Origin of the sequence: Specibacter cremeus, assembly GCF_003946885.1 — a bacterium.
Classification (GTDB): Bacteria; Actinomycetota; Actinomycetes; order Actinomycetales; family Micrococcaceae; genus Specibacter; species Specibacter cremeus.
This window is the reverse complement of record NZ_RWKQ01000040.1, coordinates 1,164-44,301: the sequence shown is the minus strand read 5'-3', so window position 1 is coordinate 44,301 and position 43,138 is coordinate 1,164. Positions and strand designations below refer to the sequence as shown.

46 protein-coding genes are annotated in these 43,138 nt (G+C 70.4%); 9 read left to right on the top strand and 37 right to left on the bottom strand.

Features of this window, described 5'->3' with window-relative positions; translation table 11 throughout:
* Positions 1-260: 260 nt before the first annotated feature.
* The 3 genes from EJC77_RS15025 to EJC77_RS15015 form a co-directional block, all read right to left on the bottom strand.
* On the bottom strand, positions 261-1,088 hold the full coding sequence (locus EJC77_RS15025; protein ID WP_125614316.1) for a LysR family transcriptional regulator substrate-binding protein: 828 nt from the start codon (positions 1,086-1,088) through the stop codon (positions 261-263).
* 27 nt (positions 1,089-1,115) lie between these two features.
* Positions 1,116-2,648, bottom strand: coding sequence for an APC family permease (locus tag EJC77_RS15020; RefSeq protein WP_125614314.1), 1,533 nt, complete (start codon positions 2,646-2,648; stop codon positions 1,116-1,118).
* 139 nt (positions 2,649-2,787) lie between these two features.
* Positions 2,788-4,164, bottom strand: coding sequence for a flavin monoamine oxidase family protein (locus EJC77_RS15015; RefSeq protein WP_125614311.1), 1,377 nt, complete (start codon positions 4,162-4,164; stop codon positions 2,788-2,790).
* A 182-nt stretch (positions 4,165-4,346) separates the two neighbouring features.
* Here EJC77_RS15015 and EJC77_RS15010 point away from each other — a divergent pair, with 182 nt between their 5' ends.
* The 4 genes from EJC77_RS15010 to EJC77_RS14995 all read left to right on the top strand — a co-directional run bounded on the left by EJC77_RS15010 (position 4,347) and on the right by EJC77_RS14995 (position 8,499).
* Positions 4,347-5,000: a TetR/AcrR family transcriptional regulator gene (locus EJC77_RS15010; protein ID WP_125614308.1), complete on the top strand. Its 654-nt coding sequence runs from the start codon at positions 4,347-4,349 to the stop codon at positions 4,998-5,000.
* Between the two features lie 67 nt (positions 5,001-5,067).
* Complete coding sequence (locus EJC77_RS15005) at positions 5,068-5,478, top strand: hypothetical protein (protein WP_125614305.1); 411 nt, start codon at positions 5,068-5,070, stop codon at positions 5,476-5,478.
* Positions 5,479-5,577: 99 nt separating this feature from the next.
* On the top strand, positions 5,578-6,942 hold the full coding sequence (locus EJC77_RS15000) for an FAD-binding oxidoreductase (protein ID WP_125614302.1): 1,365 nt from the start codon (positions 5,578-5,580) through the stop codon (positions 6,940-6,942).
* A gap of 30 nt (positions 6,943-6,972) precedes the next feature.
* Positions 6,973-8,499, top strand: coding sequence for a stealth conserved region 3 domain-containing protein (locus EJC77_RS14995; protein WP_240630276.1), 1,527 nt, complete (start codon positions 6,973-6,975; stop codon positions 8,497-8,499).
* Between the two features lie 101 nt (positions 8,500-8,600).
* On the opposite strand, the gene EJC77_RS14990 is transcribed toward EJC77_RS14995, so the two are convergent.
* The 29 genes from EJC77_RS14990 to EJC77_RS14850 all read right to left on the bottom strand — a co-directional run bounded on the left by EJC77_RS14990 (position 8,601) and on the right by EJC77_RS14850 (position 33,220).
* Positions 8,601-8,843: a carbon storage regulator gene (locus EJC77_RS14990; protein ID WP_125614299.1), complete on the bottom strand. Its 243-nt coding sequence runs from the start codon at positions 8,841-8,843 to the stop codon at positions 8,601-8,603.
* A gap of 34 nt (positions 8,844-8,877) precedes the next feature.
* Positions 8,878-9,792 carry a hypothetical protein gene (locus tag EJC77_RS14985; RefSeq protein ID WP_125614296.1) on the bottom strand — a complete coding sequence of 305 codons (915 nt, stop codon included), beginning with the start codon at positions 9,790-9,792 and terminating at the stop codon, positions 8,878-8,880.
* A gap of 50 nt (positions 9,793-9,842) precedes the next feature.
* Positions 9,843-11,855, bottom strand: a complete 2,013-nt coding sequence (locus tag EJC77_RS14980; protein ID WP_240630279.1) for a flagellar biosynthesis protein FlhA — start codon at positions 11,853-11,855, stop codon at positions 9,843-9,845.
* 29 nt (positions 11,856-11,884) lie between these two features.
* Positions 11,885-13,045: an EscU/YscU/HrcU family type III secretion system export apparatus switch protein gene (locus tag EJC77_RS14975; protein WP_125614293.1), complete on the bottom strand. Its 1,161-nt coding sequence runs from the start codon at positions 13,043-13,045 to the stop codon at positions 11,885-11,887.
* Positions 13,038-13,802: a flagellar biosynthetic protein FliR gene (locus EJC77_RS14970; protein ID WP_125614325.1), complete on the bottom strand. Its 765-nt coding sequence runs from the start codon at positions 13,800-13,802 to the stop codon at positions 13,038-13,040. The genes EJC77_RS14975 and EJC77_RS14970 overlap by 8 nt, the downstream gene beginning before the upstream one ends.
* A gap of 13 nt (positions 13,803-13,815) precedes the next feature.
* Positions 13,816-14,088 (bottom strand): flagellar biosynthesis protein FliQ, encoded by a 273-nt coding sequence (gene fliQ / locus EJC77_RS14965; protein ID WP_125614290.1) that lies wholly within the window; start codon positions 14,086-14,088, stop codon positions 13,816-13,818.
* Entirely contained in the window at positions 14,085-14,942 is an 858-nt protein-coding gene (gene fliP, locus EJC77_RS14960; RefSeq protein WP_420820323.1) for a flagellar type III secretion system pore protein FliP, read from the bottom strand. The genes fliQ and fliP overlap by 4 nt, the downstream gene beginning before the upstream one ends.
* Positions 14,939-15,373 (bottom strand): flagellar biosynthetic protein FliO, encoded by a 435-nt coding sequence (fliO, locus tag EJC77_RS14955; protein ID WP_125614288.1) that lies wholly within the window; start codon positions 15,371-15,373, stop codon positions 14,939-14,941. The genes fliP and fliO overlap by 4 nt, the downstream gene beginning before the upstream one ends.
* 27 nt (positions 15,374-15,400) lie before the next feature.
* Entirely contained in the window at positions 15,401-16,114 is a 714-nt protein-coding gene (fliN, locus tag EJC77_RS14950) for a flagellar motor switch protein FliN (protein WP_125614285.1), read from the bottom strand.
* The gene (locus tag EJC77_RS14945; protein WP_125614282.1) at positions 16,111-17,019 is read right to left on the bottom strand and encodes a flagellar motor switch protein FliM; all 909 of its coding nucleotides are present in this window, start codon (positions 17,017-17,019) and stop codon (positions 16,111-16,113) included. The genes fliN and EJC77_RS14945 overlap by 4 nt, the downstream gene beginning before the upstream one ends.
* 46 nt (positions 17,020-17,065) lie before the next feature.
* Positions 17,066-17,869: an OmpA/MotB family protein gene (locus EJC77_RS14940; RefSeq protein WP_276309082.1), complete on the bottom strand. Its 804-nt coding sequence runs from the start codon at positions 17,867-17,869 to the stop codon at positions 17,066-17,068.
* Positions 17,866-18,672: a motility protein A gene (locus EJC77_RS14935; protein WP_125614279.1), complete on the bottom strand. Its 807-nt coding sequence runs from the start codon at positions 18,670-18,672 to the stop codon at positions 17,866-17,868. The genes EJC77_RS14940 and EJC77_RS14935 overlap by 4 nt, the downstream gene beginning before the upstream one ends.
* Before the next feature lie 3 nt (positions 18,673-18,675).
* Positions 18,676-18,969, bottom strand: a complete 294-nt coding sequence (locus EJC77_RS14930) for a flagellar FlbD family protein (protein WP_125614276.1) — start codon at positions 18,967-18,969, stop codon at positions 18,676-18,678.
* A 188-nt stretch (positions 18,970-19,157) separates the two neighbouring features.
* A complete protein-coding gene (locus EJC77_RS14925; RefSeq protein ID WP_125614274.1) occupies positions 19,158-20,330 on the bottom strand; it encodes a flagellar hook protein FlgE in 1,173 nt (390 codons plus the stop codon).
* A 12-nt stretch (positions 20,331-20,342) separates the two neighbouring features.
* Entirely contained in the window at positions 20,343-20,834 is a 492-nt protein-coding gene (locus EJC77_RS14920) for a flagellar hook assembly protein FlgD (RefSeq protein WP_240630275.1), read from the bottom strand.
* A 25-nt stretch (positions 20,835-20,859) separates the two neighbouring features.
* The gene (locus tag EJC77_RS14915; RefSeq protein ID WP_125614268.1) at positions 20,860-21,699 is read right to left on the bottom strand and encodes a flagellar hook-length control protein FliK; all 840 of its coding nucleotides are present in this window, start codon (positions 21,697-21,699) and stop codon (positions 20,860-20,862) included.
* Between the two features lie 833 nt (positions 21,700-22,532).
* The gene (locus EJC77_RS14910; RefSeq protein ID WP_125614265.1) at positions 22,533-22,973 is read right to left on the bottom strand and encodes a flagellar export protein FliJ; all 441 of its coding nucleotides are present in this window, start codon (positions 22,971-22,973) and stop codon (positions 22,533-22,535) included.
* The gene (locus EJC77_RS14905) at positions 22,973-24,355 is read right to left on the bottom strand and encodes a FliI/YscN family ATPase (protein ID WP_125614262.1); all 1,383 of its coding nucleotides are present in this window, start codon (positions 24,353-24,355) and stop codon (positions 22,973-22,975) included. Before EJC77_RS14905 ends, EJC77_RS14910 begins: the two co-directional genes overlap by 1 nt.
* Complete coding sequence (locus tag EJC77_RS14900) at positions 24,352-25,062, bottom strand: FliH/SctL family protein (RefSeq protein ID WP_125614259.1); 711 nt, start codon at positions 25,060-25,062, stop codon at positions 24,352-24,354. Before EJC77_RS14900 ends, EJC77_RS14905 begins: the two co-directional genes overlap by 4 nt.
* Complete coding sequence (fliG, locus tag EJC77_RS14895) at positions 25,052-26,068, bottom strand: flagellar motor switch protein FliG (protein WP_125614256.1); 1,017 nt, start codon at positions 26,066-26,068, stop codon at positions 25,052-25,054. The genes EJC77_RS14900 and fliG overlap by 11 nt, the downstream gene beginning before the upstream one ends.
* Positions 26,065-27,645, bottom strand: coding sequence for a flagellar basal-body MS-ring/collar protein FliF (gene fliF, locus EJC77_RS14890; protein ID WP_125614253.1), 1,581 nt, complete (start codon positions 27,643-27,645; stop codon positions 26,065-26,067). The genes fliG and fliF overlap by 4 nt, the downstream gene beginning before the upstream one ends.
* On the bottom strand, positions 27,645-27,950 hold the full coding sequence (fliE, locus tag EJC77_RS14885) for a flagellar hook-basal body complex protein FliE (protein ID WP_125614250.1): 306 nt from the start codon (positions 27,948-27,950) through the stop codon (positions 27,645-27,647). The genes fliF and fliE overlap by 1 nt, the downstream gene beginning before the upstream one ends.
* A 3-nt stretch (positions 27,951-27,953) precedes the next feature.
* Positions 27,954-28,343: a flagellar basal body rod protein FlgC gene (locus EJC77_RS14880; protein ID WP_125614319.1), complete on the bottom strand. Its 390-nt coding sequence runs from the start codon at positions 28,341-28,343 to the stop codon at positions 27,954-27,956.
* A complete protein-coding gene (locus EJC77_RS14875; RefSeq protein WP_125614248.1) occupies positions 28,340-28,681 on the bottom strand; it encodes a flagellar basal body rod protein FlgB in 342 nt (113 codons plus the stop codon). Before EJC77_RS14875 ends, EJC77_RS14880 begins: the two co-directional genes overlap by 4 nt.
* A gap of 147 nt (positions 28,682-28,828) precedes the next feature.
* Complete coding sequence (locus EJC77_RS14870; protein ID WP_125614245.1) at positions 28,829-29,125, bottom strand: hypothetical protein; 297 nt, start codon at positions 29,123-29,125, stop codon at positions 28,829-28,831.
* Entirely contained in the window at positions 29,122-29,547 is a 426-nt protein-coding gene (fliS, locus tag EJC77_RS14865) for a flagellar export chaperone FliS (protein WP_125614242.1), read from the bottom strand. Before fliS ends, EJC77_RS14870 begins: the two co-directional genes overlap by 4 nt.
* Complete coding sequence (gene fliD, locus EJC77_RS14860) at positions 29,544-30,926, bottom strand: flagellar filament capping protein FliD (protein ID WP_125614239.1); 1,383 nt, start codon at positions 30,924-30,926, stop codon at positions 29,544-29,546. Before fliD ends, fliS begins: the two co-directional genes overlap by 4 nt.
* Before the next feature lie 108 nt (positions 30,927-31,034).
* Positions 31,035-32,213 carry a flagellin N-terminal helical domain-containing protein gene (locus EJC77_RS14855; RefSeq protein ID WP_125614236.1) on the bottom strand — a complete coding sequence of 393 codons (1,179 nt, stop codon included), beginning with the start codon at positions 32,211-32,213 and terminating at the stop codon, positions 31,035-31,037.
* 185 nt (positions 32,214-32,398) lie between these two features.
* Complete coding sequence (locus tag EJC77_RS14850) at positions 32,399-33,220, bottom strand: sigma-70 family RNA polymerase sigma factor (protein WP_125614233.1); 822 nt, start codon at positions 33,218-33,220, stop codon at positions 32,399-32,401.
* A 266-nt stretch (positions 33,221-33,486) separates the two neighbouring features.
* Between EJC77_RS14850 and EJC77_RS14845 the strand changes: the two genes are divergently transcribed.
* From EJC77_RS14845 to EJC77_RS14830, 4 genes are read left to right on the top strand one after another with little or no spacing between them, the layout of a single operon-like run.
* Positions 33,487-33,969 (top strand): flagellar protein FlgN, encoded by a 483-nt coding sequence (locus EJC77_RS14845; RefSeq protein WP_125614230.1) that lies wholly within the window; start codon positions 33,487-33,489, stop codon positions 33,967-33,969.
* Positions 33,970-34,011: 42 nt separating this feature from the next.
* Positions 34,012-35,415 (top strand): flagellar hook-associated protein FlgK, encoded by a 1,404-nt coding sequence (gene flgK / locus EJC77_RS14840; protein WP_125614226.1) that lies wholly within the window; start codon positions 34,012-34,014, stop codon positions 35,413-35,415.
* On the top strand, positions 35,415-36,293 hold the full coding sequence (flgL, locus tag EJC77_RS14835) for a flagellar hook-associated protein FlgL (RefSeq protein WP_125614223.1): 879 nt from the start codon (positions 35,415-35,417) through the stop codon (positions 36,291-36,293). Before flgK ends, flgL begins: the two co-directional genes overlap by 1 nt.
* Positions 36,290-36,655, top strand: coding sequence for a flagellar assembly protein FliW (locus tag EJC77_RS14830; RefSeq protein ID WP_125614220.1), 366 nt, complete (start codon positions 36,290-36,292; stop codon positions 36,653-36,655). Before flgL ends, EJC77_RS14830 begins: the two co-directional genes overlap by 4 nt.
* Positions 36,656-36,731: 76 nt before the next feature.
* Here the strand turns inward: EJC77_RS14830 and fdhA are convergent, their stop codons facing one another.
* Entirely contained in the window at positions 36,732-37,946 is a 1,215-nt protein-coding gene (fdhA, locus tag EJC77_RS14825) for a formaldehyde dehydrogenase, glutathione-independent (protein ID WP_125614216.1), read from the bottom strand.
* Between the two features lie 179 nt (positions 37,947-38,125).
* Positions 38,126-38,644: a mycothiol transferase gene (locus tag EJC77_RS14820; protein ID WP_125614213.1), complete on the bottom strand. Its 519-nt coding sequence runs from the start codon at positions 38,642-38,644 to the stop codon at positions 38,126-38,128.
* 221 nt (positions 38,645-38,865) lie between these two features.
* Here EJC77_RS14820 and EJC77_RS14815 point away from each other — a divergent pair, with 221 nt between their 5' ends.
* A complete protein-coding gene (locus EJC77_RS14815; RefSeq protein ID WP_205787383.1) occupies positions 38,866-40,008 on the top strand; it encodes a Fic family protein in 1,143 nt (380 codons plus the stop codon).
* A gap of 42 nt (positions 40,009-40,050) precedes the next feature.
* On the opposite strand, the gene EJC77_RS14810 is transcribed toward EJC77_RS14815, so the two are convergent.
* Genes EJC77_RS14810 through EJC77_RS14800 form a run of 3 tightly spaced genes read right to left on the bottom strand, consistent with a single transcriptional unit; the run spans position 40,051 to position 42,958 of the window.
* Entirely contained in the window at positions 40,051-40,695 is a 645-nt protein-coding gene (locus EJC77_RS14810; RefSeq protein WP_125614207.1) for a LutC/YkgG family protein, read from the bottom strand.
* Positions 40,692-42,176: a LutB/LldF family L-lactate oxidation iron-sulfur protein gene (locus EJC77_RS14805; protein WP_125614204.1), complete on the bottom strand. Its 1,485-nt coding sequence runs from the start codon at positions 42,174-42,176 to the stop codon at positions 40,692-40,694. The genes EJC77_RS14810 and EJC77_RS14805 overlap by 4 nt, the downstream gene beginning before the upstream one ends.
* The gene (locus EJC77_RS14800; RefSeq protein ID WP_125614201.1) at positions 42,176-42,958 is read right to left on the bottom strand and encodes a (Fe-S)-binding protein; all 783 of its coding nucleotides are present in this window, start codon (positions 42,956-42,958) and stop codon (positions 42,176-42,178) included. Before EJC77_RS14800 ends, EJC77_RS14805 begins: the two co-directional genes overlap by 1 nt.
* Between the last annotated feature and the right edge of the window lie 180 nt (positions 42,959-43,138).

The window sequence follows — 43,138 nt, the reverse complement described above, 5'->3', positions numbered from 1 at the left end:
CCTCACCAAAGTCGCAGGATGACACGCCGTCAAAGAACCTGACCAGTTACAAACGAACATCTGGGACCCACCCAGCATGACATTCATTGATATGGGCTATCCACTTGAGCGGACCTGTAACGATGCGACCACAGGATGTTGTGGGGGAAATCCTGCCAGACTCCTGCATCCTGTGGCTGGTCCGGTTAGATGGATAGCCCAATCATTGATTTACCGTCGAGTGCGCCCGAGAAATGGCGAAAATGGCCCGACCGGACTCCCTACCGGCGGCCGCGCTTGCCCGAACGGCCCTTGCCGCCGGACTTGGAACCGCCGGACTTGGTTCCACCCGTGCCCGCACCGCGGGTACCCCGCCCGGCACCGCCCTTGCCATGCGCACCGCCCGTGCGCGGCGCCGTCGTCCGCCCGCCGGTGTCGCGGCTCTTCTTGGCGGCCGCACGTTGCGCCTGCTCCGTCTGCTGGGCGTGCACCGAGGGCTGGCGGGAGCTGTTCGCGCCGCGGCCGCGCACGATGCCGATGAACTCCTCGAACAGCGGGTCGGTGTCCGCGGACGGGTCGGCCGGCCGCAGCCAGGCCAGCCCGATCCGGGTCTCGGCCACGCCGGTCACGGGCGTGTGCGCCAGCGCCTTGCGGTTGAAATGCCGGGCCACGGACATCGGCAGGATCAACAGCCCGATCCCCGCCTCGACCAGGTCCAACGCGTCCGCCACGGTTCGCATGGCGGGCAGCGGCGCCCGGGCAGGGTCCGCGATGGCGTTCCATTCGGGCACGTCGTCCTGGAGCAGGTACTCGTCGGCCAGGTCGGCCACGGCCACCTCGTCGAACGCGGCGACCGGGTGGTCCTTCGGCGCCACGACGACCGGCTGCTCGAAATACAGCGGGATCACGTGCAGCCCGTCCCGGTCGACCGGGAACCGCACGAACGCCATGTCGGCCTCCCCGGCGCGCAGGGCGCGCAGCTGCCGCGGCTGCGTGACGGGCTCGGCGACGAGCGCGACCCCGGGCATGCGGTCCTCCCAGCGGTGGATCCACTTGCCCGGGGTCACGCCCGGCACGAACGTTATTCTCAGCTCTCGCGGTTCAGGCACGTGTAAAACCCTAGCCGACCGGCCCGTTTACGGGTTGTACGCCTGGCTGGTGCGGCTGAGCACCTGGCCCCGGAAGAACTCCGGGTGCCGCCTGTACATGACCAGCATGAGCAGCACGCCGAGCAGGATCACCCCGGCCCCCAGGATGAACACCAGGCCCAGGCCGGCGATGTTGGACCCCGACCCGTACGACGGGTCCATGGAGTCGTACGCCGTCTTGACGAACATGACCAGCAGGATCACGCCGCCCACCAGCGGGGCCAGGAACTTGGTCAGGAAGTTGCGCACGCTCCGGAACGCCTCGGCGCGGAAGTACCAGACGCAGGCCAGCGCCGTGATGCCGTAGTAGAAGCAGATCATCATGCCCAGCGCCGTGATGGTGTCCCACAGCGCGTTCTCGGACAGCGTCCGGGTGATCACGTAAAACGCGGCGGCGGCGATGGCCGCCGCAATGGTCGCATAGCTGGGCGACTTGTGCGTGGGACTGATCTTGCTGAAGCTCTGCGGCAGGGCCCGGTAGTGGCCCATGGACAGCAGGGTGCGGGCCGGGGACACGAACGTGGACTGCAGGGACGCGGCCGACGAGCTGAGGATGGCCAGCGACATGAGGATCGCGAACGGCCCCATGACCGGGCCGGCCAGCACGGCGAAGATGCTGGCCTGGTTGGCCGGGTTCCCGGCCCCGAGCCCCGTCTCGCCGATGCCGGCGAAGGACAGCGTGGCCAGTGAGACGGTCATGTAGATGACGATGATGACCAGGACTGTGACCGTGGCGGCGCGGCCCGGGGTCTTCTCCGGGTTCTTCGTCTCCTCGTTCATGGTCAGGGTCACGTCCCAGCCCCAGAAGATGAAGATGGACAGCGAGACGCCGGCGGCGAACTTCGAGAACGAGCCGACCGAGAACGGGTTGAACCAGTCGGCCGTGATCGCGGTCGCGTCGAAGGCCGTGCCGTTGGCGACGTGGCTGAACGCGGCCACGGCGAACCAGCCGAGCACCAGCAGCTGGAAGCCGACCAGGATGTACTGGAACGTCTTCGTCGTCTCCATGCCGCGGTAGGAGATCCAGCACGCCCCGGCGATGAACACCAGCGTGGTGGCGATGTTCAACGGCAGGATCGTCGCCAGGTCACCCAGCGCCGGGTTGCTGAAGATCTGCGCCAGCATCAGATAGAAGAAGTCGACGGCGACGGCGGCCAGGTTGGACAGCACGATGATGGTCGCGGCGATCAGGCCCCAGCCGCCCATCCATCCCAGCCACGGGCCAAAGGCGCGCGACGCCCACGTGAAGGAGGTGCCGGCGTCGGGCATGGCATTGTTCAGCTCCCGGTAGCCCAGCGCCACCAGCAGCATCGGGATGAAGCCGACCAGGAAGATGGCGGGCAGGTGCACGCCGACCTCGGACACGGTGGGGCCCAGCGCGGCGGTGAGCGTGTAGGCGGGGGCGATGCAGGAGACGCCGATGACGACGGCGCCGATCAGGCCGACGGAACCGGCCTTCAGGCCCTTCTCGCTCAATCCGTGGTCGCCGGCGGCGTTCCTGACCGTATCCGATGCACTCATGGGGTCACCTCATCGTGTCCGGCGAGGCCGCCGGGTTCATAGTTGCGGGGCATGGTGTCCGCCCGGGAAGGGCCGGGGTTTCGATATGCTCAACCACCGGTGGATGAGCATATCGAAACCCCGGCCCTTCCGGAGGGTGTTACTTCAACAGGTCGGCGGCGATGTTGGCTGCCGTGATGCGGCCCATGCGGATGGCGCCGTCCACGTGCTGGTAGCCTTCCCCGGCCAGGTCGGAGCAGGACCAGTGGATCGGGCCGACGGGCGTGAGCTGGTCGGCGCCGTAGCGGGTCAGGCCGCCCAGGTCGTAGCTGGCGGCGTAGGCGCCGCGCGTCCATTCCTCGCTGCCCCAGTCGGACTCGTAGTAGACCACCGGCTCCTTGGCGGCGTCGCCGAGGAACTCGGCAAACGCGGCCGTGACCTGGTCCTTGCGCTCCTCGGCGGACAGCGAGAACGCGTAGTCAGCCTTCTCGTCGGAGATGAACGCCACCAGGGTGCCGCGGGTGTCGCCGTGGTTGGTGTTGTCATACACCTCCTGGACCAGCGAGGAGGCGCTGAAGCCGGTGCCGGACAGGCCGTCTTCGCGCCAGAACGGGGTGTCGTAGACGGCGTGGACCTTGATGACCAGGCCCAGCGACTGGTGCTGGTGCATCTGGTGCTGGCGGCGCGGCAGCGGCGGGTCGAAGGAGACGCGGCTGTACAGGTTCGGCGGCACGGCCATGACGACGCGCCGGGCCTTGACGGTGACGGTGTCGGAGACGACGGTGGCGCCGTCCTCCTCCCACCGAATCGTGCGCACCGGGGAGTCCAGGAACACGTTCTCGCCCAGCCCGGCGGCCAACGCGATGGAGACACCCTGCATGCCACCGACGACGCGCTTGTCCAGGATGAAGTTGTCGTCGACGAGGTTCGTGAACGAGCCCGCCGAGGCGGCCATGTAGACGGCCTGCAGCGCGGAGAACGCGTGCGCCGGCTTCGTGAGCATGCCGCCGGCGATGAACAGCCCGATGTTGTTGCAGGCCTCCTCGTCGGCCGACTGCTCGCGCAGCCAATGGTGGAAGGAGACGGTGTCCAGCTCGCGGGCCTGCGGGTGGTTCCACGGCTGGGCCGGGTCCATCAGGGCGGCCAGCTTGTCCATGGTCTCGATGAGCTTGTTCATCTCGGCCTCGGTGGCCTCCGCGACCGGGAACATCTCGCCGGTGTAGCGGGTGCGCGTGCCGTCGGGGGCGATGTAGACGCTGTCGCCGTCGCGGTAGCGGTCGTACATCTGAAGGCCCAGCTCATCGAGCATGCTGATGAGCCCGGTCTGGTCGGGCGACACCCACTGGCCGCCGATTTCCAGCCACGCGCCGTCAATGGTGTTGGACCAGGTGCGCCCGCCCACGCGGTCGCGGGCCTCGAGCACGGCCACGCTCAGGCCGGCCTTGGCCAGCTCGTGGGCGGCGGTCAGGCCGGACGGGCCGGCGCCGACGATCACGACGTCACGCTCAATGTTCTGGGTGGTTGCTGTGTTTGCCATGGGGCGCCTCTCTTGACGACCGGCCGGTGACCGGGTTCACTAAATGAACGACGTTCATTTAGCTTAGACTGTAACGGACGCCACGGCGTTTGGTAAAGCGGAGGCAGCGGCAGAGGGGAACGCGGGTGGGTGACGGCAAGGCTGCGGCGAGACCGGTACGACGGCGGGCGGGCCGGCCGCCGATGGCATTGTTGGGCAGCGCCCAGATCACCACCGCGGCGCTGGCCATCGTGGCGCGCGACGGGTACAAGGCCTTGACGATGTCGGGGCTGGCGAGGTCGCTGAACGTGGCGCCGTCCGCGCTGTACAACCACGTCTCGTCCAAACAGGACGTGCTCATACTCGTCCAGGACCGGCTCATGGCCCGGGTGGACGTGTCAGGGTTCGACACGCTGCCCTGGGCGGACGCCGTGCGCGCGTGGGCGCACTCCTACCGGGACGCCTTCTCCTCCCACCTGCCGCTGATCCCGTTCATTGCGCTGCTGCCGATCACGAACGCGCCGCAGACCGTCCACATGTACGAGGCCGTGGCCGCCGGATTCCAAAAAGCCGGCTGGCCCGGCGAAAAGATCATCGACGCCATCGTGGCGCTTGAGTCGTTCATCTACGGCTCCGCCTACGATGTGAACGCGTCGGAGGACATCTTCGACACCGGCAACCTGGCCGGCGACGCCCCGCACTTCACGGACGCGGTCGCGGCGCGGGCCCGCGGCGGACGCAACCCGGCCGACTCCGCGTTCGAGCTCGGCCTGGACGCCCTGGTCGCCGGCCTCGCGGCCGCACTGGCCGGTCCGGGACAACCGGCACCCACGGCGGGCACCGCCGTCGGCCGCTAAACAGCCCTAGCCAGCGTGCCCGCGGATCCCTAGGCTGGGAGACATCCATCGGCGTGAGGGGATTTTCATGGGTTTCAGCATCAGCAATGCGGCACTGCGCCTCGTCTCGGGCGCGTTCATCCTCAATTCGGGGCTGAACAAGCGGCACCTGAGCGACGAGCATGCGGCCGGCCTGCAGACCGCCGCGGCACGCGTCATCCCGCCGGTGGCGCAGATGCCGGCGGCGACGTTCGGCAAGCTGCTCGGCGGCGCGGAGATCGGCATCGGATGCACGCTGCTGTTGCCGTTCGTGCCGTCGCGGCTGGCCGGGCTGGTCCTGGCCGGGTTCTCCGGCGGCCTGGTCGCCACCTACCTGCGCTCCCCCGGCATGACGGAGCCCGACCGCATCCGGCCCACGGCGGCGGGCACGGCCTTCGCGAAGGACTTCTGGCTGGCGGGCATCGCCGCGGCGCTGCTGTTCCACCGCAAGAACAAGTAACCGATACTCGGGCCAATCGCATGGCGCGGCGGCATTCTGGATGGATGCCGCCGCGGCCTCGTTCGTGGTGCGCGGCCTTGCACCCCATGAGGAGAAACCATGCACAGCGGACCAACACCGGCACGCTTCGACGCACTCCGCCGCGGCCTCGCCGGCACCCTGTACGAACCGGCCGATGACGGCTATGCCGCCCTGGCCACCCCGTGGAACGTCGCCGTTGCCACGAGCCCGGCCGCCGTCGCCGAGGTGGCCACCGCCCAGGATGTGGTGGCCGCCGTCCGGTTCGCCGCCGACCACGACCTGCCCGTCGCCGTCCAGGCCACCGGGCACGGCATCGCCAGCGACCTCGACGGCGCCCTGCTCATCCACACCCGCCGGCTCGACGAATGCACCATCAGCCCCGAGGGCTGGGCGCGCACCGGTGCCGGCGTGACGTGGCGGACGGTCCTGGCCGCGTCCGCCACCCACGGGCTCGCCGGACTGTGCGGCTCCGCCCCGGACGTGAGCGTGGCCGGCTACACGAGCGGCGGCGGCATCGGCCCGCTCGCGCGCACGTATGGCGCCGCCTCCGACCGGGTCCGCTCGTTCGACCTCGTGACCGGCGACGGGCTGCTGCGGCACGTGACCGCCGAGACGGAACCCGACCTGTTCTGGGGCGTGCGCGGGGGCAAGGGGTCGCTGGGCGTCATCACGGCCGTCGAGTTCGACCTGCTCGACCTGGCCGAGGTCTACGCCGGCGCGCTCATCTTCGGCACTGACGACGTGGCCGCCGTGAGCGAGGCGTGGGCGCAGTGGTGTCCCGGCCTGCCGGCCGAGGCCACGACGTCGCTGGCGTGGATGCAGCTGCCGCCGCTGCCGGGCGTCCCCGAGGCGCTGGCCGGCAAGTTTACCGCCGCCGTCCGGTACGTGTACGCGGGGAACCACGACGACGGCGCCCGCTGGCTTGCGCCGTTGCGCGCGGCCGGGGCGCCGCTCATGGACCTGGTGGGGCCCATGCCGTATGCCATGATCGGCATGGTGCATGCCGACCCCGAGGACCCGATGCCGGCGGCCGAGACGTCCGCACTGCTGGCCGGCTTCCCGGCGGCGGCCGTCGGCACCCTGCTGGACGCCGCCGGCCCCGGCACGGGCTCACCGCAGACCATCGTGGAGATCCGGCAGTTCGGCGGGGCGCTGGGCGCGGAGCCCGCCATCCCGAGTGCCCTGTGCCACCGGGACGCCGCGTTCAACCTGTACATGGTCGCCGCGGGCGCCCCACCGGACCTGCCGGCCAAGGCCGGGCACGCCGTCGGCGTCAACGCCGCCATGGAGCCGTGGTCGTTCGGCGGGACCGTGCCGAACTTCGCCGGCCGGGCCCCGTTCGCGTCGAGCTACACGTCGGGGACGCTGGACCGGCTGACGGCGCTGGCCAGCCGCTACGATCCGCAGCACCTCTTCCGTTTGGGCCAGGTCCCGGTACGGTAGGGGAGACCCGTCCAGCCTGAAGGAGCGCCCGTGCCCGAAACGTCCACCCCGGCGGTGGCCCGACTGCACAACCGGACCGACGTCGTCGTACGCAAGGGCAGGCTGGCGCTCGTCAACCGGACGCTCACGCGCCAGCAGGCCATGGAGGCGGACCTGTTGGCCGTCAGCGCCGTCCTTGACGCATACGCCATCACGTACATGCTGGTGCGCGGCAATGACTGGCGGCCCGTACTGGCCGTGGACGCGACCGACCGCGAACGCATCGAGGCCGCCCTCGCCGTCGCGTTCGCCGACGAGCCGCTGTATGCGCGCGGCGTGGACGCGCCGCAGAAGTCGACCGTGCTGGTGGCCGACGGCCGGGTCGCCGCGTCCGGGGCGACCCGGATCGTGCGGCTGTTCCGGCCGCGCGTGGAGCCGACCGGCGGACTGCACTACGGCGCGTCGGCGGGCGTGCAACTGGAATTCTGGCGGTTCGCCGCCGACACCATCGAGCTGCCGATCGAGAACTCGCTGACGCGGCGCACCATCGACGCGGCCGAGGCCGTGCGCGGCACCGTCGAGCTGTACGGGCGCACCTGGCCGACGATCGAGAACATGTTCGCCGACCACGCATTCGACGTCAGGTTCACGATCGACATGGTCTTCTCCTGGGTGGACGGCAGCTCGCCCGCGTACCGGCGGGCCCGGACGGCGCTGGCCGCCGGCACGGTGCATGGCGAGGGGGACGACCACGAGGCCCGGTTCCGGCAGATCGACGAACTGAAATATGCCCTGCGCTCCATCTACATGTTCGCGCCGTGGGTGCGGAACATCGTCATCGCCACCGACTCGCCGGCGCCGGACTGGCTGGCCGGGCACCCGCGCATCCGGATCGTGCCCGCCGCCGAGCATTTCACGGACCCGTCGGTGCTGCCCACGCACAACTCGATGGCCGTCGAGTCGCAGCTGCACCACATCGACGGGCTGGCCGAGCACTTCCTGTATTCCAATGACGACATGTTCCTGGCCCGGCCGCTCGAACCGGACATGTTCTTCACCCCGGGCGGCATCACCCGGTTCATGCTCTCGCACAACCGGATCGGCCTGGGCGAGAACGCCGCCGAGCGCAGCGGCTTCGAGAACTCCGCCCGCGTGAACCGCCGGCTGCTGTGGGACCGGTTCGGCCGGATCGCCACCCGGCACCTGGAACACGCGGCCGCACCGTTCCGCCGTTCGGTCCTGCAGGAATTGGAGGACACGTTCCCGGCCGAGTTCGCGGCCACGGCGGCCAGCACGTTCCGGGCGGCGGAGAATATTTCCGTGACAAACTCGCTGTACCACTACTACGCCCTACTGACCGGCCGGGCCGTCATGCACACCGACGGCAAGGGCGTGTACGTGGACACCACCACGCGGGCCGGGCTGGAGTCGCTGGAAACGATCCTGGCCACCCGGGACGCCGACTTCCTGTGCCTGAACGACGGCAGCTTCCCGGAAGTCGGCGACGCCGAACGCCGGGCCACCGTCACCGGCTTCCTGGAACGGTATTTCCCGATCAAGGCGCCCTGGGAGAAGTAGCGCGTCGATGCCGGGATGAACTTCGACCAGCCTCGCCCAACTGAGGCGCAGTAAGTGCTGAGAATCCGCGGACTTTCAGCACTTACTGCGCCTCAGATGGGTCAGGCGGGTGGGGTGATGCCGAGCGCGGCCAGCAGCAGCCGCTCGGAATCCGCACCCACCTCGGCGGCCTCCCGGTTGCTGGCCGAGACGGCCTCGACGAGCTCGCTGCGGTGGATGGCCACGTCGCGGGGCGCGTCGATGCCGATGCGGATTCCCTCGCCGCGGCCGCCGTCGAGGATGGTCAGCACAATGTCATCGCCGATCAGGATCTTCTCCCCGATCTTGCGTGTCAGTACCAGCATGCGTTTCCTTCCGTGGATGTGCTGATGGGACGGGTCACAGTGTCGGCGCGGCGGCCGGGCGGCCGTCCACCCAGCCGACGGGGTAGCCGAGCTCATTGATCGATTCCGGTGTGGCCGTGTCACCGGCCCCCAGCACGGCCACCGCGTCCGGCGTGGAGAACCAGGAGATCTGCCGCACCCACGCCGCCGTGTCCTCCGGCTTGTGCAGCGCGTCCACCACGAGCCACAGCTGGTCGGGGCGCACCGCGGCGAGGATGAACGGGTTCGACGACGTGCGCTCACCGACACTGAATGCTATCAACAGCGGCCGCCCGGCCACGGCGGCCAGCGCCTGCGCCTTCTTCACGTCGCTGCCGTCCACGATCACGTGCTCCACGCCCGCCGCGCGGTGGTCCCCGGCCGTGCGCAGCTCCGCACCGGCGCCGCGGCGCAGCTCCCGGGCCATGGTGCGCGCCACATGCAGCGGCTGGTCGCGAATCCCGACCAGCACCACCAGGTCGCCGGGCCCGGCCGCCGGCGCCGGCACGTCCGGACTGCCGGGGACGACGACGGGCGGCTCGGTCGCCGCCGCCCAGCCCGGGTCGTCGTCCGGCACCGGGGACAGTTCCGCGGACGGCTCCCACGACGGTTCGGGTGACGGTTCGGGTGACGGTTCATGTGACGGTGCCGGCGCCGTTTCCGGGCGGGCGGCCCCGGGCGCGGACGCGGTGAGCGCCAGCCGTGACGGGGGTGGCGCCACCACCGGCACGGCCTCCCGGGCCGCGTCCAGGGCGGCGCCGAACGCCGTCGCCGCCGGGCTGGCGGGTCGGGCCGGGCGGTCCGCCGCGGGCGTGCTGTCGCCCTGGTCGGCGCGCGCCAGCAGGGCGGACAGGCCGCGCTTGGGCGGGGACGCGGGCGCGGACGGCAGCGGGAGGGTCGGTGAGGGCCGCCCGTCGACCTCGACGGTCACCTCGAACGTCGTGGCGGCCCCGATGCCGAACAGCCCGCCGATCTTGATCNCTAAGCTGAAATCTGCTGGGCATCGCGCACCACTCCCACCGTCTCGATGGCCGGGTTTCCGGCCGTGGCCTCGGTATAAGACAACACCGGCAGCCCCTTCATCCGCCCCGACACCAGGCGCCAGATCGCCGGGCGCAGCGCCGGCGCGCACACCAGCACCGGTGAGTGCCCGGCCGCCTCCGCCACGCCGGCCGTGTCCGCCACGGAGGCCAGGAACGTCTCAAGGCGATCCGGGGGCACCACGATCTGGGTGCCGAGCTCGGAGGGCCGCAGCCCCTCCAGCAGCCCCTGCTCCAGCAGCGGGTCGACCATGATGACGTGCAGCGTGCCCTGTTCCAGATGCTTGTCGGCGAGGACCGGGCCCAACGCGGCCCGCGCCGCCTCGACCAGTCCCTCCGGCTCCGTGCCGTTCTTGGCGGCCAGCGAGAGGGCCTCGTAGATGCGCGGCAGGTCGTTGATGGGGACTTGCTCGCCGAGCAGCCCCTGCAGCACCCGCTGCACCTCGCCGAGCGACAACAGCCCGGGCACCAGGTCCTCCACGGTCGACGGCGACACCTCCTTCACGCCCTCGGTCAGCACCCGCACGTCCTCCCGGCTGAGCAGCCTGGCGGCGTTGGCGGTGACCACGGCGGACAGGTGCGTGACCAGCACCGACACCCTGTCGATCACGGTGGCCCCGGCCATTTCGGCGCTGTGCCGCATCTCGGCCGGCACCCACTTGCCGGCCAGGCCGAACACGGGTTCCACGGTGGCCGTGCCCGGCAGCCCGGACAGCGCCTCGCCCAGGGCCAGCACGCGCCCGGCCGGGGCGGTGCCGCGGCCGGCTTCCACGCCGGCGATCCGGATGACGTAGGTCGACGGCGGCAGTTCCACGTGGTCGCGCGTACGCACCGGGGGGACGACGACGCCCAGTTCCATGGCGATCTTGTGCCGCAGCGCCCGGATCCTTGCGAGCAGGTCGTCCGCGGACCCGGAGGCCAGGTCCACCAGGTCGGTGGCGAGCTGGATTTCCAGCGGGTGCACGCGCATCTGCTCGATGATGTCCTCGGTCGTCTCGGGCCGGGGCCCGGCGTCCGGGGACGCCGCGGTGGCGGCCGCGGCCGCCGCGTCCTCGGCGGCCTTCACCCGCCAGCCGATGAGGAGCAGGATGGCGCCTACGGCCAGGAACAGAAACACCGGCATGCCCGGGATCACGGCCATGATGATCGCCGCGAGGCCGGCCACCAGCAGGGCCGGGCGCGACTGCGTGAGCTGCACGGCCGCCGTCGTGCCCATGTCCGCGGAGGCGTTGGAGCGGGTGACGATCATGCCGGTGGCCACGGCCATGAGCAGCGCCGGGATCTGCGAGACCAGGCCGTCGCCGACGGACAGCAGCGAGTAGGTGTGGAGGGCGTCGGCGATGCTCATGCCGCGCTGCACCATGCCGATGGCGATCCCGCCGACCAGGTTGATCACGATGATGATGATGCCGACGATCGCGTCGCCCTTGACGAACTTCGACGCACCGTCCATGGAGCCGTAGAAATCGGCCTCGGCGGACACCTCGGCGCGCCGTTCTCGGGCCTCGGTGTCACTGATCAGCCCGGCGTTCAGGTCCGCGTCGATGGCCATCTGCTTGCCCGGCATGGCGTCGAGCGTGAAGCGGGCCCCGACCTCCGCGACACGCTCGGCGCCCTTCGTCACCACGACGAACTGGATGACGACGAGGATCAGGAAGATGACACCGCCGATGATCAGGTTGCCGCTGACGGTGACCTCGCCGAACGCCTGGATGACCTGCCCGGCGTGCGCCTGCCCGAGCACCAGGCGCGTCGATGCCACGTTCAGGCCCAGCCGCAGCAGCGTGGCGACGAGCAGCAGCGAAGGGAACACGGAGAAGTCCAGCGGCTTCCGCACGAACATGGTGGTCATGAGCACCAGCAGCGCGAACACGATGTTGATGATGATCAGGACGTCCAGCAGCATGGTCGGGATGGGGACCACGAGCAGCAGCACGATGCCGACCACGCCCATCGGGATGGCCAGCCGGGAGACATTCCGATTCACGTATATTTCCTTTGCGGTGAGGCGGGACGGGGTTCGGGGTGGCGGGTGCGTTCCGGCACGAGCCCGGGCGGGATGGCGGAGCCGGCCGGCAGGATCCGGTGCACGCCGCGGCCCTGGCCGCGTTTCTTCAGCGCCATGACGAACGCCAGCACTGCCGCCACCTGGTTGTACAGCTCCACGGGGATCTCCTCGCCCAGCGCGCACGCCCCGTGCAGGGCGCGGGCCAGCGGAATGTCACGCACCATGGGCACGCTTTTCTCCTCGGCGCGCTGGCGGATGCGCAGCGCCACCCGGTCGGCGCCCTTGGCCACGACCCGCGGCGCGGACTTGCCGGGTTCGTAGCGCAGCGCGACGGCCACGTGCACGGGGTTGATGAGGACGACGTCGGCGCTCGCCACGGCGGACATCATGCGGCTGCGTGCCAACGCCAGTTGCCGGGAGCGCCGGGCCGATTTGATCATCGGGTCGCCCTCGGTGGACTTGTTCTCGTCCTTGACCTCCCGCTTCGTCATGCGGGTGCGCTTGCGGTTTCGGCGGGACACCACGAACACGTCGGCCACGGCCAGCAGCAGCCCTGCCGCCACGGCGAACTCGAGGAGCTTGACCAGGCCGCCGCCGGCCGTATTCAGCAGCACGGCCACGGGCAGCCCGCCGGCCTGCAACAGGAACGGCACCAGACCCTGGACCACCAGGTACAGGACCAGGCCCACGACGGCGGTCTTGAGCAGCGCCTTCACGCCGTTCCACAGGGCCTGCGTGCCGAATACGTTCTTGACGCCGGTGAGCAGGTTGAACTGCTCGAATTTCGGCTTGAACTTCTTGAACCGGATGCCGCCCTGCACGGCCGCGGCGGCCACGATGGCACCGGCGACGACCAGCAGCAGCGGGCCGAGGATGCCCGGCAGTGCCGCCAGCCCCGAGTACAGGGCCGCCAACGCACGCTGCGGGTCGGGGTGCGCGGCCAGTTGCGTGGCCGTGAACAGCTGGTCGGCCAGCGCGTTGGACGCCCGGGAGACCACGCCCGGCGCCATGATGGCCGCCGCGCCCACGCCGACCCACGCGGTCAGGTCCTGGGAGCGGGTCAGCTGTCCCTTCTCCCGGACCTCCTTCATCCGCCGTTCGGTGGCCCGTTCGGTTCTCTCCCCCGCCTCAGCCACCGCTGCCCACCTCGGCGAGGTGCGCCGTCGTGCCTGCCACCATGCCGGCGACCACGTGCCCGAGCCCCATGACGGCCAGCCCGCCGAGGGCCAGCAGCAGCATGATCTTCAGCGGGAAGCCCATGGCGAACGCGTTCAGGGCGGGGGCCACGCGCGTGAGCAGGCCCAGCCCGGCGTCGGCCAGGAACAGCACCACCAGCAGCGGACCGGCGATCTGCATCGACGCCAGAAACATCTGGGTCAGCGCCCCGGTCATGGCGGTGACGGGGTGGGTCAAATCCAGCGCGCCGCCGAGCGGGACCGCGTCGAAGGAACGGACCAGGCCGGCGATGATGAGCTGGTACCCGTCGGAGGCGAACAGCAGGGCCAGCGCGGTCATCTGGAACAGCCGCGTGAACTGGGCGCCGTTGACCATGGACTGGGGGTCGAACACCTGCGCCATGGCGAACCCGCCGAACGTGTCCAGCAGCGACCCGGCCGCCTGCACGGCGGAGAACACGATGAACACGAGCAGGCCCAGCGCCGCGCCGGTGACCAGCTCCAGCAGGAGGGACAGCACGAACGGGCCGGTGTCGCTGACGGCCCGGGCCGGCAACCGGGCCGTCATGGCCAGCGCCAGCCCGATCGCCAGCATGCCCTTGATCCGGGCCGGGATGGCGTTGTAGGAGAACGGCGGGGCGATGACGACGAACGCGGTGATGCGGACCGTGGCCAGCAGGCACGCCTCCAACCAGCCGGCGTTGATCGGGATATGCAGCGTGGCGTCCACGCTAGCCGCCCAACAGCAGGGGGATCTTGTCGAACAGGGTGTGCGTGAAGCCGACGATCTCCGTGATCATCCAGTGCCCGGCCACGACCAGCGCGATGGCCACGCCGGCGGCCTTGGGCACGAATGCAAGCGTGGGCTCCTGGATCTGCGTGATGGATTGCAGCAGGGACACGGCGAAGCCGATGACCAGGGCGGTCACCAGGATGGGCGCGCACAGCTTCGCCGCCAGCCAGAGCGCCTGGACGGCGATGTTGAGGACCTCGGCGGAATTCATCCGGCCCCCGTGTAACTGCGCACCAGGGCGGTGATGATGAGCCCCCATCCGTCCACCAGGATGAACAGCAGCACCTTGAACGGCAGCGAGATCATGACCGGCGGCAGCATCATCATGCCCATGGACATGAGCGCCGAGGACACCACCAGGTCGATGACCAGGAACGGGATGAAGATGACGAACCCGATGATGAACGCGCTGCGCAGCTCCGAGATCATGAACGCCGGGATCAGGGTGAGCATGGGCACGGACGCCGGGTCGGCCGGGTTCGCCCGGTTCGCCGCCCGCGTCATGAGCGCGATGTCCGCCTCCCGGGTCTGCGGCAGCATGAAGTGCCGCAACGGGTTGCCGGCGGCCGCGAACGCGGCGTTGACGTCCAGGTGCCCGGCCAGGAACGGCTGCACGGCGGCGTTGTTGATGTCCACTAGCGTCGGGGACATGATGAACAGCGACAGGAACAGGGCCAGCCCGGCCAGCACCTGGTTCGGCGGCACGGACGGCAGGCCCAGGGCGTTGCGGGCCATGGCCAGCACCACGAAGATCTTCGTGAACGACGTCATCATCAGCAGCAGCGCCGGCGCCACGGACAGCAGCGTCACGGCCAGCAGCGTCACGATCGCCGAGCTCGGCTGGCCGTTGATCCCGTTGATGGTCACGTTGACGCCGCCGGTGCCGGGTTGGGCGGGCGGTGTCGGATCGGTGGGCGGGTCGACGGCGTGGGCGGGCGCGGACACCAGCAGCTGCCAGGCGAGGACGACGGCGGCCAGCAGTGCCGCCGCCAGCGCCACCCTGGCGACCTGTCGCCAGACAATCGGCTCAGCGACGCGCCGCCGGGGGAGCGACGCCGCGCTCACCCGAGCATGCCCTTGCGGAGGGCGTTGCCGGCCTGCCGCCAGGTTGCCGGCGACAGGATGGAGCCGGCCAGCGGCCCGGGCCCGTCGTCGGCGTGCCGCCCGGAGGATTCGGCGCCGGTCAGGGCGGCGGAGAAGCGCCGCCCTGACACGGCGGGGTCGGCGACGGGTTCTGGGGCCGGCCGCTCCGGTGCCGCGGCGGCATGCAGCACCTGGACGTTGTGTTCGGTGACGCCCAGCAGGAACCGCTGCCCGTCCGTCTCCACCAGCACGACCGACGACTTGGGGCCGACGCTGCGTTTCCCCACGACCTGCAGGTCGACGCCGGCGCCGGCGCGGGTGCCCCGGCCCAGGCGTTTTTGTGCCATCCACAGGAGCACCACCACGATGCCCAACGACAGGGCGACGCGCAGCACCAGCAGGAAGGTATCCACTAGAACGTATCCACCAGAACGTGTCCTCTAGCCGATGGTTTCGGCCGTGTCGAGGATCTTCGTGATGCGCACGGCGTAGTCCTGGTCCACGACGACGACCTCGCCGTGGGCGATCAGCCGGCCGTTGAGCAGCACATCCGCGGGCGCGCCGGCGGAACGGTCCAGGTCGACGACGTCACCGGGTTCCAGGCCGAGCACGTTGGAGACCGTCATGCGGGTGCGCCCGATCACCACCGACAACGCCATCTCGACGTCGCTGATGCGCGCCAGCTTGTGGGCGCTGACCGTCGCGGACCGGCCGGCGGCGCCGTCCTTGATCCGCACGGCGAACCAGGCGAACGGTTCGTCGGCGCCGGGGGCGGCCAGCCGGAACACGGCCACGTCCGTATCCACGGACTGCGTGTCCGGGAAGCGGGTGGCCGGGTCCGCGGCGGTGACTTCGCCCAGCACGCCGGAACCCAGCGCCGCGGACGCCGCCTCCAGCGCCGGGCGCAGCACGTCGGCCTGCACGACGGCGGCCGTGCCGCCCGCCTGCCGGGCCGCGTCCTCGGCGTCGGCCGAGAGGACCAGGGCGAACTCGGCGCTGACGGCGCCGAGGTGGTCGGCGATGACCGTCGTCCCCGCGGGCGGCAGTTCCCCGGCGGCCCGCGGATGGGGCGTGGCCTCGAGGGCCGTGGGCGAGGGCAGCATGGCGGCCAGCGCCTCCGCGGCGGCGGCATGCAGGGCCAGGGTGGTGCTCATGGGGCGGTCTCCTCGATGGTTACGATCTGGCCGGCCCGGCGGGAGCCGTGCGTCACCCCGACGGCGCGGGCGACGGGCTTGCCGCCGAGCGTCAGGTCCAGGGGCCGGGATGTCGCATGGCGCAATGACACCACGTCGCCGACGGCAAGGTTCAAGATGGCCACCGGCGTCACCGGCACGGGGGGCAGCGCCAGCGCCACGTCCACGGGCACCTGGGCGACCTGCGCGCGCAACGCCGCGGCGGCGTCGGCCGGGTCACTGGTCGGGCTGCCCGAGCCGAGCTGCGGCAGCAGCGCAGCGGCGGGCAGGGCCGCCGTCGCCCGCCAGTTGCCGTCGCCGACGCGCACCGAAAACGCGGCCACGACCATGAGCGCGTCGGTGGCGGCGGCCTGGGCGAACTGCGAGTTGAACGCGATGGCGTCCACCGCGGGGCGGGACGGCAGCAGCGAGCCGAACGAATAGCCCAGGTCCTCGACGGCGTCGTCCATGAGGTTGCGTACCAGCGACTGCTCGATCTGCGTGAACTTGCGGTCCGGGGCGCCCGTGCCGGCGCCACCACCGAGCATGCGCGAGACCCAGGTCAGGGCGGCCTCGGACGGGAACTGCAGCACGGCCTTGGCGTCCAGCCCCTCGAGCGCGCACAACACCATGACCGTCGTGGCAGGCAGCGCGGCGGCGTATTCGTCGTAGCTGGCCAGCCGCACCTCCTCGGCGACGACCGCGCAGCTGGCCCGGAGCCGGGCCGAGAGCTGCATGCCCCACTGCCGGGCGAACGTGTCGAAGGCCAGCTCGAGGACGCGGCTGTGCTCGCGGGCCAGGGTGGTGCGGCGCCCGAAGTCGTACGCCTCGGCCGCCGCGCCGGCCCGCGTATCGGGCAGGGGTGACTCGACTGACAAAGGGCGCATGTCCGCCACTATCGGCAGGCCCGCGCCTTTCGTAAGCAGCGGGTCGTTAGGAGCGGTTCGCGCGCGCCTTCAACGCCTCCGGGATCAGGGCCCGGACGCTCTCCGGCTGGTCGGAGAGGACCACGATGTCCACCCGCCGGTTCAGTTCCCGCAACGCCTCGGTGGAGTCGTCATTGACCTGCCGGGTGGCGCCGAACCCCGTCGCCATGACCCGCCCCCCGGGCAGGTCCCGGCGCTCCACCAGGTACCGCACCACACCGACGGCACGCTCGACCGACAGCTCCCACACGGACGGATACCCGGTGATGGCGTTGGCGGCATGCCCCTCCACGGAAACCTGCAGGCCGGACCCGACGAGCACGGGCGCGATGGTGTCCAGCACGGCCGTGGCCCGGGTGGACAGCTGCGGGCTGTCCGGCAGGAAGAACGTCTGGGACCCGACCAGCTTCACACTCAGGCCGCGTTCGTCGATCTTGAACTGCACATTGCCGTCCAGGCCGCGGGCCATGAGCCGGCTGTGCATGGTGTCGCGCAGCGCCGTGAGCCGGTCGGCCTCGCGGAGGGCCAGGTCCATGTCGTTGACAGTCAACAGGCCGGTCTTGCCCACATCCTTGGGCGGGACGATGATGCCGCTGGCCGTGTCCACCTTCTGGGTGTGCACCTGGCCGAACCCGGTGGCGAGGGATTCCTTGAGCTTCGCGAACTTCGCATTGTCGACGCTGGACATGGCGTACAGGACGATGAACATGCACATGAGCACCGTGACCATGTCCATGTAGGAGGCCATCCAGCGTTCGTCGTTGTGGTCGCCGCCGCCGGAGCCGCGGCGGCGTCGGCGGGCCGGGCTCACGCCGCCGACTTCATCGGGCCGGAACCGCCCTTGCCGGGCTTGTCACGGCCGTTTCGGTGGTGGGCGGGCACCAGGGCCGTGAGCCGTTCGCGCAGCAGCGTCGGCTGCGAACCGGACTGCACCGCCAGGACGCCTTCCATGATGAGCGTCATGCGGTCCACCTCGAGGTCGGAGAGCCGGTTGAGCCGGGCACCGAGGGGAAGCCAGAGGAAGTTCGCGGACAGCAGGCCCCACAGCGTGGCCACGAAGGCGCTGGCGATCATGGGGCCCAACGCGCTGGGATCGGACAGATTCTCCAGCACGTGGGTGAGCGAGACGACGGTGCCGATGATGCCCACGGTCGGCGCATAGCCGCCCAGGGACTGGAAGAATCCGGCGGCCGTGCGGTCGCCCTTGATCTTCGTCTCGATGGCGTCGTCGAGCAGGACGCGGAGTTCGTCACCGTCCACGCCGTCGGCAATGTTCTGCAGGGCCTCGCGCAGGAACGGGTCCTTGGTGGCGGCGGCATCCTCCTCGAGCGCGAGCAGGCCCTCGCGCCGCGCCTTCTCGGCGAGCGCCACGACAGCGTCGATGCTTTCGGCCGGCTTGGGCGGTTTGCCGGTGAACGCCCGCGGCAGCGACTTGAACGCGTGCAGCGTGTCCTTGATGGTCGATCCGGCGATGCCGACGGCGATCGTGGCGCCGAATACGAGGATCATCGGCGGCGGCAGCAGGATCGCCGTCACGGACGAGCCCTCGAGGGTGATCATGCCCACCAGCGCGCCGAACGCGATGAGGACGCCGATGATGGTTGCCGGATCCATGGCCTACCTTCCCGGCTTCGCGGGTCCGTCGGCCGGTCCGGCCGGGTGGATGATGCTCAATCGCGGCGAGTCGAACGGGTTGGGGGCATCGGCGTCGTCCGTGTAGTCGCGGGCGAGCGAGATGACGCGGGCACGGAAGCGGGCGATCCGCTCGATGACCTGCTGCATCGACTCTGTGACGATGTAGCGGGCGCCGTCGGCCATGACGACGGTCGTGTCCGGGGACTCGAAGATCCGCTCGATGAGATCCGGGTTCAGCGCGAATTGGCGCCCGTCCAACCGGGTTACCACAATCATGTTCTGCCCATCCTTCGGCGCGCACGCGGTGTCCGGTATCTTCTCCCGTTCTCCTGTCACCGCACACTGTCGGCCGACTCGGGCCCGCCGTTAGCCGGGACTGCCGGATCCAGTGATCGATACATCGGGGTGTTGGGGCTCCTCACCCCGATGTATCGATCACTGGACGGCCGCAAGCCCCGAATGGGCTACCGCTTGAGCTGCGTGAGTTCCTGCAGCACCTCGTCGGAGGTGGTGATGATGCGGGCGTTGGCCTGGAAGCCGCGCTGGGCCACGATCAGGTTGGTGAATTCCTGCGACAGGTCCACGTTGGACATCTCCACGTACCCGCCGGCCAGCTCCCCCAGCCCGCCCTGGCCGGGTGCTCCGATCACGGCACCGCCGGAGGATGCCGTGGCCCGGTAGCTGGAGTTGCCATCCTTCTCCAGACCCCCCGGGTTCGTGAAGTTTGCCAGCGCCACCCTGCCGATGACGGCGTTCTCGCCATTGCTGAACGTGCCCGTCAGGGTTCCGTCGGCGCCCAGCGCGAAGGACTCGAGCGTGCCGGCCGCATTGCCGTTGCTGCTGGTCACGGCCACGGTGGACAGGTTCGCATAGCCGGTGACGTTGGCCAGGTCCACGGTGATGCCGCCGAGGGCCATGACGCCGCCGCCGGCCGGCGTGCCGTCCGGATTGAACGTCAGCGACGTGTTGCCGGTCGTGCCGCCGTCGGTGCCGGCCACGTCCCAGCCGGCGGCCGTGCGGGTGAACTCGAGCGAGACGTTGCGCTTGGCGCCGGACGCGTCGAACACCTGCACGTCGCGGACCAGCTTGGTGCCGGCGGCCGCGTCGCTGGGCAGGTTGCCGCCGAGGACGGTGCTCGTGGTGGCCGCCGACGGCGTCGTCATGGCCTTGGAGATCGCCAGGTTGCCGAGCGCCCCGCCCGTGTTGACCTGCCCGTTCACGGCCGCCCAGCCCTGCAGCAGCGCACCGTCCGGGGAGACGAGGCGGCCCTGCGTGTCGAAGTCGAACGACCCGGCGCGGGCGAACAGCTGCTGGCCGCCCTTGCTGGTGACGAAGAATCCGTCCCCGGAGATCATCATGTCGGTCGAGCGGCCCGTGGCCTGGGCCGAGCCCTGGGCGAAGTTCGTGGAGATGCCGGCCACCTGGACGCCGAGGCCGACCTGGGCCGGGTTCGTGCCGCCGACGGCCGCCTGCGCGGCGGAGCCGGACTTGGTCACCTGGGACAGCGTGTCCTGGAATTGCACGGTCGAGGACTTGAAGCCGGCCGTGTTGACATTCGCGATGTTGTTGCCCGTCACGTCGAGCATGGTCTGGTGCGAGCGGAGTCCGGAGATGCCGGAGTACAGGGAGCGAAGCATGGAAGAACCTTTCTAGGCGGTGGGTACTGCGGCGGTCGGTGTGGGGGCCGGCGTCGTGGTGACGCCGGAAATCGAGTCGAGCGCCACCTTGTCGGTGCCGATCGTCACGGTGGGAACGGACCCGGCGAAGGAGACGGCGCCGGCGATGCCGGAATGCTCGGCCCCGTCGGCGTCCTTCCAGGACACGAGCTGTCCGATCAGCGCGGCGGCGGACGTGCGCATCTGCAGCGAGAAGTTCTCGGTGGCCGTCGTGTCCATGCTGGTCAGCTTCTCCATGGTGGCCAGCTGCGTCGTCTGCGAGATCATCTGGTTCGTGTCCATGGGCGAGGACGGGTCCTGGTTGCGCAGCTGCGTGACGAGCAGGTTCATGAACACTGCGGAGTCCATGACCTGTTTGGGCTTGCGACCCTGGGACGTGTTGTACAGCCCGGTCACCGCGGTGGCCGGTGCAACGGGGGACGTCGAACCGACGGGCGCTGCGGGCTCTGTGGCGCCAATGCTCAAGGGGTGCTCCTTTCCAAGTCGTGATCTAAACCGTGATGTCCAAGGTGCTGCCGGTCCGCGTCCCGGCGGCCCCGCGTGCGGGTGCCGGGTCCGGCCCGGGAGCGCGGTAGGGGCCGTCCGCATCGCGCCCGGACTCGCGCCCGGATCCCTGGCCGGGGTTCCAGCCACCCGGGTTCGAGCCGCCCGGGTTCCAGCCACCGGCGGTCCAGCCGCCGGGCCTGCCGGGGTCGCCGGATGTCCCGGAGCCGAGGCTCAGCGACGAGTTCATGCCCTGCCCGGCCAGGTCGCGCCGGAGGTCGGCCAGGATGGCGCGCAGCCCGTCACGCCCGGCGTCGGTGCCGGACAGCAACTCGATCCGGATGCCGTCGGCGCCGATGTGCGCCCGCACGGTCACGGGTCCCAGCGCATCAGGCACCACCTCGACCGTCATCACATGCCGCCCCTCCGGCGCGCCCGACAACGTGAACAGCGGCTTGGCCAGCTGGTCGACGAGCGTCGGGACCGGCTGGGTGGTTGGCGGCGGTGTCGTCGCGGCGGCGGGGGAAGGCACGACGACGGAAGTCGCCGCGGCCGGGCCGCTCGGCGCCAGCACGGGGTTGGCTGCGGGGTCTGCGGCCCGGTTGGCGCCGATCGCCGGATCGTGGGCGGGGGCGCCGTTCGCGGTCCCGGCCGCCGGCTTGTCGGCTTGGTCGGCCAGAGCGGCCGGGACCGCGTCGGTCACCGGCTGGCCCGTGGCGGCCGTGACGGCACCGGTCGCCGCGGCTGCGCCCCGTGCGCCATCAATACATGCGCCGTCAATGCCTGCGCCGTCAATGCCCAGTGACACGGCCTGCGGGTTCCCGGCGGCGGGACCGGCGGCAGGCATGCCCGACGACCCCGGGCGGGCCTGGCCGGCCGGAGCGGTCGCTGGCCCAGTCGGCGGAGCGGTCGACGGAGTGGAGTCTGCCGCCGTGGCCGTGCCAGCCGAGGGCGGCACGGTACCGGGAGTCGCAGTGCCGGGAGTCGCAGTGCCGGACGTCCCAATTCCGGGGGCCTGGATGCCGGTCGTCAGTCCGCTCGCAGGGGCCGGAACGGGCCCCCGTGCACCGGGAACGGGCATTGAGACCACAGGCACCGCGGCGTCGGGCATTGAGGCCGAAGGCATCCCGGCAACCGGCACCCCGGCGGTGCCGCCGCCATCGCGGGTCGTCGACGGTCCGGGACCGGCCGCCGAAGTCGTGTCCGGTCCCGTAGCCAGTCCAGCGGCCAAGCTCCCACTCGCGGCGGTCGCCGTGGCCTGTGCCGCGAGAACGGCCCCGGCCGACGTACCGGTCGGCACGGCCGGCCCGGTCGGCACGGGCGGTGCGGCAGCAAAGGCGAACGCACTCACGGCAGTGATACCCGTTGTTGCGGCGGGATCCGGACCGGTCGGGTTCGGCAAGAGCGCGCCGGCCACGTCAGGCCCGGCCACCCCGGACCCGGGGACGTCGAATCCGGGGACGTCGAATCCAGGGCCCGCAGATCCGGTGCCACCGGATCCAGGCGTCCCGCGCGGGACGTCGTTTCCGGGCGGGACAGTCGCCCCGGACATGTCCTTGAGCCGGGCGTGGCGCAGCCGTTCGGCAAACCCACCGCCGCGGCCCGCCGCGTCGGCGCGGGGAGTGGACCCACCGGCCGGCGGTTCAAACGATGCGGGCAGGTCGAAGGACGCCGGGATGCTCATCGGCCGACTCCCGCACCGGGCGTCCCCGCCCGGTACAGCGTCCCGGACAGCTCATCCAGCACCTGCTGCTCGGCACGCAGGTCCTCCACCAGGAGGGCGGCGGCGTGCTGGTCGGCCAGTTTTTCCAGCGTGCTGGACGCCGTCTTGGCGGCAACCAGGTCGGCCTCGGCCGCGCGGGCCGCGTCGTCGAGCGAGTCGGTCAGGGCGTGCAGGTCCGCCAGCATGTGCCGGGCCGCCGACCGGGCGGCCGCCGCCGCCGCCAGCGCCGCCGCCGAACCGGGCTCCCCGGGCGTGGTCCCCAGTTTGTCGCGGGCGGCCGCGATCGCGTCCTGGTGCGCCCGCCGCCGGCCGTTGGTGCGGGCCAGCACGCCCGCGGCCTCATCCGCCTGCACCTGCCGGAACCGCAACAACCCGGCCAGCCTGAACGTGTTGCCCATCAGATCCCACCCATCGCCTCGGTCAGGTTACGCAATTGTTCCCACGCGGCCGCACCCGGAACCTGCGCGTCCATGTCCTGGCGCAGGAACGCCTCGATCGCGCCGGCGTGCGCCAGCGCCGCATCCACCAACGGGTTCGTCCCCGCGTGGTAGGCGCCCACGTCTATCAGGTCCTGCACGGCCCGACGCGCCGCCATCACCTTCCGCAACGTCCCGGCGTCGTGCTTCTGCGCCGGCGTGCACACCTTCGACGCGACGCGCGAGATGGAACCGAGCGCATCGACGGCCGGGAAGTGGCCGGCCACGGCCAGTTTGCGGTCCAGCACGACGTGCCCGTCCAGGATCGACCGGACGGCGTCGGCGATCGGTTCGTTGTGGTCGTCGCCGTCGACGAGCACCGTGTACATGCCGGTGACGGACCCGGTGCGGTCCGTGCCGGCGCGTTCGAGCAGGCGCGCCAGCAAGGAGAAGGTCGACGGCGGGTAGCCCCGCGTGGCGGGCGGCTCGCCAACCGAGAGCCCGATCTCGCGCTGGGCCATGGCCACGCGGGTGAGCGAGTCCATCATGAGCATGACGTCGGCGCCGCGGTCCCGGAACGACTCGGCGATGCGCGTGGCCGTGAACGCGGCCCGCCGGCGCACCAGCGCGGGTTCGTCGCTGGTGGCGACGACGACGATGGAGCGGGCCAGGCCGTCGGGGCCGAGGTCGTCCTCGAGGAATTCGCGCACCTCGCGGCCGCGCTCCCCCACGAGGGCGATCACCGACACCTCCGCCTCGGTGCCGCGCGCGATCATGGACAGCAGCGACGATTTGCCGACGCCGGAGCCGGCGAACAGGCCCAGGCGCTGCCCGCGGCCGGCCGTGACGAGTGTGTCGAGCACGCGCACGCCGGTGTGCAGCGGCGCCGTGATGCGGGCGCGGTCCATCGAGTTCGGTGTGGCGTTCTCCAGCGGCACGCCGGCGTGCGGCGGCAGCGGCCCCAGGCCGTCGATGGGCCGGCCGAGCCCGTCCAGCACCCGGCCGAGCAGCCCGTCGCCGGTGGGCACCAGCAGCGGCTCACGCCGCGCGCGGACGGGGATGCCGCGGGCCAGCCCGGCGACGGGGCCCAGCGGCATGATCCGGGTGATCCCGCCCTGCACGGCGACCACCTCGGCGTCCACCGGGGTCGGGGCGCCGATGGCGACCATGTCGCCCACCGCGCAGTCCAGCCCGCTGACGGAGGCGGTGAGGCCGACGACGGCGGTCACCTCGCCGACGCGCTCGGGCGCGGCCGCGCGCAGCGCGGCGGGGAACGCCACCGACAGCAGGCCCGGAAGCAGGCCCGGCAGCCCGTCCGCCCGCACTGGCGCATGCCCCGCGCGGACGGTCGTCGCGACGCTCATGCGGAACCGTCCGTCAACAACGCGGCGCGGGCCCGCTCAAGCGCCGTGCCGATGCGCGCGTCCAGGAAGCCGTCCGGGAAGTCGGCAACGGCGTCGCCGGGGGCGAGCGAATCGTCCGCGACGACGTCGAGGCTCGACAGGTCAAGGTGCGCGAAGGCGGGGTTCGCCAGGCCGGCGTCCGCGGCGTCCGTGAGTGGCCGCTCCAGCACGGCCAGGTCGTCCGGATGCAGCCGGACACGCACGGGGCCGGCCGCGCCGGGGTGGCCCAGCACCCTGGTGAGGGCCGCGCGGGCCCGCGTTCCGGCGTCGTCCATTACCGTGCCGAGCACCGCCTGCGCCAGCTGCAGCGCGCAGTCGGCCAACACGGTCTCGGCGTCGGCCAGCACGGGGGCCGTCCGTCGTTCCAGGGCTCGCGTCGCCGCCTCCAGGGTCGCGAGCTGGCGGGCCAGGGCCGTGGCGGCGTCCGACCGCACCCGTTGCAGCAGTGCCGCGTGTTCGGCCTCCATGTGGCGCCGTGCCGCTTCGGTCTCCGTCTCGGCGTGCCGGAGCCCGGCGGCGTACCCGGCCGCGCGGCCTTCGGTGTGGCCGCGCTCCCGGGCCCGCCGGTGGTCCGTGCCGGCCACGACCGGGAAGGCCGCGGGGAGGACGCGGTCGGACGGGGCCAGGGACAGTGTCTGCCCGGTAGACCGGGTCTGCTCAGTAGACAATGGCGTCCTCCTCCCCACGCCGGATCGTGATGGACCCTTCGGCCTCCAGCTCGCGGATGGTGCGCACCACGTCGGCGCGGGCCTGCTCGACCTCGGAAACCCGGACCGGGCCGAGCGATTCGACCTCGGACTCCAGCACCTCGCGGTTGCGTTCGGAGATGTTGTGCTTGATGGCGTCGATGACCTGGGCGTCGGCGCCCTTCATGGCCATGGCCAGGGCGCGGGCCTCGGTGCCGCGCAGCACCAGCTGCACGTCGCGGTCATCCAGGTGCACCAGGTCGGAGAACGTGAGCATGCGGGAGCGCACCTCCTCGGCCAGGTCCGGGTCCCGGGATTCGAGCTCCGCCAGCAGGGCGCGTTCGGTGGCGATGTCGGCCCGGTTGATGATTTCGACCAACGGCTGGACGCCGCCGATCACGGCCGTCTTCTCCCGCGGCGAGACGACCGCCAAGGCACGCTGGCGCAGGGTGTCGGCCACGATGCCGACGGCCTCCGGGGCGGCGGCGCCCATGGTGGCGATGGCCTGGGCGACGTCGACGCGCTGTTCGGCCGGCAGCCCGGCCAGTGCCGCCGAGGCGCGGTCGGGGCCCAGGTGGGCGAGCACCAGCCCGATGGTCTGCGGCAGCTCGCCCTCGAGCAGCGACACGACCTGGGCCGGTTCGGCGTCCTCCAGGAACTCGAAGGGCTTGCCCGCCAGGTTGGACGCCAGCCGGTCCATGAGGCCGGCCGCGCGTTCGGCGCCGAAAGAGGCCTCGAGCAGACCGGCGGCCATCTCCGGACCACCCAGGGCGGCACGGCGGCCACTGACCACCATCTCGTGGAATTCGCCGATGACGTCGTCGGCGACGTCCGGGCTGACCCGGCGCATGGCCACGATCTCGACGGCCACGGCCTCCGCCTCCGCCTCGCTCAAATGCGTCATGACGGCCGCGGCCGCCGGTTGGGACAGCTGCATGAGGACGGCGGCGGCCTTCTGCGTCCCGGTCAGCTCGGCGACGTCGCTCACTTGGTCACCCGCTCATCCATGAGCGAGCGCAACAGGGCCGCCGTCTTTTCCGGGTCGGCGACGGCCAGCGCGTTGATCGAGGCGCGCTTGGCGCCGCTGTCGGATTCCTCGGCCGCCGGCAGGATGACGGGCTCCGGGATGGCGGGCAGCGCCGACGTCAGCGGCAGTGACTCCACCTGGACGAATGGGCCCGCCTTCTCGCCCAGGTCGACGATTTCGCGCACCTGGCGGCGGTTCTTCCGGGCGTACAGGACCAGCGCCAGCAGCGCCACGAGCACACCGAACGCACCCAGCCCGATGTTGCGCCACGTTGCCGCAGTGGCGGCCGCGTCGGCCTCCTTCCGGGCCGCGTCCAGGGCGGCCTTCGCGGCGTCGGCCGCGGCGGTGGAGAACGGCACCAGCTTGACCGTGACGGTGTCGCCGCGGGCCGTGTTGACACCGGCCGCGGTCGAGATCATCTCGGTCAGCGTGGCCGCATCGATGCTGCCGGCGGCGCCCTTGTCGACGGCGACGGACAAGGACTGGCGCTGCAGGATGCCGGCCGGGACGGTCGTGTTCTCGGTCGTCTTGTCCACGCCGTTGTTCCGGGTGGCCTGCGTCGACTCGCTGTTGCCGCCGGCTGCCGTGGAGGGGTTCGGGACGGCGATGTTGTCGGGGCCCAGGACGCCCGCGCCGGTCCCCGTGCCGCCGGTCGACTTCTGCGAGCTGGATGATTCGTTCAGCGCTGGGGCGCCGCCGGCCGGGGCCTTGAACGATTCCTTCACGATGTCGGAGGACGTCTTGTCCATGGTGGCCGTCAGCGACACGGTTGATTTGCCCGGTCCGAGCACGCGGTCCAGCATGGCCTGCACGTCGGCTGACACGCGGCCCTCGTAGTCGGTGGCCTGCTTGTCGGCGCTGCCGGTGGCCCCGCCGGTGGAGAGCACGTTGCCCTTCGCGTCGACGACGGACACGTTGGCCGGCTTGAGCCCCTCGACGGCGGACGAGGTCAGGTGCACGATCGCATTGACCTGGTTGTCGCCCAGCTGCGCGCCCGGGGTGGTCTCCACGAACACGGACGCCGTCGGGTCCGTCTTCGTCGACGTGAACACCGTCTTCTCCGGGATGGCCAGCTTCACCGACGCGTTCGCCACGCCATCCATGGCCATGATGGTCTTGGCCAGTTCGCCCTCCATGGCGCGCTTGTACGTGACGTTCTGCTGGAACTCGGAAGACGTGACGCCCATGTTGTCCAGCAGCGAATAGCCGCCGGTCGTGGCGGAAGGCAGCCCGGCGGCGGCCGCCTTCAGGCGTTCGTCGTACACCTTGGCGTCCGGCACCAGGATCGTGGACCCGCCGTTGGCCAGCTGGTACGGGACATTGTCCGTCTTGAGCTGGGACACGATCGAGTTGGCGTCCGCGGCCGACACGCCGGAGAACAGCGGCGAATACGTGGGCTTGGTCAGCCAGGCCGTGAGCGCCACCGTGCCGAGGACCAGCACGGCGACGGCGAGGATCGCCAGCGTGCGCTGGGCGAACGAGAATCCCCGCACCGCCCCGGCAACCCGGCCCCAGGCGTTCGCAATGGCCGGGGGCATCAGGCCTGCATCCGCATGATGTCGTTGAACGCCTCGACACCCTTGTTGCGCAGGGTGGAGACGAGTTCGAGCGTGACCTGGGCGCGGGTCGCGGCGAGCGTGGCCTGGTGGATGTCGTCGAGGTTGCCGGTGACGGCCTGCACGGCCAGCTTGTTCGCGTCCGCGGAGAGCGTCTGGACGTTGTCGAGGGCGCCGGCCAGCGCCGTGCCGAACCCGGAGCCGGGCGCGGCGGCGGACCCGGGCGTGCCGGTCGCGTCGGGAAGGTACGCGGTGGCGGTGACGCCGGCGATGGGTTGAAGGCTCATCGGTTACTTTCCAATCTGCAATCCGGCCTCGTACATGGTCTTGGCCCGGTCGACGACGGCCGCGTTGGCCTGGTAGCCGCGCTGGGCCATGATCAGCTGCCCCATCTGGGAGGCGAGGTCGATGTCCGGGTAGCGCACGTACCCCTGCGCGTCGGCCAGCGGGTTGTCCGGTTCGTGGACCAGCCGGCCGGTGGCGTCCCCATAGGCGGCCCCGGCCACGTACACCCCCGAGGTGCCCGTGCCGGCCTCGGCCAGCACGTAGCGGGCGCGGAACGCCTGGGCGCTGGTCCGCGTGGCCGTGTTCGCGTTGGCCAGGTTGTCGGAGACCGCGTCGAGCCACTTGCGGTGCAGGGTCAGGCCGGTGGAGGCGATCCCGATTGCGTCGGCCATCAGTTGGCCTTCAACACGGTGCGCATGGCGGTGAACTCGCCGTTGACGGCCTGCGCGGCGAACTGGTACCGCAACGTCGTCTCGATGTTGGAGAGCGTCTCGGTGTCCAGGTTGACGTTGTTCCCGTTCAGCTGGGTGGGCTCCATGGACAGCCCGGTGGTCGCGGCCGCGGCGCCGCTGCCGGCACGCACCGATGCGGCCAGGGCGTCCTCGAACTGCACCCGCTTGGCCCGGTACCCGGGGGTGTTGACGTTGGAGATATTGTCCGCGATGGCGCGCTGCCGTTCGGACAGCCCGTTGAGCGCGCTCGTCAACGCCACGGTGACCACAGAATCCAGCACTGCGCAATTCCTCGCCGAAGTAGGGGGGCCGATCCGTGGCCTGGAAGTGAGCGGTCCGTGCTCATCCCCCACTATCGGCAACGCCGTGAGGCGCGTAAGGCGGGCCGCCGTCGTCGTCCGTCGTTGCGGCCGAAAAGGAGCGACCGATCAGCCGATGACGTCCAGGTACACGGATCGGGCCTCGCGGCGCGCCGGTGCGGCCTGCCCCAGCCGGGCTGCGGTCTCGCCCATGGCCTCCCGGAGCGAGGCGACGGCCTCCACCTGCGCGGCGGCGATCCGCCGCGCGCGGCCCGCCAGGTCGGCGGGCAGCGGGCCCGGATCGGCCGACGGCTCCCAGGCGGGGCCGGTCTGGCGCGCGACGGCGTGGGCCTGGGCCCGTGCCAGCGTGCGGGCCAGTGCCACCTCCGCCTCCAAGGTGTCGAGGATGTCCGGCCAGATGCTCATGCCGGCACCCTGCCTTCCGAAACACTGGCCGCCGAAACACCGTCAGCTGGTGTGGCCGCCGCCTCGTGCCAGGCCTGGCGCAGCGGCTCCAGCAGCGAGATGCAGTCGCGGACGGGCGCCGGGTCGCGGTGGATGTTGGCGTTCATGAGCGCTGTGCCGGCGTAGCTGTACAGGCCCGCCAGGTGGTCCGCGCCGTCCCAAGCGCCCGGCTCGAGCGTGGCCGACAGTTCGGCGATGATGTCCTGGGCGTGGATCAGGAGCTCGTGCGCGGCCGGCCAGTCCTGGGTACCCTGGGCCTCCGCCGCGCGGGCCAGGTCCAGCAGCAACCGGTCGTAGAGCAGGGTGAGCAACCGGGCCGGGGAGGCGGAGAGGACGGCCTCGCGCTGGTAGGCGTTCAGGGCACGGGCCTGTTGGACGGTCACTTGGAACTGCTTCCGCTGGAGGAGAACGAGTTGATCTGCGCGGTCAGCCAGCTTTGCTGCGATTGCATCTTGCTCAGCTGGACCTCAAGGTTCGTGTAGACGGCCTGGAGGGAGGACCGGCGCGCGGCGAGCCGGTCGTCCCAGTTGAGGATCTGGCCGTTCAGGTCGTCGATGACCGCCTGCTGGCCCTTGATGCGCTGCGACAGCGTGCCATCGGTCGGGTCGGAGACGGACGTTGCGGCCGCGGACACGCGGTCCGCGATGGTCTGCAATGTCTGCTGGACGGTGGCCGGGTCCTTGGCGTAGGCGGCGGCGAAGGCGTCCGCGTCGAAGGAGAAGTCGCCGTTCTTCGTCGAGTTGATGCCGATCGAGGCCGGGGAATTGCCGTTGATGGGCGCGGTCACGGCGTTGAACAGCGCGTTCTTGGCGGTGGTGGTGGTGCTGTCGCCGGTGAAGAGGCCGCCCGTGACGGTGGCGCCGGCCCCGCTGCCGGACGTCGCCACGGTCGATTGGGTGAAGATCGAGCCGAGGATGATGTTGATGCTGCTGGTCAGGTCCTTTGCGGTGGCCGTGACCTTGGCGGAATCCCTGGCGACCGTGACGGTGGCCGGGTCTGTCGTGACCTGGTTGACGGTGATGTCCAGGCCCGGGGCGATCGCCGTGAACGTGTTGCCCGCGCTCGTGATGCTGGTGGCCGCCGGGGTGCCGGCCCACAAGGTGACCTGGGCGTCCTGGCCGGTGCGCAGGGTGGCCGCGCCGGCCGCACCCAGCAGCGTCGGCGCGGTCCCGGCGTCGTACTCCGCCTTGCTGCCGAACACGGCGGTGAACTGGTGCGCCGCACCGGTGTCGCTGGCGGTGAGCTGGAGCCGGTACACGGTGGCGCCGGTGCCGTCCTGGCCGGCGGCGACCTTGACGGCGGAGATGCCGGCGGCGGAGTGGTTGATGGCGTACGCCATGTCGTCCAGGCTGGTGCTGGCCGCCGTCACCTGGGTGTTGGTGCCGTCCGGGCGCACGAAGGTCATTGTGGTGCCGGGCGATGCGGTGAGGGGCGCGCTGACCACCGCGTGCGCCGTCGCGAGCCGGTCCACGGTGAGGTCCAGGCTCGTGGTGCGTGCGGCGGAGGAGGCCGAGACGGTGATGGCGCTGGAGCTCGAGGAGGCCTGGTACATGTCCAGCCCGCCGGTCTTGGCGATGGCGCCGGCCTGCGTGGCGAGGGCCGCGAACTTGGTGTTGAGCCCCTGCATGGCGGTCAGGAGCGCGGAGTCCGTGGTGACCGCGTTCTTCATCAAGGTCTGCGGACGGGCCTCCGCGGCGATGAGCGCGTTGATGATGGAGGTCGTGTCCAGGCCCGAAACCATCCCGTCGATGCCCATGCCCATGTGGCGGTTCCCCTCGTCAGTACGTGTGTGGCGCCGCGGCGGCCGCGCACGCTCTGGTGCGCGGCCGCCACGGCTGCCGGGGCCTGCGCCCCGGCCGGTGTGTCAGGTTTAGCCGAGGAGCTTCAGGACGCCCTGGTTGCTCTGGTTGGCCTGCGCCAGCATTGCCGTGCCGGCCTGCGAGAGGATGTTGGAGCGGGTGAAGCTCACCATCTCCGAGGCCATGTCGACGTCCGTGATGCGGGACGACGCCGCCGTCAGGTTTTCCTTGCCGACGTTCAGGCTGTTGATGGCGGACTCCATGCGGTTCTGCACGGCGCCGATGTCGGCGCGCGCGGCGGAGACGGCCTTGATCTGGGTGTCGATCTGGTTGATGGCCGACTGTGCACCGGCATTGCTGCTGAAGTCCAGGCCGGCGCCCGGGGCGGCCGCGGTGCCGGCATTGAACACGCCGCTGCCGGACGGGTCAACCGTGTCCACGGCGCCGCCGTCGTTGGCGCTGATGGTGATGGCCGAGCCGGTGCCGTTCGCGTTCTTCACCACGGTGGCCGTGTACCCGGCCGAGAACCCGGCGTCCTTGTTCAGCTGGGCGGCGAAGTCATCCGCCGTCGTGGCATTCGAGGCGGTGGTCACGGCGACGGTGGTCGTGACGCCGCCCTTGACCGACTTGAACGTGTACGTTCCCGCGTTCAGGCCGGTCGGGTCGCCGGTCGCTGCGTTGAATGCCGCGATGTTGAACGTCGTGCCGGTGGACGCGCCGCCGACCGTGAGGGCGCTGGCGATGCCACCGACGTTGGCCTTGGTCAGGTCGACCTTGATGGTGGACGCCGCGTTGCCGTCGGCACCGACCTGGAAGTTCAGGTTCGCCGAACCGTCGAGCAGCTTGGTGCCGTTGAAGTTCGTCGTCTGGGAGATGCGCGTCAGCTCGGAGGACAGCTGGGTGGCTTCCTTCTTGATGGCGTCGCGGGAATCCGTGTTGTTCGAGTCGTTACCGGCCTGGACGGCCAGGTCACGCAGGCGCTGCAGGATGGAGTTGACCTCGGTGAGGGCGCCTTCAGCGGTCTGCACGACGGAGATGCCGTCCTGGGCGTTGCGGGCCGCGACGGTGTAGCCGTTGACCTGGGACTTCAGGCCTTCCGAGATGGCCAGGCCGGCGGCGTCGTCCGCGGCACGGTTGATGCGCAGGCCGCTGGAGAGCTTCTCCATCGACTTGGACAGCGCATTCTGGGTGTTGTTGAGGTTGCGGTAGGCGTTGTTTGCCGCGAGGTTGGTGTTGACTTGCATGCCCATGGTTGAGTCCTCCGTGAGTTGGGTGTCGCTGTCGCCGCCCGTCCGTGGGCAGCTTACCCGCCACTGTCGGCACCCCGGCGCCCGCCGTTAGGAGCCCCCGGGGGTCGATCCTGGGCCGGGAGTCGAGCCTGTCGAGACCCGTCACCTGATTTCGACAGGCTCAATCACCGAGGGGACAGGCTCGATCACCCGGCGGCCGGCACGGCCAGGGCGGCCCGGGTCCGCGTGATCCCGCCGAGCGTCCGGGTACCCAACTCCGCCAGGTACTCCTCGCGCCGGGTCGCCGAGATGCGGGCATGCGCCGGCGTCGACTCGTCCGCCGTCGCCAGGTAGTGCCGTTCCAGCCCGTCGCGCAGCAGCCGCATGGCCTCGGCCCGCTGCTGCGAGACGGCGGAGTGGCTCGACCCGAGCTCTTCCGCCAGCTCCTTGACGCTGCGGTCCTCGTAGTAGACCGCCTCGACGATGTAGCGCATCTTCTCCGGCAGTGCGGCCACCGCGTGGGTCAGGAAAGCGTCGTGCTCGTCGCGCACCACCTGGTCCTCGGGCAGGCCCGGGGACCCCGCGGACACCGCCACGATTTCGGCGATGGTGTCCGTCAGCGGCGTCACGCTGCGCGCGGCGTCCTGCCGCGACGCCTCGACGGAGGCCCGGTCCACCCCGAGCGCGGCGGCAAGCTCCCCGGTGGTCGGCGTCCGGCCCAGTGACGCGGTGAGCGCCTCCTGCATGCCGGCCAGCTCGCCCATCCGCGATCGTGCCCCGCGCGTCGCCCAGTCGTCCCGGCGCAATTCGTCGGCGAAGGCCCCCTTGATCCGGCGGCGGGCATAGGCGCCGAACGGCACGCCCAGCCCCTCGTCAAACGACTCCGCGCACCGGATCAGCGCCTCGGCCCCCGCCTGCGCCAAATCCTCCCGCGACAAATGGTCTGCCCTCAGGCACAACTCATTGACCAGAAACCCCACCAGCGGCAAATTTTCCACCACGAGCCGGTCACGTTCATCACGTTCCACCCCCAGATTCCCTCCAGATTCCCCTCAACAAAACTGGCAAAGCAACGCGGCCGGCTCCCCCAGTTGAGACCCCGGCCACGTGCGGCATGAGACGATCCCCACTGTAAGGGCAGAAGCGCCCATTCGAGCGTGGCGCACGCATGTGTTACTGAAAAGTTCCATAACGTTTCGAGTACAACTGCTGGGCGGCTGCCCGCTAACGCCGAGCCGTCGAGTGCCGATAGTGGAAAACAGCCTCCCTTCCGCCCCACCGAAAGGACAACTCCATGGGACCCCAGGAATTGACCAATCTGCTCTGGCGCGAGCGGGAGATGCTGGACCTGCTCATCTTCAAGCTGGAGGAGGAGTCGCTGATCCTGACCTCCGGGCAAACGCGCTGGCTCGACCACGCGGCGCGGGAGGTGGAGCAGGTTACCCTCCGCCTGCGGGACGCGACGCTGCAGCGTTCTGTCGCCGCGGCGGCGGTCGCCACGGCGTGGGGATTGGCGGACGACGCCGGCCTGCCGGAGTTGGCTGCCGCGGCGCCGGAGGGCCCGTGGCAGGAGATCCTCATCGACCACCACCGAGCCCTGACGGCCCAGGTGGCCGAGGCAGGTGGCCTGCGGGACACGAACCTGCAATTCCTGCGCGGCGGGCTGCGCTCCACCCAGGACACGCTGGCCACCCTGGTTCCGGAAGCCGGCACGTACGACCACACCGGCCACACCAGCCAGGAGGGCGCCTCGCGCTTCCTTGACCGAAGCGTGTGAGTCACCTGCTCCTCTGCCCCCGACAACCTGCCAAGGACACCAGTGAGTACTTTTAGCGGCCTGAACACTGCGCTCAGCGGCCTGAACGCGGCCCGGACCGGCTTGAATACCGTGGGCCAGAACCTGACCAACGTCAACACGGCCGGCTACACCCGTCAACGGGTGGACCTGGCCGGGGCCGGCGTGCCGGCCCGCGGCGCCCTGAACGACGCCGGCACACCGGTGGGCCAGGGTGTGCGCGTCACGGGCGTCACACGTTTCGGTGATACGTTCCTGGACGGCCGCGTCCATACCGCGTTCGCGTCCGCCGGCTACGCCTCGGTGCGGGCCGACGCGTTGTCCGGCATCCAGGACACGCTGGGCGAGCCAGGCGACACGGGCATCTCCAGCCAGCTGAACGGCTTCTGGGGCGCGTGGCAGGAAGTCCACAACTATCCGGGCGAGGCGGGCCCGTCGTCCGTCCTGCTGCAGAAGGCGACCGGGCTGGTGCAGTCGATCGCGAGCGGCTACCGCGCCCTGGACGGGCAGTGGTCCCGGACCCGCGACCAGGCCGCCGCCATGGTGGCCGACGTGAATGCCACGGCCACCGCCGTCGCCACCCTGAACGAACGAATCCGCGCCGCCCAGGCCGCCGGAACGCCGGCCAATGACCTGATCGACCAGCGCGGCACGCTGACGGAACACCTGGCCGACCTGGCCGGCGGCACCGCGCGCGACGCACCCGATGGCACCGTGGAGGTGCTTGTGGGCGGCAATGCGCTGGTCTCCGGCAAGCAGGCGAACACGCTCAAGCTCACCGGCGCGGCCGGCATGGCCGACGGCGCCCCGGTCACCCTGGAATGGGAGCGGCACCCCGGTGTCGCCGCAGGGCTCGACGGCGGCCGCCTGGCCGGTGCCCTGTCCGTACTGGCGCCCGCCGGCGACGGCGGCGCCATCGCGCAGACCGCCGCCGCCTACAACGCGCTGGCCGCCAAACTGGCCAACGCCGTCAACGGGGCCATCACCGCGAACAACGGGGTGACCCCCGGCGGCGGCCCGACCGACTTTTTCTCCCTCCAAGCCGGCGTGCCGGCGGCACTGGGGCTCGCCGTCGTGCCCGTCGGTCCGGACGGCATCGCCGCCGGCACGGGCGGGAAGGACGGGTCCGTGGCGGACGCCGTGTCGCAGCTGGGCACGGGCGCGGATTCGCCGGACAAGCTGTGGCAGGGCGCGGTCATGACGGCCGGGATGGCCATCAAGGCGGGGTTGCAGCAGGCGACGCTGGCCGGGTCGGTCAGCGCGAGCGCGGTGGCGGCGCAACGGTCGAACGCGGGCGTGGACCTCGACGAGGAGAACGTGAACCTGCTGGCCTTCCAGCACGCGTACCAGGCGGCCGCCCGCGTCATGACGGCCGTCGACGAGGCGCTTGACACGCTGATCAACCAGACCGGGCGGGTGGGCCGCTGATGCGCGTGACCATGGAGACCGCCTACGCCGCGGCCCAGCGCGGGTTGCAGCAGAACGCGGCCCGGCTGGCGGCGCTGCAGCAATCGGCGCAGGACCTCAAGAAGATCGGGCAGCTCTCCGACGACCCGGGCGCGGCCGCCGACTCGATGGCCGTGCGCGCCGCGCAGGCCGCCACCGACCAGTATGGACGCAATATCGACAACGGCAACGCTTGGCTGTCCGTGGCGGACAGCGCCCTGGCCTCCGCAACGACGCTCATGCAGAAGGTGAAGGACCTGGCGCTCCAGGGTGCGAACGGTGCCATCAACCCGGCGGGGCGTGAGGCGATCGCCATCGAGGTGGACCAGATCCGGTCCGATTTGCTCGGGCAGGCCAACACGAAATACCTGGGCCGGAACATTTTCGCGGGGAACTCGGACGCGGCCGCGGCGTTTGTCGACGGGAATCCGCCGGTGTACAGCGGATCGGCCGGCACCGTGGAGCGGCGGGTCGGGCCGGACACGACCATTCGCGTGGACGGTGACGGCGCCGCGATCTTCGGTGACGCGGGCACGTCCGTGTTTGGGTTGTTGACCAAGCTCTCTTCCGACCTGCGAACTGGAGGCGACGTGGCGGGGAACCTGTCGGCCATAGACACGGCCCTGAATAGCGTGATCAACGGGCGGACCGAGATCGGCGCCCGGCATGCGCGGCTGCTGCGGGCCGCCGACGCGAACACGGCCTCGGCGGCGCGGCTGGAGAACCAGCGCTCCGGCATCGAGGACCTCGACCTGGGCCAGGCGATCCTGGACCTGCAGAAGCAGCAGCTGGCCTACCAGGCGTCGCTGGCCGTCTCGGCCAAGGTGCTGCCGAACACGCTGATGGACTTCCTCCGATGAGCGTCGTCCGATTCACGGCCCCGCCGCCCGGGCTGGAACCGGCCACGGAGTTCGTGTTGGAGCCCGTGCCGGGAGCCGCCGGGCTCTTCACGTTGTCCTCCGGCGAAACGGCCGCGCGGCTGTTCGTGCTGGACGCGTCCGTGTACCTGCCGGACTATGCGCCGCGCCTGGCGCGAACCGTCCTGGAATCCGTGGGCCTGGCCGCCGGGGTCGTGCCGACCGTGCTGGTGGTGGCGAACCCGGCGGCGCAGACCACGGTCAACCTGGCCGCGCCGATCGTGCTGAACCCGGTCTCCGGCGCCTGCGCGCAGGTCATCCTCGAAGGCGCCGACTGGCCGCTGCGCCACCCCCTCGCCGCCTGACCCCCACCCAACTGAGACGCAGCAAGTGCTCGTTTTTCGCGGTTTTTGAGCACTTGCTGCGTCACAGATTCCGGGGCTAGTTCAGGTAGCCGTTCGGGTTCAGCACGTACTTCGTGGCCGCGCCCGCGTCGAAGGCCGCGTAGCCCTGCGGCGCCTCGTCAAGACCGATCGCCAGGGCGTTGACGTTCCTGGCGATGTGCGTCTTGTCGTGCAGGATGGCCATCATGAGCGCGCGATTGTACTTCATCACCGGGCACTGGCCGGTGGTGAACGCCAGCGACTTCGCCCAGCCGGTGCCCAGGCTCAGGGACAGCGAGCCCTTCTGCGCGGCCGCGTCGATGCCGCCGGGGTCGCCCGTGACGTACAGGCCGGGGATGCCGAGTGAGCCGCCGGCGGCCGTGATGTCCATGAGCGAGTTCAGCACCGTGGCCGGCGCCTCGTGGCTCGCATCGGCGCCGTGGCCCTTCGCCTCGAAACCGACCGCGTCGATGCCGCAGTCGACCTCGGGCACGCCCAGCAACTGCTCGATCTGCCCGCCCGGATCGCCCTTGGACAGGTCCACGGTCTCGCAGCCGAACGTGCGGGCCTGGGCGAGCCGGTCCTCGTTCATGTCGCCGACAATGACGACGGCGGCGCCCAGCAGGTGCGCGCTCGTCGCCGCGGCCAGGCCCACGGGTCCGGCCCCTGCCACGTAGACGGTGGAGCCGACCCCGACCCCGGCCGAGACGGCGCCGTGGAAGCCGGTCGGGAAGATGTCCGAGAGCATGGCCAGGTCCATGATCTTCTCCAGCGCCTGGTCGCGGTCCGGGAACTTCAGCAGGTTCCAGTCGGCGTACGGCACCAGCACGTATTCGGCCTGGCCGCCGACCCACCCGCCCATGTCGACATACCCGTAGGCGCTGCCCGGACGGTCCGGGTTGACGTTCAGGCAGATGCCGGTCTTGCGCTCCTTGCAGTTGCGGCAGCGGCCGCAGGAGATGTTGAACGGCACCGAGCAGATGTCGCCCACCTTGATGAATTCCACATCCGGTCCCACCTCCACCACTTCGCCGGTGATCTCGTGCCCGAGCACCAGGTCGGTCGGAGCGGTGGTGCGCCCGCGCACCATGTGTTGGTCGGATCCGCAGATGTTCGTGGCCACGGTCTTGAGGATGACGCCGTGGGGTACCTTCCGCCCCACGTTGGCCGGATTGACGCCCGGGCCGTCCTTGAGTTCGAACGTCGGGTAGTCGATCTCGATGACCTCGACCTGACCCGGTCCCTTGTAGGCAACGGCTTTGTTTCCTGACATGGTTTTCCCTTCCTCGCACGACGGCCGTGCCCGGGTGGGCGCGGCCGTTTTCCACCTAAGAAGCGGCCCCGAGCCCGCACCCGGGTGACCCCAGAGGTCCCGGAGGTGCGCGCCATTAGTGGCGATGGCAGGGGGTTCCGGCCAGTCTAGGATGGAACGCGGAAATATGTAAGGGGCCCTCACCGGTCCGCGGCGCGGGCAAACAGCCCCTTCACATAGGCGGCCTGGCCGGCGTGCTGGACACAGTCGTCGATGACGCTGACCAGCCGCACGCCGAGCGTGACGGCCGGGGTCCAGCGGCGGTCCACGATCCGGTCGAAGTCGGCACCGTCGAGCCCGGCCACGTAGTCGAGGCTCTGGGTTTGGACCGCACCAAGGTAGTCGAGGAGCAGGCCCGCCGTCTCCACGCGGACGACGGCGGCCTGCTCGGCCGAGTGCCCGTAGCCCGTGCCGTGGGGGTCAAGGTCAAAGCCGAACCGTTCATGGAACCCGCCGGCACGCCATCGCGAGTCGACGCCGGCCACGTGCGCCACCTGTTCGTCCTGGATGCGGGCCAGGTGCCACAACAGCCAGGCAATCGAGTTCGCCGCCGGGTCGGGGCGCCAGTTCAGCGCAGTCCCGTCCAGCCCGTCCAGGACCTCCCGCACGGTCGAGTCGATCCGGCCAAACGCGTCCGCAAGCAGTTCCGAGGATTTCATGCCAGCCATGCTGCCACGCCGGCGCGCCGGGCGGTAGCCGCGGCGACGCCATCTTCGTGGCACCACCCAGCCGTTGCCGGACGTGCCCGCAGCAGATCACGGGATACAGAGAATTAAATGTGAGTCACCATATTCCTTGGAAGAACCCTGAATTCATGAGGCAGATCGGATGCCGAGATTAATTCCACATCGTACGATGGTAAAATCCTGACGTGACTGATATGCAAATCCCGGAGTTCTCGTTCACCTCGGACCTCGCTCAATCGATCATGGCCCTTGAACGACTTCGCGGCGACATGGCCCGACCCACAGCTGAACTACAGACCTTCCTCCAGCTGAAGTCCCTGTTTCAGCTCCTGACGAGCATCGCAAGTGCGCGCATCGAAGGGAACCGAACCACGATCCTCGATGCCGTCGTCGACATGAAGGCTGCCGGCGCAGGTGCCCGACTCGACGACTCCGTCCGCGAATTGACCCAGTTGCAGGCTGCCAGTGACTTCATTGATACCCACGTTGTGCCCGGCGCGCCGATAACGCAGGTCATGATTCGGGAACTCCACAGGATCGCCGTCGGAGGACTGATTCGAGAGGGCGACCCCACTCCCGGTAGCTACCGGACGTCCGAGGTCAAGATTCAGGATTCCGGGCACACGCCTCCATTGGCCAGCGTGGTTCCGGCCGAGATGTCTGACTTGGTCGAATTCATCAACGCGACCGAGCCGAAGAACCTTGACCTGCCCCGCACCGCCATCGCCCATCACCGGTTCCTCTGGATCCACCCCTTTGCGAACGGCAACGGCCGCGTAGCGCGCCTGCTGACATATGCCATGCTCGTCAAGCAGGATTTCACCTCGACGACCGTGTACCGGGCACTGAATCCCACGGCCGTATTCGGCGCCAACCGGCAGCTCTACTACGATCGCCTGTCCGATGCGGACTCCCTCGAGCCAGCGGCCACCATCCGCTGGTGCGAATACGTCATCAATGGCCTCCACGACGACCTGCAAAAGACCCGCCGCCTAGGCCAGCGCGACTTCGTCATCAGCAATCTCGTGCTCCCCGCCATCGATCGATGCAGGCGCAGCGGCCTATTGTCCGCCGCCGAGGCTGCAGCATTGCGCACCTCGGCTGAAGTGGGGACAGTGAAGTCCGCCGACCTGGCGGCGGATCTGCCAGGGTCACCCTCAACACGCAGCCAAGCCATCCGGCGGCTCCTCAACGAGGGATTCCTGGAGCCGGTCGTGCCGGGCAAGCGTTCCTACCAGTTGCTCCTCGCACCCGGCCCGCTCACCACGTTCCTGGTGCGCGAGCTGGACCGGCTGGGGTTCCTGCCGCAAATCCTCCGGGACGGCATCGATGCCTGACCCTCGAATCCACCGTGCTTAAAGCACACCACAGTTGGGCTCCTAGCTGAGAACGATGACGTCCAGGGTCCGCGGCCCGTGCACACCCTCAACGCGTTCCAGCTCGATGTCGGACGTGGCGCTGGGTCCGCTGATCCAGGTCTGCGGCCGGGTGGGGTCCAAAAGGGCGATGGCCTCGGGCAGCACTTCGACGACCTGGTCCATGGTCAGCAGGCACACGTGCCGGTCGGGCACCAGCGAGATGATGCGCCGGCCCTGGTCGGGGCTGCCGTCCAGGATGATCGTGCCCGTCTCGGACACGGCCACGGCCGCGGCGGTCACCACCGCGTCCACGGCATCGAGCTGCGCGACGGTGAGGCGCCGCGCCGGCGAGTCGACCAGCACGGCCGGCGCGCCGCCGTCGTCCGTCAGGTCCGCCAAGGCCGAGAGGTACGACGACGGCAGGCCCTCCGGCACCACGATCGAGGACGCGCCGGCCAGCAACTGGGCGACCGTCACGGCGGCCGCCGCGGCGGGCACCACGGCCACGTTCGCCTTGTAGTCCTCCAGCCGGTCCACCAGCTGCGCCAGGCGCTGCTCGCCCGTCAGCGCCGTGGCCCGGCGGTAGTCGCGCGGGATGGCCGGCGCCACGGGCGCGTCGCGCAGCGCGGAGGCGATCCGGGCCAGGATGTCGTCGCGGGCGCTCATGCCTGCTCCTTCGTCTCGCGATTGGCCGCCCACCAGTGCCGGAACGACTGGGAGGGCGGGGCCGGGATGTCGCGGCTCTGCGTCCAGCCGCCGGCCAGGTGCCCGGGCAGTTTCTTGATCAACTTGTCGCGCCCGGCCGCGAGCCGGCCCAGCGGCAGGCCCTTCTCCAGCAGGCCCAGGTGCTTGCCGGACGAGAACGCCCACTGGGCGCCCTTCATCATCAGGTCCATCTCGGAGGGCACCTTGACGGCGCGGCGGCGCGAGTCGACGTCGACGCCGCGCAGGTGCACCAGGATCTCCGGGATGTTGATTTTCACCGGGCACGCGTCGAAGCAGGCGCCGCACAGCGAGGACGCGTACGGCAGCGATGCGTTCTCCTCGCTCGTGATGCCGGTGAGCAGGGGCGAGAGGATCGCGCCGATGGGCCCGGGGTAGGTGGACCCGTAGGCGTGCCCGCCGGTGCGCTCGTACACGGGGCAGACGTTCATGCAGGCGGAGCAGCGGATGCAGTGCAGCGCGGAACGGCCCATTCCATCGGCCAGTGCGGCGGTGCGGCCGTTGTCCAGCATGACCAGGTGCACGTTCTGCGGCCCGTCGTCCGGCGTGACGCCCGTCCACAGGGACGTGTACGGGTTCATCCGCTCGCCCGTGGAGGAGCGCGGCAGCAGCTGCATGAACACCTCCAGGTCGGTGAAGGTGGGCAGCAGCTTCTCGATGCCCATGACGGTGATGAGCGTCTCCGGCAGCGTCAGGCACATGCGCCCGTTGCCCTCGGACTCGACCACGGCCAGCGTGCCCGTGTCGGCCAGGCCGAAATTCGCCCCGGAGACCGCCACCTTGGCGGACAGGAACTTGCGGCGCAGGTGCTTGCGGGCGGCCTCGGCCAGCCGGGCCGGCTCGTTGGTCAGGGCCGGGTCGACGCCGGGCATCTCGCGCAGGAAGATGTCGCGGACCTGGCTGCGGTTCTTGTGGATGGCCGGGACCAGGATGTGGCTCGGCTTATCACGGTCCAGCTGGACGATCAGCTCGGCCAGGTCCGTCTCGAACGCCTCAATGCCTTGGCTCTCCAGGTGTTCGTTCAGCCCGATCTCCTGGGTGGCCATCGACTTGACCTTGACCACCTCGGTCTCGCCGGTCGCACGGATGAGCGCCGTGACGATCTCGTTGGCCTCCCGGGCGTCGCGGGCCCAGTGGACGATGCCGCCGCGGGCCGTGAAGTTCGCCTCGAACGTCTCGAGCAGCTCCGGCAGCCGCGCCATGACGTTCTCCTTGATGGCGCTGCCGGCGTTCCGCAGGTCCTCCCAGTCGGGCAGTTCGGAGACCACTTTGAGGCGCTTGTCGCGGATGGTGTGCGTGGCGTGGCCCAGGTTCGCGCGCAGTTGCGCATTGCCCAGCTCGCGGTGCGCGGCCGTCGGGAACGGCTCGGTTGCGTTCAGGTTGCCGGTGCCGAACACGGGCATGCCCAGAAAGGTGCCGCTCATCACGTCATGCCCGCCATTTCCATCTCGGCGGGCTGTTCGAGGGTGCTGGCCAGGATCTCCGCGAAGTGCAGCGTCCCCACCGTGCTGCCCTGCCGCGAGAGGCCGCCGCCGATGTGCAGCAGGCAGCTCGCGTCGCCGCCGGAGCACAGTTCCGCGCCGGTGCCGCGGATGTTCGCGGCCTTGTCGGCCAGCATGGCGCTGGAGACGTCGGCGTTCTTCAGGGAGAACGTGCCGCCGAACCCGCAGCACTGGTCGGCCTCGGGCAGTTCCACCAGCTCGATCCCGCCCACGGTCGCCAGCAGTGTCCGCTGCCTGTCCCCCAGGCGCAGCAGCCGCATGCCGTGGCAGCTCGGGTGGTAGGTCACCGTGTGCGGGAAGTGCGAGCCGAGCTGCGCCGCCGCGTTGGTGACGCCCAGGACGTCGGTGAGCAGTTGCGAAAGTTCGTAGGTCTTGGCGCCGACGACGCCGGCCCTGGCTTCCAGCGCGGTGTCGCCGCAGCGCCGGGCGATCATCTGGTGCTGGTGCTTCACGCTGGCCACGCAGGACCCTGAAGGGGCGACCGCGACATCGTAATCGTCCATATCGAACGCCTCCACGTGGTTCTTGACCACGGGCAGCGCTTCCTTGAAGTAGCCGGAGTTCACGTGCATCTGGCCGCAGCAGGCCTGCCCGGCCGGGAAAACCACCTCGTGGCCCAGCCGCTCCAGGATGGCCACCGTGGCCCGGGCCGTGCGTGGATACATGGCGTCCACGATGCACGTGGCGAACAGCGCAATTCTCATGCGTCCCACTGTAGGGCAAATCACGGAACATGTGGACTGACCACACGAATATAGGCCCGGTGGGCTCTTATTTCGCGGAAGGTCCGCCGCCCCGTTCGCCGAGGTAGCACGAACGCGTCGAGGTAGCGGGATATGTCCCGCGACCTCGACGCGTTGGCACTACCTCGGCGTACGATAGCC

Excerpts from the sequence above, each read along its gene's own strand:
- fliN (WP_125614285.1), bottom strand. The coding sequence starts at position 16,114 with ATGAGCACCACCCTGGCCCTGCATGCCGCCGCCGCGGAGGCGCTGGCC.
- EJC77_RS14925 (WP_125614274.1), bottom strand. The coding sequence starts at position 20,330 with ATGCTTCGCTCCCTGTACTCCGGCATCTCCGGACTCCGCTCGCACCAG.
- fdhA (WP_125614216.1), bottom strand. The coding sequence starts at position 37,946 with ATGTCAGGAAACAAAGCCGTTGCCTACAAGGGACCGGGTCAGGTCGAG.
- EJC77_RS15005 (WP_125614305.1), top strand. The coding sequence starts at position 5,068 with ATGGGTTTCAGCATCAGCAATGCGGCACTGCGCCTCGTCTCGGGCGCG.
- EJC77_RS15000 (WP_125614302.1), top strand. The coding sequence starts at position 5,578 with ATGCACAGCGGACCAACACCGGCACGCTTCGACGCACTCCGCCGCGGC.
- EJC77_RS14815 (WP_205787383.1), top strand. The coding sequence starts at position 38,866 with ATGCAAATCCCGGAGTTCTCGTTCACCTCGGACCTCGCTCAATCGATC.
- EJC77_RS14820 (WP_125614213.1), bottom strand. The coding sequence starts at position 38,644 with ATGAAATCCTCGGAACTGCTTGCGGACGCGTTTGGCCGGATCGACTCG.
- EJC77_RS14990 (WP_125614299.1), bottom strand. The coding sequence starts at position 8,843 with ATGCTGGTACTGACACGCAAGATCGGGGAGAAGATCCTGATCGGCGAT.
- EJC77_RS14800 (WP_125614201.1), bottom strand. The coding sequence starts at position 42,958 with ATGAGAATTGCGCTGTTCGCCACGTGCATCGTGGACGCCATGTATCCA.
- fliQ (WP_125614290.1), bottom strand. The coding sequence starts at position 14,088 with ATGAATTCCGCCGAGGTCCTCAACATCGCCGTCCAGGCGCTCTGGCTG.
- EJC77_RS14870 (WP_125614245.1), bottom strand. The coding sequence starts at position 29,125 with ATGAGCATCTGGCCGGACATCCTCGACACCTTGGAGGCGGAGGTGGCA.
- EJC77_RS14910 (WP_125614265.1), bottom strand. The coding sequence starts at position 22,973 with ATGGGCAACACGTTCAGGCTGGCCGGGTTGTTGCGGTTCCGGCAGGTG.
- EJC77_RS15010 (WP_125614308.1), top strand. The coding sequence starts at position 4,347 with ATGGCATTGTTGGGCAGCGCCCAGATCACCACCGCGGCGCTGGCCATC.
- EJC77_RS14935 (WP_125614279.1), bottom strand. The coding sequence starts at position 18,672 with ATGGATCCGGCAACCATCATCGGCGTCCTCATCGCGTTCGGCGCGCTG.
- EJC77_RS15020 (WP_125614314.1), bottom strand. The coding sequence starts at position 2,648 with ATGAGTGCATCGGATACGGTCAGGAACGCCGCCGGCGACCACGGATTG.
- EJC77_RS14945 (WP_125614282.1), bottom strand. The coding sequence starts at position 17,019 with ATGCGCCCTTTGTCAGTCGAGTCACCCCTGCCCGATACGCGGGCCGGC.
- EJC77_RS14905 (WP_125614262.1), bottom strand. The coding sequence starts at position 24,355 with ATGAGCGTCGCGACGACCGTCCGCGCGGGGCATGCGCCAGTGCGGGCG.
- flgL (WP_125614223.1), top strand. The coding sequence starts at position 35,415 with ATGCGCGTGACCATGGAGACCGCCTACGCCGCGGCCCAGCGCGGGTTG.
- EJC77_RS14830 (WP_125614220.1), top strand. The coding sequence starts at position 36,290 with ATGAGCGTCGTCCGATTCACGGCCCCGCCGCCCGGGCTGGAACCGGCC.
- EJC77_RS14930 (WP_125614276.1), bottom strand. The coding sequence starts at position 18,969 with ATGATTGTGGTAACCCGGTTGGACGGGCGCCAATTCGCGCTGAACCCG.
- EJC77_RS14915 (WP_125614268.1), bottom strand. The coding sequence starts at position 21,699 with ATGCCTGCCGCCGGTCCCGCCGCCGGGAACCCGCAGGCCGTGTCACTG.
- fliD (WP_125614239.1), bottom strand. The coding sequence starts at position 30,926 with ATGGGCATGGGCATCGACGGGATGGTTTCGGGCCTGGACACGACCTCC.
- EJC77_RS14980 (WP_240630279.1), bottom strand. The coding sequence starts at position 11,855 with ATGGGCGTGGTCGGCATCGTGCTGCTGCTCGTGGTCCCCATCCCGACC.
- EJC77_RS14810 (WP_125614207.1), bottom strand. The coding sequence starts at position 40,695 with ATGAGCGCCCGCGACGACATCCTGGCCCGGATCGCCTCCGCGCTGCGC.
- EJC77_RS15015 (WP_125614311.1), bottom strand. The coding sequence starts at position 4,164 with ATGGCAAACACAGCAACCACCCAGAACATTGAGCGTGACGTCGTGATC.
- EJC77_RS14805 (WP_125614204.1), bottom strand. The coding sequence starts at position 42,176 with ATGAGCGGCACCTTTCTGGGCATGCCCGTGTTCGGCACCGGCAACCTG.
- fliE (WP_125614250.1), bottom strand. The coding sequence starts at position 27,950 with ATGAGCCTTCAACCCATCGCCGGCGTCACCGCCACCGCGTACCTTCCC.
- EJC77_RS14855 (WP_125614236.1), bottom strand. The coding sequence starts at position 32,213 with ATGGGCATGCAAGTCAACACCAACCTCGCGGCAAACAACGCCTACCGC.
- fliF (WP_125614253.1), bottom strand. The coding sequence starts at position 27,645 with ATGCCCCCGGCCATTGCGAACGCCTGGGGCCGGGTTGCCGGGGCGGTG.
- EJC77_RS14845 (WP_125614230.1), top strand. The coding sequence starts at position 33,487 with ATGGGACCCCAGGAATTGACCAATCTGCTCTGGCGCGAGCGGGAGATG.